The following is a 54319-nucleotide window of genomic DNA, read 5'->3' as shown; positions in this document are numbered from 1 at the left end:
TGCGCCCGTCCCAGCCGCGGGTCGCGCGGGCGTGGAGGTAGGCGGCGTAGACGACCCACACGACGAAGGTGCCGACCTCCTTGGGGTCCCAGTTCCACGGCCGGCCCCACGCGTGCTCGGCCCAGATCGCGCCGGCGATGAGCGTGAAGGTCCACAGCAGGAAGCCGACGGCGTTGAGCCGGTACGCCAGGCGCTCGAGCTCGGTGGCGCTGGGCAGCACGTCGGCCAGCCGGCCCCAGAAGCCGCGGTCGCGCTCCACCGGCGCGGCGCCGGCGGCCGTGGCACCGGAGCCGCCGCCGGCGAGGGCGACGGCGGGCTCCCGCTCGGCGGCGACCCGGGTGGCCTCCCCGCGCGCCTTGACGAGCTGCACCACCGAGATCGCCGCGGCCACGGAGAAGACCCCGATCGCCGCCGTCGCGACGGAGACGTGGATGACGAGCCAGTAGTGGTCCAGCGCCGGGCGCACGCCGTCGGCCTCGATGTAGAGGACGGAGACGGCCAGGCCGAGGGCGAGGAGCACCGGGGTGATGACGAGCGCGCCGAGGTAGCGCAGGTCGCGCCAGCGCTGGACGAGGAGGAAGGTCGTCACCGCGACGAGCGTGAAGACGATCGAGAACTCGTACATGTTCGCCCACGGCACGCGGCCGGCGGCGATCCCGCGGGTGACGACGCCGATCGCGTGCAGGGCCAGGCCCGCCCACGTCGTCGTCATGGCCACGCCCACCGCCCGGCGGGGGCGGTCGGCGGGACCACCGTCACGCAGGGCGGACAGGTCGATGCCGAAGGCGATCATCGCGATGCCGTAGGCGGCCATCGCGCCGTAGATCGCCAGCAGGCTCAGCTGGCCGAGGTCGTTCACGTGTCCTCCTGAGACGTGGGCGCGGCGGCCCGGACTGCGGTCATGACGCGCTCGAGCTCGGGCTCGAGACCGGGGTCGTCGCCGCGGGCGAGCGCGGCCGCCTCGACAACTGTACGTCCGTCCTCGTCCTGCCCGATCTTCACCCACAGCCGGCGCCGCGGCGCGAAGAGCGACGCGGACAGCCCGGCCATGGCGAGGAGGGCGGAGACGAGCAGGACGGTGAGCGAGGGGTCGTAGCGCAGGTCGAGGGCGGCGAAGCGCGGCAGGGAGTCGAAGGCGATGGTGCCCAGGCCGTCGGGCAGCTCGACCTCCTGCCCGGGCTCGATGAGGATCTTGGCCGCCTCCTCGCCCGCCATCACCGGGGTCATGCCCTCGGTGTCGAGCTCGTAGACGTTCTGCGGGACGCCGTCGTCCAGGCCGAGGTCGCCGGTGTAGACGTCGAGGACGACGAGCGGGGCGTTGGGCTGCGGGTGCACCGAGCGGGCGCCCTCCTCGTCGAGGACCGCGCTGGGCAGCAGGTAGCCGGTGAAGCCGAGCTGCTCGAGTCCCGGGGAGACGTCGGGGACCTTGACGACGCCGCGGGAGGTGTAGAAGTCGTCCTCCGGGAGGAAGGGCACCGGCTGGGAGAAGGCGACCTCCCCCGCGGCGTCGCGCACGGTCAGGTGCGGGGCGAAGCCGTTGCCCGCGAGGTAGACGTTCGCGCCGGCGGCGTTGATCGGGTAGTTGACCCGGATCGTGTCGGTCCGGGCCTCACCGTCCGGCCGGGTGACGGTGACATCCGCGGCGAAGTCGCGCGCCTGCGCGTCCCAGGTGAACTCCGAGGTGAGCTCGTCGAGGGTGACGGTGAAGGGCTCGAGGTCGTCGGTGTCGACGAGCGTGCCGGGGGTGAAGGAGTCGTAGTCCACGAGCGCGTTGGCGAAGGAGCGCCCCTCGACGACGACGGCCTGCCCGCGGTAGCTGAGCATCTGGCCGGCACCCAGGGCGAGGAGCACCCCCACGAGCGAGAGGTGGAAGACGATGTTGCCGGTCTCCCGGAGGTAGCCGCGCTCGGCGCTGATCCCCTCGGGCGTCTGGGCGACCCGGAAGCGCCGGCCCAGGGCCCGGCGCACCGCCCGGGTGACCTCCGCGGCGGACGCCGACGTCGTGTGGGTGGCGTGGACGGGGAACCGGCCCAGGCGCCGCGGCACGCGCGAGGGCGCCGCCCGCAGCGCCCGGACGTGGGCGCGGGTGCGGGGCAGGATGCAGCCGATGAGCGAGACGAACAGGAGCAGGTAGATGGCCGCGAACCACGGGGCGCCGTAGACGTCGAAGAGGCCGAGCCGCTCGAGCCACTCCGCTGCCCCGGGGTTGTCGGCGTAGTAGGCGGCCACGGCCGCCGGGTCCTGCGGCCGCTGCGGGAAGAAGGCACCCGGCAGCGCGGCGAGCGCGAGGAGCATGAGGAGGAGCAGCGCCACCCGCATCGAGGTGAGCTGGCGCCAGGCCCAGCGCAGCCAGCCGCGCAGGCCGATCCCGGCGGGGGCGGCGGGCGGCGGCGGGGCGTCGTCGGCCTCGTCCATCGTGCGCAGGCCCTCGGGGCGGTAGCTCATCACACCACCGTCACGAAGCCGGCGACCAGGCCCTGCACCCAGCCCGCGAAGTGCCCCCACAGCCCGGTGACGAGCGCGAGGCCGACGAGCACGAGCATCGCGCCGCCGACCCGCATGATCGTCAGGCGGTGCCGGCGCAGGAAGCCCATCGCCCGCGTCGTGCGCGAGTAGAGCAGCGCGATGACGACGAACGGCACGCCCAGGCCCAGGCAGTAGGCCGCGGCGAGCAGCGCCCCGCGGGCGGGGTCGCCGCCGTCGAGGGAGAGCAGCAGGACCGCGGACAGGGTGGGGCCGATGCACGGCGCCCAGCCGAGCCCGAAGACGACACCGAGCAGCGGCGCCCCCCACAGCCCCGCGCGGGGGCTGAGGTGGAGGCGGCGCTCACGCTGGAGGAAGGGCACGGCGCCCATGAAGGCCAGACCCATGAGGATGACGACGACCCCCATCACCCGGGTGATGACGTCGAGCCACGGCGCGAGCGCCACCCCGAGCGCCCCGAAGACGACGCCGAGGAGCACGAAGACCGCGCTGAAGCCGAGGACGAACAGGAGCACGCCGAGGAGCAGCCGGCCCTGGCCCGTCGACGTGCGCGCCGCCGTCGCCGCGCGGCCGGTGCCGCCCGGTGCGTGGCCCAGCGTCCCGGCCATCCCGCCGAGGTAGCCGACGTAGCCGGGGATGAGCGGCAGCACGCAGGGGGAGGCGAAGGAGACCGCCCCGGCCAGCAGCGCGACGGGCACCGCGGCGAGGAGGGAGCCGCTCAGGACGGTCGCCTGGAAGGTCTCGGCGATGCCGTCCCAGCTCATCGGGCGGCCTCGGCGAGGACGTCGTCGACCATGCCGCGCACGACGCCCGGGTCGATCTGGCCGAGCACCCGGCCCGCGACGCGCCCCTCGGCGTCGAGCACGACCGTCGTCGGCATCGCCTGCAGCGGCACGACGCCCTGGAGCGCCGCCACCCCGCGGGCCGCCTCGTCGTGGACGCTCGGGTAGGGCACCTCGAAGCTGCGCTCGAAGGCCTGGGCGGTGGCCGCGTCGTCGCGCGGGTTGACGCCGAGCAGCCGGACCCCGGCGTCGGCGTAGTCCGTCTGGATCGCGGCGAGGTCGGGGGCCTCGGCGCGGCAGGGCGGGCAGGCGGCGTACCAGAAGTTGAGGACGACGACGTCGCCGCGCCAGTCGGCGAGCGCCACCTCCTCGCCCTCGTAGGTGGTGCCGACGAGCTCGACCGGGCCCGTGCGCTCGCCCTCCTCCCACGTGGTCCAGGAGCCGTCACCGGCCTGGTAGCCCGCGCCGGTCGTGTCCTGCGCCGTGTCCGAGGCGGGGGCGCAGCCGGCGAGGGCCAGTGCGGTGAGCGCGAGGGCCGCCAGCGCGCGCGCCGCCCGCCTCACGCGCGCTCCTCGGCGTCCGCGCGCGGGACCGCCGCACCGGAGGCGCCGGGCAGCAGGTCGAGGGCGCCGGCGACGAGGTCCGCGGCCGGCTCCCAGTAGGCCAGGCCCACGAGCCGGGACCCGTCGAAGGTGAGGGAGGTGAGGGAGGCCAGGGAGCACTGTCGCCTGCGGGGGTCGTGCCACAGCGGGCGGCGCTCGAGGAAGAGGCGGGTGACCCAGATGGGCAGCTGGTGGCTGACGAGGAGCGCCTCGCCGCCGTCCTGCGCCTGGAGGCGGCGGCGGGCGTCGCCGACCGCGGCGGTCATGCGGGCGACCTGGTCGCGGTAGGGCTCGCCCCAGCTGGGCCGGGCCGGGTTGACGTAGCGGCGCCAGTAGCGGGGGCTGGCGAGCTTGGCCCGCTGGCTGCCGACGGTCGTGCCCTCGAAGTCGTTGGCGGCCTCGATGAGGCGCTCGTCGGTGCCGAGCCCGAGGCCGAAGGCCTGCGCCGTGGGCAGTGCCGTCTCCTGGGCGCGCTGGAGCGGGGAGGCGAGGACGAGGCGGAGGTCGTGCCCGTTGCCGTGGAGGACCTCGGCGACCCGCCGCGCCATCTGCTGCCCGCGGTCGGACAGGCGGAAACCCTCGAGCCGGCCGTACAGGACGCCGCCGGGGTTGTGGACCTCGCCGTGGCGCAGGAGGTGCACCGTCGTTCGGGACATGCCCCTAGTGTCGCAAACTCCCGGGGGACGGGGGCCCCTGCCCCCGGGGCCGGGTGGTGAGGTCCGTCCCACCCTCGCCCCGGGTCGGCGGCTCCTGTTGCACACCGCGCGTCTAGCGCTTAATGTTGAACAGTCAAGTTCGTTTGCATCAATCTGGGAGACCCCACCATGACGCTCGCCCCCGGCACGTACACCATCGACCCGTCGCACACCGAGATCGGCTTCACCGTCCGTCACGCCGGCATCTCCAAGGTGCGCGGCCAGTTCACCGACTTCGCCGGCGACATCACCGTGGCCGAGAGCTTCGCCGACTCCGCCGTCAACGTGACGATCCAGTCCGCCTCCGTCGACACCCGCGACGAGAACCGCGACAACCACCTGCGCTCCGCCGACTTCTGGGACTCCGAGAACAAGCCCACCTGGACCTTCGCGAGCACCGGCGTCGAGGGCAGCGGCGAGGAGTTCACCGTCAACGGCGACCTCACCATCAACGGCGTGACCAAGCCCGCCTCCCTCGCGGTCGAGTACAACGGCGCGGCGACCGACCCGTTCGGCAACAAGCGCGTCGGGTTCTCCGCCGCCACCGAGGTCTCCCGCAAGGACTTCGGCCTCACGTGGAACGCGGCCCTCGAGACCGGCGGCGTGCTCGTCGGCGACAAGATCCGCATCGCCATGGAGATCTCCGCGATCGCGGCCTGACACGCCCGCCCCCGCGACACGCACGGCGCCGAGAGCTGAGCCCTTCCCCGGAAGAGCTCAGCTCTCGGCGTTGCTGGGGTTGTCGAGTGCCTCCCGGACGCGCGCGGGGTCGAGGTGCCAGAAGCCCTGGACGGTGCCGTCGACCTCGACGACGGGCACGTACTCCCCGTAGCGCGCCTGCAGCTGCGGGTCGGCGTCGACGTCGACCTCCCGCCACCGGGCCCGGGCGCGGTCGCACTCGGCGAGGACGACGGCGCGCGCCTCGTCGCACAGGTGGCAGCCGGCGCGGGAGTAGAGGACCACTCGGGACTCGGGCACGCGCCGATCCTACGTGCGGCACCCTAGGCTGGGGACGTGCAGGTGACGACGGAAGGCCCCGGACGTGACGGCGCCGTGGTCGCGGCCTTCTTCGACGTCGACAACACGATCATCCGCGGGGCCAGCGCCTACCACCTCGCCCGCGAGCTGTACCGGCGCGACTTCTTCGGGCTGCGCGACATCGCCTTCTTCGCCGGCCACTCCGTGCGCTACTTCCTGTTCGGGGAGGACGTGCGGCGCATCGCCGCTGTCCGGGCCCGGGCCCTGCGCATCGTGCGGGGACGGACCGTCGCGGAGATCATCTCGATCGGCGAGGAGGTCTACGACCAGGTCCTGGCCAACAAGATCTTCCCCGGCGCGCGGGCGCTCATCGAGGAGCACCTCACCGCGGGGCACGAGGTGTGGCTCATCTCCGCGACCCCCGCCGAGATCGCCGACCTCATCGCCGGCCGGCTCGGCGCCACGGGGGCGCTCGGCACCGTCGCGGAGCACGAGGAGGGCGTCTACACCGGGGAGCTGCGCGGCAACATGCTCCACGGCGAGGGCAAGAGGGCCAACGTCGAGGCCCTCGCGCGGGAGCGCGGCATCGACCTCGCCCGCAGCCACGCCTACGGCGACTCCGTCAACGACATCCCGCTGCTCTCGATCGTCGGCTCGCCCTGCGCGATCAACCCCGAGCCGCGCATGCGGCTGCACGCGGTGGACGTCAGCTGGCCGGTGCGCGACTTCCGCCGCCGCCGCCGGGACGTCAAGCAGGACGTGCGCACGGGGGTGCGCGGCGCCGGCTGGGCCGGGGCGGCGTGGGCCGCGACCGCCGTGCTGCGCGCCCTGCGCCGACGGGTCGGCCCCTAGGACCGCCGGACATGCGCCAGGCCCGGCAGTCTGCCGGGCCTGGAGGCGATCACTTCTTGTTGCGACGCTGGTGGCGCGTCTTGCGAAGCAGCTTGCGGTGCTTCTTCTTCGACATACGCTTACGGCGCTTCTTGATGACAGAGCCCATGGGACCTCGCAGTGCTGTGGTGTGCCGGATGGTGGCGCGCGGGACTACACGCTGAACTCGGCGAGTCTACCGCCTCCTCGCCCCCGCCGCGGCTCTGGGACGCAGGTCACCCCGGGTAGCGCCCGCCGGCGGGGATCCGCTTGCGCGGGTGGACGACGCTGCCGGCCCCGACGAGGGTGACCCCGCCGTCCCCGCCGACCTCCGCGCGGCCGCGCACGCGGGCACCCTCGTCGACGACGCTGCGGCGCACCGTGGCCCCCGGCCCCACCCGCACGTCGTCGAGGAGGACGGAGTCGACGACCTCCGCGCCCGGGGCCACCTGGACGCCGGGGGCCAGGACGCTGCGCCGCACCGTGCCCTCGACGACGACGCCGGGCGAGAGCAGGGAGTCCTCGACCTGCCCCCGGGCGTGGACCCGGGCCCCGAGGTGGCGGTGCGCGGGGGTACGGATCGGCCACGCCGGGTCGTCGAGGTCGAAGGGCGGCTGCTCGAGCAGCTCCATGTGGGCCGCCCAGTAGGCGTCGACCGTGCCGACGTCCTGCCAGTAGCCGCTGTGCCGGTAGTCCGCGGCCGCACCGCGGCCCACCATCGCCGGCAGGACCTGCTCACCGAGGTCACCCAGCCCGTCCTCGTCGGCCTCGCCGGCGCAGGCCTCGAGGGTCGCGAGCAGGGCGGCGGGCGTGAAGGCGAAGACCTCGGTCGTCACGGTCCGGGTGGGCGGGTCGTCGGGCTTGAGGACGTACTCCGTCACCCGTCCCTCCTCGACGCGGACGACCCCGTAGCGCGAGCAGTCGCCGTCGTGGCGGGTGGTGACCATGGTGACCTCGGCGTCACCGGCGACGTGGTGGGCGACGACGTCGGCGTAGTCCATCCGGTAGACGGCGTCGGCGGAGGCGACGAGGACGACGTCGGGGTCGAGCTCCCGGATGCTGTCGACCTTGCGCCACAGCGCGTCGGCCGTGCCCGTGTGCCAGCCCTCGCGCTCGTCGCCGCGGTGGGGCCCCAGGAGCATGAGCCCGCCGCGGGAACGGTCCAGGTCCCAGGGCCGGCCGCCCGCCAGGTGCCGGGTGATCGACTCGGGCTCGAACTGCTCGAGCACCCACACGTCGTTCACGCCGCTGTTGGCGGCGTTGGACAGCGGGAAGTCGATGAGCCGGTGGCTGCCGCCGAAGCGCAGCGCCGGCTTGGCCCGGTTCTCGGTGAGGGTCTCCATCCGGGAGCCCGCGCCACCGGCCAGGACGACGAGCAGGGTTCGCGTGAGCGCCATCGCGTGATCGTCTCGCGACCACGCGGCGCGCGCGAGGGCAGGCTCAGCGGGCCTGGGACTCCGGGGACCAGTCGCCGATGCCGCTGCTGAGCATCTCCTCGACGGCCAGCTGCGGGACACGGAAGGAGCGGCCCACCCGGACGGCGGGGATCTCCCCGGCGTGCACCATGCGGTAGACGGTCATCTTCGAGACCCGGAGGAGCTCGGCAACCTCGGCCACGGTGAGGAACCGCGGTGCCTGGTGCTCGGCCATGTCCACCTACCTGTCGTTTTCGGCGCGATCGCGCGGAGATACGCGACGACTCTAGAGCCTCGGGCGACATTTGGGAAACGTTCGGCCGTCGCCCTACCGGAGATGCGGATCGAGCCCGTGGAGCGGGAACACCGCGCCCCGCGTGGCCATGACGGCGCGGTCGACGGCGTCGTCGGGGTTGTAGCCCGCGGACCACGGACGGTAGGCGGCGTCGACGTCGTCGGTCATCAGCAGGGGCGGTTCGACGTCGGCCAGCCCGGTGACGTCGGCGCGCCAGGACTCGGGCACCGCGGTGCCCGGGTCGAGGGGACGGCCGGCGACGACCGCGGCCAGGTGCCCCCACACCCGCGGGACGACGCTGACGACCTCGTAGCCACCACCACCGGTCGCCACCCAGCGACCCTCGGCGTGCGCGTCGGCGAGCTCGCCCATGAGGACGGCGGCGCGCCGCTGGGCGTCGACGGAGACCGCGAGCTCGGCGAGCGGGTCCAGGGCGTGGGAGTCGCAGCCGTGCTGGGTGACGAGCAGCTGGGGGCGGAACTCCTCGACGAGCGGGGCGACGACGGCGTCCAGGACCCGCAGCCAGCCGGCGTCCCCGGTGCCCGGGGGCAGCGGCACGTTGACCGCGCTCCCGCGCGCCGCGGGCCCACCGAGGTCCTGGGCGTAGCCCGTGCCGGGGAAGAGCGTGCCGGGGTGCTGGTGGACGGAGATCGTCAGCACGCGGTCGTCGTCCCAGAAGGCCCGCTCGACACCGTCGCCGTGGTGCGCGTCGAGGTCGACGTAGGCGACCCGCTCGGCGCCCGCGTCGAGGAGGGCGGCGACGGCCACGGCGACGTCGTTGTAGACGCAGAAGCCCGACGCCCGGTTCGGCATCGCGTGGTGCATGCCCCCGGCGAGGCTGAGCGCGCGGGTCGCGCGCCCCTCCCAGACGGCGCGCGCGGCGGCGAGGGTGGAGCCGGCGACCCGGGCACCGGCCTCGTGGATGTGCCCGAAGATCGGGTTGTCCGCCTCCCCCAGCCCGCGCGCCGGGTCGGGCCGCCCCTCACCGGCCGCGCGCACGGCCGCCAGGTACGCGGCCTCGTGGACGCGCAGGAGCGCGGCGTCGTCGGCGGGGGCGACGTCCGTGACGGTGAAGTCCTCGAGGAGGCCGAGGTCGTCGAGCAGCCGGTGCGTCAGGGCGAGGCGGAGGGGGGCCATCGGGTGGCCGGCGCCGAAGTTGTACTTCAGCAGGTCCTCGCTCCACGGGAGCAGCGGCTTGGGCATGCTTCACGGTAGCGCGGGCCGGAGTCTGGCAAGGTGGGCGAGTGACAGCTGTGAGGACGGCGCGCACCCCCTGGCCCGCACGGGCGCTCGGCGCGTTGCGCGACGCCGTCGACCACGTGGCGCACCGCTCCCCCGCGCGGCTGGCGCTCCTCGTCTTCGCCGCGATCATCGCCGTCGTCACCGCCCTGCTGTCGCTGCCCGCGGCGACCCGCGCGCCCGAGCCGGCCCGCTTCGTCGACGCGCTCTTCACGGCCGTGTCGGCCGTGTGCGTCACGGGGCTGACGACGGTGTCGACGGCGACCTACTGGTCCGCCTTCGGGCAGGCGGTCATCATCATCGGGATCAAGATCGGCGGGCTCGGCGTCATGACGCTCGCCTCGATCCTCGGACTGGCGATCTCCCGACGGATCGGCCTCACCCAGCGGCTGCTCGCCGCCTCGGAGACGAAGACCACCCGCCTGGGGGAGGTCGGCACCCTCGTGCGCGCCGTCGTCGTCGCGTCCCTCGCCGTCGAGGCGACCCTCACCCTCGTCCTCCTGCCCCGCTTCCTCACGCTGGGGGAGTCGCTGGACGCGGCGCTGTGGCACGCGCTGTTCATGTCGGTGTCCATCTTCAACAACGCCGGCTTCGTCGTCCTGGAGAGCGGGATGGAGCCGTACGTCGGGGACTGGTGGATGTGCCTGCCCATCATCGTCGGCGGTGGGATCGGGGCTCTCGGCTTCCCCGTCATCCTCAACGTCGCCGGGCTGCTGCGGGGCCGGCGGCGCCTGTCCCTCCACTCCAAGCTCACGCTCGTCACCTACAGCGTGCTCGCCGTCGGCGGCGCGCTCGGCTTCGCGGTCTTCGAGTGGCGCAACGCCGCGACCCTCGGGCAGCTGCCGGTCGCCGACCGGCTGCTCGCCTCGCTCCTCGCCGGGGTGAACTCGCGGTCCTCGGGCCTGAGCACGGTCGACCTCGCCGTCGCGAGCGACGCGACGTGGTTCCTCACCGACGCGCTCATGTTCGTCGGTGGCGGTTCCGCGTCCACCGCGGGCGGCATCAAGGTGACGACCTTCGCCGTCCTCGTCCTCGCCATCGTCGCCGAGGCCCGCGGCGACCGGGACGCCGAGGCCTTCGGGCGCAGGATCGGCACGACGACGATCCGGCTCGCCGTCGCCGTCGCCTTCCTCGGCGCCACGCTCGTGGGCGTCGCGACGCTCCTCCTCCTCGCCCTCACCGACTACCACCTCGAGCTCGTGCTCTTCGAGGTCATCTCCGCCTTCGCGACCGTCGGGCTGAGCACCGGGATCACCCCCGACCTGCCCGACGCCGGCAAGTACGTGCTCAGCGCGCTCATGTTCGCCGGCCGCCTCGGCACCGTCACGCTGGCGGGCGCGCTGGCGCTGCGTCAGCGCCGCCGGGTGATCCGCATGCCGTCCGAGCCGCCGATCGTCGGCTGAGCCGGGCACACTGGGGGCCGAGACGAAAGGAACGGTGACAGATGGCGCAGCGCAACCTGCCCCGCGCGGGCGCGGTGCTCGTGATCGGGCTCGGCCGCTTCGGGGCCGCGCTCGCGGCGACGCTGGAGGACATCGGGCGCGAGGTCCTCGCCGTGGAGAAGGACGAGCACCTCGTCTCCCAGTGGTCCGGACGCCTCCCGGTGGTCGAGGCGGACGCGACGAACCCCGACGCACTGGAGCAGCTGGGCGCGCAGGACTTCTCCGTCGTCGTCGTCGGGGTCGGCACGTCGCTGGAGGCGAGCGTCCTCGTCACGGCCAACCTCGTCGACATGGAGGTGCCGCAGATCTGGGCGAAGGCGACCTCCGGCGAGCACGGGCGCATCCTGCGGCGCATCGGCGCCCACCACGTCGTCTACCCCGAGCACGACGCCGGTCAGCGCGTCGCGCACATGGTCTCCGGCCGCATGCTCGACTACATCGAGATGGAGGACGGCTTCACGATCGTCAAGATGCGCCCGCCGCGGGAGACGCAGGGCTTCACGATCGGCCAGTCGCAGATCCGCGCCCGCTACGGCGTCACCGTCCTCGGGGTGAAGTCCCCCGGCGAGGCCTTCGAGTACGCGACCGAGGACACCCGGATCAGCCCCGGGGACACGATCATCGTCTCGGGCGACTCGAGCCTCCTCGAGACCTTCGCCGCGCGGCCCTGACCGCCGCCCGCAGCCCTCACTAGGATGGGATGTGAGCGTTCACGCCCGGTGGCGCAAGGAAGGACGACGACGTGACCACCCCCGGAGGCGATGTCCTCACCCTCACCGCCGGTGACTACCGCGCGACCGTCGTCACCGTGGGCGCGGGCCTCGCCGGGCTCACCTGGCGCGGCGGGCACGTCGTCGTCGGGCACGACCCGGGCGAGCTGCCCGTCGGCTACCTCGGCAAGACGCTCCTGCCGTGGCCCAACCGCATCACCGACGGCCGCTACGAGTTCGGCGGCCAGACGCACGAGGTCCCGGTCAACGAGCACGAGACGAACGCCGCCCTCCACGGGCTGGCGTGCTGGGTGCGCTGGGACGTCGCGTCGGCCACGGCGGAGGAGGTCACGCTGACGACGGACCTCGCGCCCCGCTACGGCTACCCCTTCTGGCTCCGCTCGACGGTCACCTACCGCCTCGACGCCGGGTCGGGCCTCACGGTGAGCATCACCTCGACCAACCTCGGTGAGGTCCCGGCCCCGTACGGCGCCTCCTCCCACCCCTACCTCAGCTGCGACCGCGCGCCGGTGGACGAGTGCACGCTCACCGCCCCCGGCGCACGGGTCCTCGAGGTCGACGAGCGGCTGCGGCCCGTGGGGCTGCGGGACGTGAGCGGCGACCTCGACCTGCGCGCACCGCGCCCGCTGGGCGAGCGCCGTGTCGACCACGCCTACACCGCCCTGCCCGACGGCGGCTGGACCGTGACGCTCGAGCACCCGGGCACCCCCTTCAGCGCGCGGATGCACGCCGACAGCCCCTGGGTGCAGGTCTACACCGGGGAGAAGGTCGACCGGCGCGGGGTGGCCGTGGAGCCGATGACCTGCCCGCCGGACGCCTTCAACTCCGGCACCGACCTCGTCGTCCTCGCCCCCGGCGGGACGCACACGCTGACGATGCGGATCGACGCGGTCCCCACGGCCTGAGGACGGTCCGGCCGCCGTGTCGGTGGCCCGGGCTACCGTCACCCCATGGCATCGACCAGGACCCAGCGCCCCGCCTACCGGTGCACGGAGTGCGGCTGGAGCACCACCAAGTGGGTCGGCCGCTGCGGGGAGTGCCAGGCCTGGGGCACCGTGAGCGAGGCCGGCGCGCCGGCCGGCAGCCGCGCCCCCGCCCCGGCCCGGCCGGCGCTCGCCGCCCAGCCCATCGGTGACGTCGACGTCGACACCGCCCGCGCCCGCCCCACGGGGGTCGGGGAGCTCGACCGCGTCCTCGGCGGCGGGATCGTCCCGGGCGCCGTCGTGCTCCTCGCCGGCGAGCCCGGGGCGGGCAAGTCCACGCTCCTGCTCGACGTCGCCGCCCGGGCGGCCGAGCACGGCACCGGCTCGGTGCTCTACGTGACGGGTGAGGAGTCGGCCAGCCAGGTGCGCCTGCGCGCGGACCGGATCGGGGCGATGGCCGAGCGGCTGCTCCTCACCGCCGAGAACGACCTCGCCACCGTGCTCGGCCACATCGAGGCCGCCGCCCCCTCCCTCGTCGTCGTCGACTCCGTCCAGACCATCTCCTCGGCCGAGGTGGACGGCGCCGCCGGCGGGGTGAGCCAGGTGCGGGAGGTCGCCGCCGCGCTCATCGGTGCGGCGAAGAAGCGGCACGTGCCCGTCATCCTCGTCGGGCACGTCACCAAGGACGGCTCGCTCGCGGGACCGCGCGTGCTCGAGCACCTCGTCGACGTCGTGTGCCAGTTCGACGGCGACCGCCACTCCCGCCTGCGGCTGCTGCGGGCGACGAAGAACCGCTACGGCCCCACCGACGAGGTCGGTTGCTTCGAGCTGACCGACTCCGGCATCAGCGGCCTGGCCGACCCGTCCGGGCTCTTCCTCTCCGAGTCCCGCACCACCGCGGTGCCGGGCACCTGCGCCTCGGTGAGCCTCGAGGGGCGCCGCCCGATGCCCACCGAGATCCAGGCGCTCGTCGCCAACAGCTCGCTGAGCAACCCGCGCCGCACCACCTCCGGCCTGGACGCCTCGCGCACCGCGATGACCCTCGCCGTCCTCCAGGCGCGGGTGGGCCTGGACCTCGGCGGTCGCGACGTCTACGTCTCCACCGTGGGCGGGGCACGGGCCGTCGAGCCGGCGGTCGACCTCGCCGTCGCGCTCGCCGTCGCCTCCGCAGCCGCCGACCGGCCGCTCGTCAGCGGGGTCGTCGCGATCGGGGAGGTCGGGCTCACCGGGGACGTCCGGGCCACGGTCGGGGTCCAGCGTCGGCTGAGCGAGGCGGCCCGGCTCGGGTTCACCATCGCGCTCGTCCCCCGGCACGGCGCCGACCAGCTCAAGGCCGTTGCCGGCGTGTCGGTGCTCCCGGTCGCCAACGTCCACGAGGCGCTGCTCGGTGCCCTGCCCCAGAAGCCACCGCCGCCCAAGGAGCCGGAACGGCACGTGCGCGCCGTAAGATGACGCCCGGGGCCGCGCGTGCGGCGCTCCGCCCCGCGACCCGAGGAGAACAGGTGCCCGACAAGGCCGACACCCTGCTGCGCGCCACCCTGCAGGCCGTCGCACCGGGCACCGAGCTGCGGGACGGCCTCGAGCGCATCCTGCGCGGGCGTACCGGCGCGCTCATCGTCCTCGGCTACGACGACCTCGTCGAGACGATCTGCTCCGGCGGCTTCGACCTCGACGTCGAGTTCTCCGCCACCCGGCTGCGCGAGCTCGCCAAGATGGACGGCGCCGTCGTCGTCGACTACGCCCGCCAGCGGATCCGGCGCGCCAACGTCCAGCTCATGCCCGACACGAGCGTCGAGACGAGCGAGTCCGGCATGCGGCACCGCACCGCCGAGCGGGTGGCCAAGCAGACGGGGTACCCCGTCATCACGGTGAGCCAGTCGATGCGCATCGTCGCGCTCTACGTCGACGGCGTGCGGCACGTCGTCGAGGACTCCAGCGCCATCCTCTCCCGCGCGCACCAGGCCCTGGCCACGCTCGAGCGCTACAAGGCCCGCCTCGACGAGGTGTCCGGCACGCTGGCAGCCCTGGAGATCGAGGACCTCGTCACCGTCCGCGACGTCACGACCGTCGTCCAGCGCCTCGAGATGGTCTCGCGCATCTCCGCGGAGATCGACGGCTACGTCGTCGAGCTCGGCGCGGACGGACGCCTGCTGTCCCTCCAGCTCGAGGAGCTCATCGGCGGGCTCGCGCCCGACCGGGAGTTCATCATCCGCGACTACAGCGCCAGGGCGGCGGACAACGTCGCCGGGGTCCAGGCGCGGCTCGCCGCGCTGTCCTCCGCCGAGCTCATCGAGATGTCGGCGATCGCGCGTGCCCTCGGCATCGGCGGACCCGACGGCCAGTCCCTCGACGACCCCCTCAGCCCCCGCGGCTACCGGATGCTCTCGCGCATCCCCCGCCTGCCCTCCCCGGTGGTGACGGCGCTGGTCGAGCACCTCGGCCCGCTCCAGAAGCTCCTCGCGGCGAGCACCGAGGACCTCCAGCAGGTCGACGGCGTCGGGCCGCAGCGCGCCCGCTCGGTGCGTGAGGGGCTCTCCCGGCTGGCCGAGTCCTCCATCCTCGAGCGCTACGTCTGAGCCGGCCCCGCCTCACCCGAGGGTGAAGACCTCGGGCCCGCCGAGCGGCTCGCCGTCGAGCGCGACGGTGACCCGGTAGGTGCCCCGCCCGGCCTGCGGCTGGTCACCGGGGCAGCCGGCGGCGGAGCGGTGGCCGTCCCAGCGCACCGTCACGGGCGTGGCGGACCCGGTGTCGAGGAGCAGCTCCTCCCTCGCCTCGCCCGCGCAGTGCGCCGAGGACCACACGGAGTCGGTGCCCGAGCCGACCTCGGCGACGAGCACGCCCGGCCCCGCGTCGACGAGGCACGGCACCGCACCGGCGTTGCGCATCCTCACCTCGACGCTCGCGCCGGCGCCGGCCGGCTCCACCGCGACCTCGGCCGTGATGTCCTCCGCGGCACACACCGCCACGTGACCGGGCGGCGCCGGCGGTGGCTGCGTCGCGGCCGCCTCCACGGCGGCGGCGTCGGGCGCGCCGGCCGCCGGGTCCCGACCGCCCAGCACCGTGCTGACGCCCCAGACCACACCGGCGCCGACGAGCAGCAGGAGCAGCAGCGCCACGGCGCGGCGGCGCCGGTAGACGGCGGCCGAGGGTCGGGCCGGTCGCTGCGTCGGGTCCGGGGTCGAGCTCGTCACACCCCGACGGTAGGCAGGTTCGGGCGCGGGGTCCGGGCGGCTCGCCGGGACGGGGCACACTGGGTGGCGATGCGCACCGACCTCCACGCGACGGTGGCCGACTGGTACGCCACCCACGCCCGCGACCTCCCGTGGCGACGCCCCGGCACGACGCCGTGGGGCGTGCTCGTCAGCGAGGTCATGTCCCAGCAGACGCCGGTGGCCCGTGTCGCGCCCGTCTGGGAGGCGTGGATGGTGCGGTGGCCCGAGCCGGCCGACCTCGCCGCGGCCGCACCGGCCGACGTCCTGCGTGCCTGGGACCGCCTCGGCTACCCGCGCCGGGCGCTGCGGCTGCGGGAGTGTGCCGCGCAGGTCACCGACCGCTTCGGCGGGGTGGTGCCGCGCACGGAGGAGGAGCTGCTCAGCCTGCCGGGGGTCGGCGGGTACACGGCCGCAGCGGTCGTCAGCTTCGCCCACGGCGGCCGCGCCCTCGTGCTCGACACGAACGTGCGCCGCGTCCTGGGCCGCGTCGTCGCCGGCCGGGCGCTGCCGCCGCCGGGGCTCACCGCCGGGGAGCGGGCGGGCGCGGCCGAGCTGCTGCCCGCCGAGGCCGCCGCCTCCGTCCGCTGGAACGAGGGCGTCATGGAGCTCGGCGCCCTCGTGTGCACCGCGCGCTCCCCCCGCTGCGCCGCCTGCCCGCTGGCGGAGCGGTGCCGCTGGCGGCGTGCCGGCGCGCCGGCGGCCGCCCAGGGTCCCCGCCGGCAGGCGTGGCACGGGACGGACCGTCAGGCGCGGGGCCGCGTCATGGCGCGCCTGCGTGAGCAGCCCGACGGCGCCACGCTCGCCACCGAGGAGCTCCTCGCCCCGCTGCGCGAGGGCGCGGCGGACGCCGCCCAGCCGGAGCGGGCCCTGGCCTCGCTCCTCGTGGACGGCCTCGTGGCGGAGCCCGCGCCGGGGCGGTGGGCGCTGCCCGGCTGAGCTACGGGGCCTCGTACCCGGCGTCGGAGCACATCTCGGCGAGCGTCTCCTGCGCGGTCGCGGCCTCGGTGACGTCGATCGTCGTGAGGTCCGGGAAGGCGGGCTCCTCCCCCTCGGGCACCTCCTGCTCACCGGCCTCGTTGACCGCGGTGACGGCAGCGGTGAGGGGGCCGGCCACCTCCGCCAGGACCGGCACCATCTCGGGGTGGGCGTCGCGGGTGAGCTCCCGCAGCCGCTGCTCGAGCGCGTTGACCTCCGTGTACGTCGTGGTGTCGGTCACCTGGCCGGACTCGAGGGCCACGCGGGCCGCCTCGGCACGCTCCGCCAGCGGTGTCCCGGTCCCCTCGTAGAAGGCCTCGCACGTGGCCACCTGCTCGCTGTCGCGCTCCCCGGCGTCGGTCGGCCGCTCGAGCGACGCCTCGTCGTTGGTGCTGCAGCCCGCGGCGAGGATGAGCAGGACGGCTGACAGGGCGGCTCGGCGTCTCATGCCACGAGGTTACGAGCGGGGCCGACCGCCCGCGCGCCGGGCGTCCGTGGTGCCGCGGGCTCGGCGGCACCGTCCCGGGCCGGCCGCCACGTAGGGTGCCGGTGTGGAGAGCCCCTCGGTCCCGCCGGACGTCCGGCTGGCGCGCACCATCCGTGCCCTGCGCGACGCCGTCGTCGGCTGCGGGGCCGCGTGCCTCGGGCTGGCGGTCGTGGCCGCCGCGATCCTCGCGCTGAGCAGCTCCGACCCGCTCCTCGCCGGCCCCACGCTCACCATCCTCGGCGGTGGGCAGCTCCTCGCGCTCGCCGGCGCGGCGTTCGCCGCTCTCGGGCTGCGCGGCGCGCTCGTCGGCCGCCCCCTCGCGGGTGTCGTCGAGGCGACCCGGGAGCGGCTGCGGTGGGTCGTGCGGGCCACGCTCGTGTGGAGCGTGGGCGCGGCGGTCGGCTGGTCACTCGCGGACCCGGCCCGCACCGTGCTGTTCCTCGCCCTGGGCGCCGTCACCGCGCAGCTCACCGTCGTCGTCCTCCTCGTGCGCCGGCGCCTGCCCCGCGAGGGCTGAGCCGTGGCCCCGCCGACCCTGCGCGCCACGCTGCCCGAGCTCGTCGACCGTGCCGGCTCCCTGCTCGAGGACGGTGCCCCGCGGCGTCTCCTCGGGCTCGCCGGGCCGCCCGGAGCGGGGAAGTCGACCCTCGCCGCAGCGCTCGTGGCCGCCCTCGCTCCTCGCGCCGCGCTCGTCCCGATTGACGGCTTCCACCTGAGCAACGCCGTCCTCCACACGCTGGGCCGGCGCGGCCGCAAGGGGGCGCCGGACACCTTCGACGACACCGGCTACGCCCACCTCCTGGGCCGCCTGCGCGACACCGAGGGGGGCACCGTCTACGCCCCCGACTTCGACCGCGAGCTCGACGAGCCGGTGGCCGCCGCCGTCGCCGTGCCGCCGCCGACCCGTCTCGTCCTCACCGAGGGGAACTACCTCCTCCTCGACGACGGCGCGTGGCCGGCCGCCCGCTCGTGCCTCGACGCGGTCTGGTACGTCGACCTGCCCGACGAGGAGCGCCGGCGCCGGCTGCGGGCCCGCCACGAGCGGCACGGGATGGACCCGGCCGCCGCGGCGGCATGGACGGAGGGCACCGACGAGCCCAACGCCGCGCTCGTCCGCGCGGTCCGGGACCGGGCCGACCTCGTCGTCGTCCTCGTCGGCTAGAGCTCGAGGAGCATGCGGGAGTTGCCGAGGGTGTTGGGCTTGACCCGGGCGAGGTCGAGGAACTCGGCGATGCCGTCGTCGTGGGAACGCAGCATCTGCGCGTAGACGTCGGTGCCCACCGGCGTGCCCTCGATGACCTCGAAGCCCATCCGCTGGAAGAACTCGACCTCGAAGGTGAGGCAGAAGACGCGCCTGAGCCCCAGCACCCGCGCCCGCTCGATGAGCGCGCTGAGCACGTGCCAGCCCACGCCGCGCCGCTGGCAGCCGGGGTCGACCGCGAGGGTGCGGACCTCGGCGATGTCGTCCCACATGACGTGCAGCGCACCGCAGCCGACCACCTGCCAGCTGCCGTCCTCGTCGGGCAGCTCCGCGACGAGGAACTCCTGGATCGCCTCGAAGTAGCTGATGAGCTCCTTGGCGATGAGGATGCGCTGCTCCGCGTACGGGGCGACGAGCTCGTAGATGCGCCGGGCGTCGGACGGGAGGGCGGGCCGCACGATGACCGAGGGCCGCTCGGTCCCCTCGGGGTAGGCGCCGCTCGTGCTCATCGCCCGATGATGGCACGCCCGGCCCGCGCGCCGGGCGGGACGCCACGCCACGGACCCTCGCCCGGAGACACCCCAAGACTTGAACAGTTCCAGTCTCCTGCCTAGTCTTGACCCATGCCCACCGACCACGCCGAGCTGCTGCGCGCCGCCGACCTCCGGGTCACCGCTCCGCGTCTCGCGGTCCTGGCGGAGGTCGAGGCGCACCCCCACGCGACGGCGGAGGAGATCCGGCGTCTCGTCAAGGAGCGTCTCGGGACGGTGTCCACCCAGGCGGTCTACGACGTCCTGCACGCCCTGACGGACGTGCACCTCCTGCGGAGGATCGAGCCGGACGGGTCCCCCGGCCGCTTCGAGCTCTTCCGCGAGGACAACCACCACCACGTGGTGTGCCGGACGTGCGGCGAGATCGGCGACGTGCCCTGCGCCGTCGGCCACGCGCCCTGCCTCACGGCGAGCGACGACCACGGCTTCTCGATCGACGCCGCCGAGGTCGTCTACTGGGGCACCTGCCCCGCCTGTCGCACCCAGACCTGAGACCCGAGTCGGCACGCCGTGCCGATGCACGCACACAAGGAGAATGAATGTCCGCGGACAACAACCTGCCGCTCACCACTGCCGCCGGCGCTCCCATCTGGGACAACGACAACGCCGTGACCGCCGGCCCGCGTGGCCCGATGCTGCTCCAGGACGTGTGGTTCCTCGAGAAGCTCGCCCACTTCGACCGTGAGGTCATCCCCGAGCGGCGCATGCACGCCAAGGGCTCCGGCGCGTGGGGCACCTTCACCGTGACGCAGGACATCACGAAGTACACCCGGGCAGCCCTGTTCTCCGAGGTCGGCAAGCAGACCGAGATGTTCGCCCGCTTCTCCACCGTCGCCGGTGAGCGCGGCGCGGCCGACGCCGAGCGCGACATCCGCGGCTTCTCCCTGCGCTTCTTCACCGAGGAGGGCAACTGGGACATGGTCGGGAACAACACCCCGGTGTTCTTCCTGCGCGACCCCCACCACTTCCCCGACCTCAACCGCGCCGTCAAGCGCAACCCGCGCACGAACATGCGCGACGCCGAGATCAACTGGGACTTCTGGACCAACCTGCCCGAGGCGCTGCACCAGGTCACCATCGTCATGTCCGACCGCGGCATCCCCGACGGCTACCGCCACATGCACGGCTTCGGCTCGCACACCTACTCCTTCGTCAACGCGCAGAACGAGCGCTTCTGGGTGAAGTTCCACTTCCGCACGCAGCAGGGCATCAAGAACCTCACCGACGCCGAGGCCGCCAAGGTCGTCGCCGAGGACCGCGAGTCCGCCCAGCGCGACCTCTACGAGGCCATCGAGCGTGGCGACTACCCGAAGTGGACCTTCTCCATCCAGGTCATGCCCGAGGCGGACGCGCAGCACTACCGCTTCCACCCCTTCGACCTCACCAAGGTCTGGTCGAAGAAGGACTACCCGCTCATCGAGGTCGGCGAGTTCGAGCTCAACCGCAACCCGGAGAACTACTTCCAGGACGTCGAGCAGGCCGCCTTCACCCCGGCGAACGTCGTTCCCGGCATCGGCTTCTCCCCCGACCGCATGCTCCAGGGCCGCCTGTTCTCCTACGGTGACGCCGCCCGCTACCGCCTCGGTGTCAACCACCACCAGATCCCGGTGAACTACCCCCGCGCGGCCAAGGCCGTCAACACCTACCACCGCGACGGCCAGGGCCGGGTGGACGGCAACGGCGGCAGCATGCCGAGCTACACCCCCAACAGCTACGGCCGCCTCCAGAACGACCCGGCCTACCGCGAGCCCACCCAGGCCGTGGGTGCCGTCGCCGACCGGTTCGACTACCGCGAGGAGGACCACAACTACTACGAGCAGCCCGGCAACCTCTTCCGGCTCATGAGCCCGGAGGAGCAGCAGCGCCTCTTCGCGAACACGGCCCGCGCCATCGACGGCGCGTCCGACGCGACCGTCGAGCGGCACATCCAGAACTGCACGCTGGCCGACCCGGCCTACGGCGAGGGCGTGCGGCGCGCCGTCGAGGCCCTCAAGGCGGGGACGCTCGACTCGCTCGACGCGAACCCGAACAACGAGCCGGCGATGAGCACCCTCTGACCTCGCCCCCTCGCGGGACCGAACGGCAGCGGGAGGACCCGGGTGACACACGGTCACCCGGGTCCTCCCGCGTCTCAGCCCAGGAGGTGGGACCGGCCGAACATCTCGGCCGTGACGCGGGCGCTGGGAGTGCCGGCGTCGAGGTCCGCACCGGCCTCGCGGAGCACCGTGACGACGCCGTCCTCGCCCTTGAACAGGGCACCGGCGATCGGGGACTGGTCACGCGCGTTGCGCAGGTCGACGTCGGCGCCGCGCTCGACGAGCGCCCGCACCGTGGCGGCGCGCCCGTGGTAGGCGGCGAGCATGAGCATGGTGTTGCCCTCGGCGTCCCGGGTGTCGACCGGCAGGCCGTGGTCGACGAGCTCGAGCACCTCCGCCGTCTGCCCACCGCGCGCCAGCTCCATGGCCATCGCGACGACCCTCGCGGTCTGCTCGTCGGAGAGTTCCATGCCCGCCACTGTAGGCGGTGGCCCGTCGGCCGCCCGGCGCGGTAGCGTGCGCGCGACGAGAGGAGAGGACCGTGAGCACTCCCGAGGAGCTCGAGCGCCTGGGCTGGCGCGCGCTGTCCAGCGGGCCCGACCGTGCCCTCGCCTTCTACGACGAGGTCCTCGACGACGACGTCCGGATGCTCTTCCCGGGCGGGCTGCTCCTCGCCGGACGCCGGCAGGTGCTCGCCTCGATGGCCGGTCCGCCGTGGGACACCCACGAGCTCACCGACCTCGACGTCCTCGAGCCGACACCGGACGTCGCCGTCGTCAGCTACCGCGTCGAGGCCGAGCGCGCGGGCTCGCCCTACACCGCGCTCGTCGCGAGCGTGTACGTGCGACGAGCGGGCGGCTGGCGGCTGGTCAGCCACCAGCACACCCCGCGCTGATCAGTCCCCGGCCGGCCCGAGCAGCACGGTGGCCCACGCGCGGTGGACGGACTCGTCGTCGCTCGGGTGGAAGAGCCCGGCGAGGACGTCGCGGTACAGCCGGGAGAGCTCGCTGCGGCTGAAGTAGCTCGAGCCGCCCGACACGCGCACGGCCTTCTCGACGACGTCCTTGGCGGTCTCGGTCGCGCGCGCCTTGACGGCGGACAGCTGCGGCAGCCACAGCGAGCCGCGGTCCACCTGCTCGTCGACGTCCCGGGCGACCTGGGCGATCTGCGGGTAGACGCCGTCGAGCTGGATGGCGGCGTCGGCCAGCCGCCGGCGGATGTCCGGGTCGTGGGCGTACGGGGCGCCGCCGGCGGCCATCGACCGCCGCTCGTGGACGGTGGCGACGGCGACGTCGATCGCCCGCGCCGCGATGCCGGTGTAGACGCTCGCGAGGAGGATCTCGAAGGCCGCGAAGATCCCGAAGATGAACGGGTCCGTCGTCGGGCCGGGCTCGAGGCGGCGCACGACGCGCTCGGCCGGGGCGTGCGCGCCGGACAGGACGGTGGTGCAGGACTGCGAGGCGCGCATCCCCATCGCGTCCCAGTCGTCGCGGACCTCCACTCCCCCGCCGTCGCGGGTGACGAAGCCCCACACGTTGTGGTCCTCCCCACCGGTCCGGTCGGTGCCGAAGGTGCCCAGTCGCGTCCACGCCGGGGAGAGGGAGGTGAAGATCTTCGTGCCGTGGAAGGAGTAGCCGCCCGCGCCGTCGGGCACGGCGTCGCTCGCGGAGCCGAACAGCACGAGGTCGTTGCCCGCCTCGGAGACCCCGAAGGCGAAGATCTCCCCGGCGGCCGCCTCCTCGAGGACGACGTCGCAGGAGTGGTCGCCGCGCGCCCGGACGATGCGGGCCACGGCCACCCACACGTGGTGCATGTTGACCGCGAGCGCCGTGGCCGGTGCGGCACCGGCCAGCCGCATCTGCTGGCGGGTCATCTCCTCGAGGCTGAGCCCGGCGCCGCCCATCTCGGTGGGCACCATGGCGGTGAGGTACCCGGCCGCGACGAGCTCGGCGAGGTCCTCGGCGAAGAAGTCGTTCTCCCGGTCGTAGCGGGCCGCGCGGTCCCGGATCCGGTCGAGGAGGGCGTCGGGCAGCAGCTCGGTGGTCATGCCCCGAGCGTAGGTCGGTCGGCCACCCCCTTCCGGCGGACGCGTCGAGCGGCTACGTTCTGGCAGCATGGCCGATGACGCGACGACGCGTGGCGGGGGCGGGCTCGCGCGGGTCCTCGCCGTGCTCGTGGTCGTCGTCGTGCTCGCCCTGCTCGCCTGGGGCCTCCTGCGCGACGACGGCGCCGCCCCGGACGCGACGGGGGCGCCCGGCCCCACGACCGCCGGCTGCGCGCAGGAGCTGACCGTCCCGGTCACCACCACCCCGGACTTCGCCCCCGTCGTCGTCGCCGCCGCCGACCGCGTCGAGGACGCGGACCCGTGCACCACCTACTCCGTCGCCACGAGCTCCGCGGCGGACACGGCGGAGCAGCTCCGCGGCGGCACGGTCCCGTCGCGGGTGTGGATCCCGGACTCCGACGTCTGGGTCGAGCGGGTCAACCAGGACCCCGGCGCCCCGGCACTCACCGCCGGTCCCACCCTCGCCTGGACCCCCGTCCTCGTCGCCGTCCCCGCCACGCTCGCCGAGTCCACGGGCGCGAGCGGGCCGCAGCCGTGGCCCGAGATCCTCTCCGGCCCGCTCGCCCCGCGCATCGCCGACCCCACGGAGTCCACCGCGAGCCTGCTCCTCCTCCACTCCGCCCACGCGGCCCTGGCGGGCACCCCCGGCGGTGACCAGCTGCTCGGTGCCGCGATGATCCAGATGTCCCGGCTCGTCGCCGACCCCGACGAGCTGGTGAGGTACGCGGGGAACGACGCCGAGGGTGTCAGCGCCGTCGTCGCCACCGAGCAGCAGGTCGTGCAGCAGCGCGCCGTCAACGCCGTGACACCCCTGGAGGTCGTCGTCCCGGCGGAGGGCACGGGTGCGCTCACCTACTCCTGGGTGCCGCTGCCCGGGACGGACAACGGGGTAGGCATGCGGGCCGCGCTGGCGGCACTCGAGGAGGCCCTCACCGGCGTGGCGGGCGTGGCGGACGTGCGGGCCGCGGGCTTCCGCGCTCCGGGCGACGACGCCGGACCCGGGCTCGTCGGCGACCCCGCGGGCGTCCTGCCGCAGCCGGCGGCCGCCGACGCGGACGCCGTGGTGACGCTCTGGCGCACCGTCGCGGTCGACATGCGCATGCTCGCCGTCATCGACGTCTCCGGGTCGATGCTCCAGCCGGCCGGGGACCGGACGAGGATCGCGCTGGCGGGCGCCTCCGCGCAGACCGCGCTGAGCGTCTTCCCGCTGACCTCCCAGGTGGGGCTGTGGGTGTTCTCCACCGACCACCCCGGTGGCACCGACTGGACCGAGCTGGCCCCGGTCCTGCCTCTCCACGCCGAGAGCGGTGCGGGCATCCACCGCGACGCCCTCCTGGAAGCCGCCGCGGCCCTGTCCGACCACGTCCGGCCCGGCGCGGACACCGGCCTGTACGACACCGTCCTCGACGCCTACCGGCAGGTCCAGGAGACCTACGAGCCGGGGTACGTCAACTCCGTCGTCCTGCTCACCGACGGCGTCAACGAGGACGACGACGGCATCTCCCTGGACGAGCTGCTCGCCGAGCTCCAGGCCCGCATCGACCCCAGCCGTCCGGTCCCCGTCATCACGGTCGGCATGGGCCCGGGTGCCGACGAGGAGGTCCTGCGGCTCATCTCGGCCCAGACCGGCGGCCGCAGCTACCTCGCGCGCGACCCGGCCGACATCCGCACCGTGTTCGTCGACGCCCTGACGCACCGGCCGCGCCCGGGGTGAGCCGCGAGCGCGGAGCGCCGTCCGCCGTGCCCGGGTGCCCTACGCTGTGCGCCATGTCGACGCCGACGGTGTGGGGCGAGGGCGACCGTGCCGTCCTGGTCCACGGGTCGCTGGCCACCGGCCCCGAGGAGTGGCTCGCGCAGCGGCCGCTCGCGGACGAGGGGTTCGAGCTCGTCGTGCCGACCCGCCGGGCCTACGCCCGCCCGGGGCCCGGTGAGGACTTCCTCAGCGACGGCGAGGACGTCGCGCGGCTCCTCGGTGACGGCGCCCACCTCGTAGGACACTCCTACGGCGGCCTCGTCGCGCTCGTCGCCTCCCACCTGCGGCCCGCCGCGGTCCGGTCCCTCGTCCTCGCCGAGCCACCCCTCTTCGCGGCGGCCGCCGACCACCCGGCCGTCGCGGCGCTCGTCGACTCCCTGCGGGCGCTCCTGCGCACCGACGTGGACGACCGCGAGTTCCTCGGGCGGTTCCTCGCCCTGGTCGGCACGCCGGAGGACGACCTCCCGGCCGAGCTGCTCGCGCGGCTCGAGGGGATGGTCCCCGCGCTCCGACGCGCCAGGCACCCGTGGCAGGGCGAGGTGCCGGTGGCGCACCTCGCCGGTGCCCCCTTCCCCACGGTCGTCGTCACCGGCCGGCACGACGAGGCCTTCCACGCCGTCTGCCTCGCCCTCGCCCGGGACCACGGTGCCCGGCTGCGGGTGGTCGAGGGCTCCGGCCACGAGGTGCAGCTCGCCGGGGAGCCCTTCAACGCCGTGCTGCGGGACCTGTGGCAGGGCCGCTGAGCCGTGCCGGCGCGCAGCCGGGGACCGACCGTGCTTGCGTAGGCCCGAGGGGGTGACGATGAGCTCACAGCAGGCTGGTACCCCGCGGCCCGGGCGCCGCCCGTCGCGGCGGTTCATGCTGGGCAAGGCCCTGCGCGACTTCATGGCCGACGAGTGCCTGGACCGGTCCGCGGCGCTCACCCTCTTCTCCGTCCTCGCGATCCCTCCGCTCGTCATCATGCTCACCTCCGTGCTGGCCCTCGCTGGTCAGGGCGCGGCGAGCACCGACACGATGCTCGAGATCGTCGGTCAGCTCGCCCCCGACGAGGACGCCCTCGACCTCATCAGCCAGCCGGTCCGTTCCGTCCTGGAGCACCCGGCCGCGGGGTGGACGCTCGCGCTCGGCGTCGGGTCCTCGCTGTGGATCGCGGCCGGGTACGTCGGTTCGTTCGGCCGGGCGATGAACCGCATCTACGGCGTCGAGGAGGGGCGCCCGGCCCTGCAGCTGCTCGGCTGGCACCTGCTCACCACCCTCGTCCTCGTCGTCTTCGCCACGCTCGTCACCCTCTTCGCCGTCGTCTCCGGCCCGGTCGCGCGCGCCGTCGGGAAGACGCTGGAGGTGGAGGCGTCGGTCACCGTGTGGGAGCTGGCCCGCTGGCCGGTCGTCCTGCTGGCCGGGCTCGTCGTCATCTGCCTGCTCTACTTCACGACGCCGAACGTCCGGTACCAGCGCTTCCGGCTCGTCTCCCCCGGCTCGCTCCTGGCACTGGGCATCGCGCTCGTCGCCTCCTTCGGCTTCCAGCTCTACCTCCGGCTCGCCGGATACTTCGAGACGACCTACGGCGCGACGCTGGCGGGCATCGTCGTCCTCGTCCTGTGGCTGTGGCTCATCAACATCTCCCTCCTCCTCGGCGCCGAGCTCGACCGTGAGCTCGCGCGGGCCCGGCAGCTGGTGAGCGGGGTGGAGGCGGACCGCGCGATCCAGGTGGACGTCCGCGACCAGCGCGCCAGCCACCGCGCCGCGGCCCGCCGCCGTGCGGACGAGGCGCGCGCCCGCAGCCTGCGCGAGTCGTGGACGGACGGACGGGAGTGAGGTGCCACGTCACGTCCGCGGCCCCGGCAGGGCTCGTCGTCCTGGGGTGCCGCTCGCCCGGGGTGCTGCTGCGCCGTCTCCCGGCTCAGCGGCCGGCGCGCACCACCGTCACGTAGGAGCGTGCCACTCCAGGGTCGAGCCGCACGACCTCGCCGTCCCGCTCGGCCTGGGCACGGCCGCCGTCCCGCGAGGTCGAGGGCTCCACGCCGAGCACGTTGACGCCCGGCGTCGGGTCGCGCCAGAGCACCAGGAGCGGGAACGTGGGCACGGACTGCTCGACCTCGAGCCACTCACCACCGGGCGCCCGCACCGTCGTCGTCGCGGTGCTCCCCGCCCGCGGCCGGCAGTACAGGACGGTCTCCGGGGCCACCACGGGGGCGTCCAGCGTCCACGGCAGGGGCTGCCAGCCGTCGGCACGGTCCCGCTCCCCGACGGCGTCGGCGGTCGCCGTGACGACCGTCCCCGGCTGGACGAGCGGGTACCCGAGGTTGAGGTGGTGGCGGAACATGTGCGCGGCGGGGGTGAACCCCTCGTTGCGCACCGTGTCCTCGACCCGGAGGCGGGCCGTCGTCGTGCTCGCGACGATGCGTCGCCTCAGCCGGAGCGTCGGCGCGCCGAGCCCCGCCTCGACGACGTCGCCCGTCACCTCGACGGCGCGGTCGTCGCCGTCGTCGACGAGCCGCCAGCCGACGTTCTCCGCGGGGACGTGACCCACCCGCCCGTGCAGGCCGTGCCGGACGCCGTCCACCTCCGAGGGCGCACCCGTCGAGCTGAGACCGCACGTGGTCAGCAGGCCGCCCCCGAAGGTCCTCGTCCAGCCGGTGCCCTCGGGCTCGTGCCGGGCGGAGCTCACCGGCCCGCGGGACGAGCGCCACGCGAGGGGCAGGCCTGCCGCGTCCGCCCACCCCAGGTCCATCGCCCGGTCGAGCAGGACCTCGAAGGAGATCCCCCGGGGGTTGCGCACGGCGAGCACGGGCGCGCCGCGGCCGGGTCCGTCGTCACGCACGAGACGCTCCACGGACACGAGCTGGTCGGTCGCACCGACAAGATGGCGCAGGCCGTCGGGCAGCGGGACGGAGTCACCCCCGAACCCCATCAGCCCGCCCCCCGGACCTCGGCGGCCGACGCCCGCCGGGCGCCGATGGCGATGGCGGCGACGAGCACGGTGCCGGTGAGGACGTACTGCCAGTAGGACGCCACACCGAGGAGGTTGAGGGCGTTGGCCAGGACGGCGAAGAGCAGCGCGCCCACCACGGTCCCGAGCAGCGTGCCGCGGCCACCGCGCAGCGCGGTGCCGCCCACGACGACCGCCGCGATGACGTCCATCTCGAAGCCCATGGCCATGTTGCCCTCCGCCGAGGCCAGGCGTCCGGCCATGAAGACCGCCGCGAGGGCGAAGCACACGCCGGCGACGACGAACACGGTGACCTTCGCCCGGTTGACCGGGAGGCCGGCAAGCACCGCGGCACGCTCGTTGGAGCCGAACGCGCGCACCGTCCGGCCGAAGTACGTGCGCTTGAGGAGGAGGTAGCCGGCCACGGCGGTCGCGGCGAAGACGAGGAACGGCACGGGGACCCAGCCGACGGTGCCCGTCGTCAGCGCCCGGTAGTTGCTCGAGGTGATCGGGACGACCGAGCCGGAGGTCCAGATGAACGCCAGGCCGAGGAAGAGGTAGAGCGTGCCGAGGGTGGCGATGAAGGGGGCGATCCTCACGTAGGTGACGAGCAGCCCGTTGACGAGCCCGAGCCCGGCCCCGATGAGGAGCGCCAGGCCGATCGCCGCCCCGATCGTCGTGTGCGGCAGCACGGTCGCGACCGCGATCGAGCTCACCGCGATGACGCCGCCGACGGACAGGTCGAGCAGTCCACCGGCGATGAGCAGCGTCATCCCGACCGCCGCGAGACCCACGAAGGACGCCTGGAACAGCAGGTTGGAGAGGTTCCCCGTCCCCCAGAAGGCCGGCCGGGCGAGCCCGACCGCGAGGCAGAGGGCGACGAGCGCGACGACGAGGTACTGCTGCGAGAGGACCCGCCACACCGCTCCGGCGAGGCCGGGGCGGTCGCCGGGACGGGTCGGGCCACCCGGGGGTGTCTGTGCGGTGGTGAGCTGGTCCGTGGTGGTCACGAGATCCTCCCGACGAGCATGCGGCGGACGGCGGCCCGCTGGGCGCCGTCGATGCTGAGTGCGAACACGAGCAGGGCGCCGAGGGCGACGTACTGGTAGAACGAGGGGACGTTGAGCAGGTTGAGGCCGGAGTTGATCATCGAGAGCAGCAGGGCGGCGACGAACGTGCCGGCGATGCGCGGCCGCCCGCCCGCCATGCTCGTGCCACCGAGGACGACGATGGCGATGGCCTGCAGCTCGAGGCCCGACGCGACGGAGCCGTTGACGGCACCGAGCTGGCTCGCCAGGAGCACCCCGCCCACGCCCGCGGAGGCACCGGCGACGAGGTAGGCCCACAGGAGCACCCGGTTGACACTGATGCCGGTGTCGACCGCCGCCTCGGGGTTGTCACCGACCGCGACGACGTGCTTGCCGAAGCGCATCCGGCCGAGGACGAACACGGCTGCGGCGCCGAGCACGACCGCGAGGAGGAAGGGCACCGGGACCCCGAGCACCGAGCTGGTCGAGACCGACTTGAAGCCCACGGACGCGACCATGATCGGTGCGCCGCCGGTGAAGAGGAGGACTAGGCCGCGGAAGACGCTCATCGTGCTCAACGTGGCGATGAAGCCCGGCACCCGCAGCTGGGTGACGATGAGCCCGTTGACGAGCCCGAGCCCGGCGCCGACGCCGATCCCGACGAGCGCGCCGACGAGCGGACCGGCCGCGTTGACGGCGGCCGCGGCGACGCAGGCCGCCAGTGCCTGGGCCGACCCGACCGACAGGTCGATGCCGCGGACCGCGATGACGAGGGTCATGCCGTAACCGACGATCGCCAGGATCGCGGCGTTGACGAGCACGTTCGTCACGTTCGACGACGAGGAGAAGTTGGGCACGACGAGGAGCCCGGCGACGAGCACGAGCAGGAACGGGATGAGGACGCCGGCGTTCTGCATGAGGCGACGGCGGTGGTCCGCTCGTCGCGCCCGCTCGGCGGACCGCGCGCGCTCGTCGGCGACCAGGGCGGCCGCAGCGGTCGTGGGTGCCTCAGGCATGGGTGATCTCCTCCGCGGTCTGACCGACAGATGCTCCGACGATGTTCTCCTCGGTCACGTCGCGACCGTGCAGCTCGGCGACCTGGCGGCCGGCGAAGTAGACCGCGCAGCGCTCGGTGATGGCGGCGAGCTCCGGAGCGTCCGAGCTCGAGACGATGACAGCCACCCCTGACTCGGCGAGCTGCCGGATGAGCTGGTAGATGTCGACCTTGGCGCCGACGTCGACCCCTCGGGTGGGCTCGTTGAGCAGCAGGACGGAGCACCCGGACAGGAGCGCCCGGCCGAGGAGGACCTTCTGCTGGTTGCCGCCCGAGAGGTTCCCGATGAGCTGCCGGCCGTGCGGCACCCGGATGCGCATGAGGTCGCGCAGCCGCGTGAACTGGGCCCGCTCGTCGCTGCCGACCGGCAGGAGCCGCTGACGCAGCGGGAGGGCGGACCTGTCCCGCGAGACCATCGCGTTCTCGGTGACGTCGAGGTGGGGCAGGATCCCCTCCCCCTTGCGGTCCTCGCTCAGCATGAACAGCCCGTTGCGCATGGCCTCACGGCTCGAGCGCAGACGGACGGGGCGGCCGTCGATGCGGACCTCCCCGCCCATCGCGACGAGGTCGCCGAACAGGGCGCGGGTGAGCTCGGTGCGGCCGGAGCCGACGAGGCCCGCGAGCCCGAGGATCTCCCCGGCGCGCACGCTGAGGCTGACAGGGCTCGCGACACCGGGCACCCGCAGCTCGCGGACCTCGAGGCGGACGGCGGCGTCACTAGCGGTGCCGGTCGCCCGGTCGAGGGTCTGGGGCTTGCGGCCGAGCATGTGCTCGACGAGGCGCGCCTCGTCGAGCTCGGCGGTGGGTGCGTGCGCGACGAGCTCGCCGTCGCGGAGCACGGCGACGTCGTGGCAGATCTCGAAGATCTCGTCGAGGTGGTGGGAGACGTAGATGATCGCCTTGCCCTGGTCCGCGAGGCGGCGCACGATGCCGTGGAGTCGGCCGATCTCCGCTCCGTTGAGAGCGGCGGTGGGCTCGTCCATGATGAGGACGTCGAACTCGCGGGACAGGGCCCGGGCGATCTCGACCATCTGCCGGTCGCCCACCGTGAGGGACGAGACCGGCCGGTCCGGGTCGAGGTCGAGGCCGAGCTGGTCGAGGAGCTCGGCCGTCCGCCGGCGCGTCCCGGCGCCGTCCACGACCCCCGCGGTCGTCGACTCGTGCCCGAGGAAGACGTTGTCGGCGATGGACAGCTGGGAGACCAGGCGGAACTCCTGGCTCACCACGCTGATCCCCGCGGCCTGGGAGTCCGCGGAGCTGCGGAAGGTCCGGGGCCGGCCCTGGACGGCGACCTCACCCCGGACCGGCGTCTCGATACCGCCGAGGATCCTGATCAGTGTGCTCTTCCCGGCGCCGTTCTCGCCGACCAGTCCGAGGACCTGGCCCGCGCGCAGCTCCAGGGACACTCCCTTGAGCGCCCGGACGCCGGGGTACTCCTGCACGACGTCCTTCACCTGAAGCACTGTCGTCATCGCTTTGTCTCCATCCTTCACGACCGGGTCCTTCACGGCCGGGTGGGGGCGGCGTCCCCGCGCGCCCCCACCCGTCGTCGTCTCAGTCCTGGGCGGCGCGGGACGCGCGGAAGTCGTCCAGGTTCTCCGCCGTGACGATCTCGACCGGGAAGAAGATCGTCCTGCTGGCGGCGTCGTCGTACTCGACCGTGCCGTCGAGCAGGGCGAGGACGGTCTCCACGGCCTTCACGCCCTGGCCGTACGGGTCCTGCGCGACCGACGCGCTCATCAGGCCCTGCTCGATGAGGTCGAGAGCGCCGTCGGCGCCGTCGAAGCCGATGAGGATGAACCCGTCGGCGACGGACTTGCCCGCCGTCTCCATCGCCCGCTGCGCGCCCATCGCCGAGTCGTCGTTCGCGGCGTAGATGACCTCGAGGTCGGGGTTCGCGGACAGCATGTCCTGCGCGGCCGCGAAGCCGCCGTCGACGGTGTCGTTGCCGTCGAGGCTCGAGACGATCTCGAAGTTCTCGTGCGCCTCGATGGTCGAGACGAACTCGGCGACCCGCTCCTCGCCGACGACGGAGCCGGCGTGCAGCTCGATGACACCGACCTTGTGCGGGCCCGGGACGTCCCCGAGCTGCTCGATGACGTAGTCGGCGGCGAGCGCGCCACCGTCGACGTTGTTGGACTGGATGTAGGCGTCGTAGTCGCCCGCCGTGCCGATGTCCGCGATGACGACCGGGATCTTGGCGTCGTGCGCCGCGTCGATCGTCGCCGGGAGCGCGGAGGGCTGGACGGGGGTGACGATGAGTCCGGAGATCCCCTGGTTGACGAGGTCCAGGCTGCCGGAGACCTGCTGCTGCTGGTCGGACTTCTGGTCGACGACCGTCACGTCGACGCCGGCGGCCTCGGCGCCGGCCTCGACGCCCGCGGCGTAGGACTGCCAGTAGGGGTTCTGCAGGTCGTAGACCGAGTACCCGAGGGTGAGCGGGTCCTTGGCCTCGAACTCGGTCGCCGGGGCGTCCCCGCTGGCGGCGTCGGCAGCGGGCTCGTCGGCGCCGCTGGCGCAGGCGGTGAGCATGAGGCCCGCGACGGCGAGGGCCGCGACGGAGGTGAGGGTGCGCATGGTGGTCTCCTTTGACGGGATGGACGGGTGGGTGGAGGGGGCTAGCGGATCGCCGTCGCGAGACGCCCGGAGTTGGCGGCGGGCGCGACGAAAGCGTTGTCGTGGAGCCCTGCCCAGGAGGGCAGGGGGGCGGGGTTGCCCTGGGCGTGCTCGGTCGGCTCGTGGCTGTAGGTCGAGACCTCCCGCACGACGAGGGGCACCGGCGAGTCCGCCGGGCAGCGGAAGGCGTGCAGGTGCTTGCGGTGCATGACGAACTTCGGGTCCCCGGCGCGCAGGCGGACGTAGCTGGTGAGCTCGGCGTAGGAGTCCTCCCTGCCCGCGGGAAGGGCGACGCCCTCGGGCCAGGCAGCGCCCTCGGCCATCGGCGAGAACTCGACGACGTCCTCGTCCCCCACGGCCACGGGGCGGTGGGAGTAGAACACCTCCATCTCGCCGAGCACGACCTCGTAGCTCTCGGTCTTGCGCTGGTGGAAGTGCGGCGGGCAGAACTTCCCCGGGTGCACGATCATCAGCTTGTCGCACAGGCCGCCGTACTCGGCGTGGCCGGCCCCTGCGGTCGGCAGACCGTCGACGGCGGGTTCGTTGAGCGCCTCGAAGATCACCATGACCTCGTAGGGCTCACGGGACCACAGCCCGTTGGTGAAGGCCTCGTACTGGTCGTCGCCGAAGACGATACCGGCGCTGTCGTTGACCATCTCGGCCGTCACGGGGTAGCGCAGGGCACGAGCCAGGCTCGCCGCCTCGTTGAGCCACTCGTCGTACTCCCGGCGGGTGACGTGGTCCCGATTCACAGGATCCTCCTCGTGGTGCTGCGGGCGGCTGGGCTGCCGTGCCCGTCGTTTCGTCGTCTTTGAACCGGTTCACTTATGAACCGGTTCAACAATGTCCCGTTGTGGCGCTCGTGTCAACTGAGGGAGGTCACGGTTGGGCAACGACGCTGGAGCCGCGGACGACGAGCCGGGGTTCGAAGGAGATGTGCTCGCCCGGTGCCCGCCCGTCGGCCCGGACGAGCAGGCCCGCCGCGGCGGTCCCCATGTCGAAGGCGGGCTGGTGCACCGTCGTCAGCGGCGGGTTGAGCGCCGGGGCGAAGTCCGCGTCGTCGTACCCGACGAGGGCGATGTCCTGCGGGACCCGGGTCCCCCGTCGCTGCATGGCCAGGAGCGCGCCCAGGGCGAGCATGTCGTTCACGCACATCACCGCCGAGACCGCGCCGGTGGCGAGCAGCGGCTCGACCGCACGGGCGCCCTCCTCGACCGTGAGGTCGCCGACGACGACGTCGACCACGACGTCCGCGGCCCGCAGCCCACGCTCGGTGACGGCCTGGACGGCGCCTTCACGCCGCTCGGCGCACCACGACACCGATGTCGGACCGTTGACGAGCGCGATACGACGGTGCCCCTGGTCGACCAGGTGGCCCATCGCCTGACGAGCACCCTCGACGTTGTCGAGACTCACCCAGGCGCCCGAGGAGCCCGCCGCCTGCCGCTCGAGCGTCACGACACCGAAGCGGCGGTCCTCGAAGGCGGCCCAGTCCTCGGCACGCTCGACGATCGGCGCGATCACCAGGCCGTCCACGCCCTGGCTCTCCAGCACCCGCAGCACGTGCCGCTGGCGCGCGGGGTCCTGTCGGGTCGAGCCGACGACCATCGTGAGACCCGCGCCGTCGGCGACCGTCTCGATCCCCCGGAGCACCGACGCCCAGAAGGGGTTCCCCACGTCGGGGACGACGACGCCGATGAGCTCGGACCTGCGGCTGCGGAGCTGTCCCGCCGCCCGCGACGGCACGAAACCGAGCTCCCGCATCGCGCGCTCGACCCGCTCGCGCGTCTTGGGCACCACACGGTCGGGGTTGTTGAGGACGTTGGAGACGGTGCCCAGGGACACGCCGGCCATCGCCGCCACCTCGCGGACCCCGACCGACCGACCGGGCCGTTCCGGCGTGTCAGATTCTGCAGTCATTGCTCTCGTCATACCCGTTCGTCGCGGTGTCGTGGGTCTCCCCCGGCAGAGGCTCACAGTACGCGTGCGGGTTCGGGCGACGACGCCGTGAGGCGGCCAGGGTCGGTGGAGCCGTCGCCCCGGGCAGCCGTGCACCGCCCCCGGCGCACGGACGCGGGAGGACGAGCAGCCCGTCAGAGGCGCTTGACCAGCGGGAAGGTGATCGTCTCGCGGATGCCGTGGCCGGTGAGCGCCATGAGGAGGCGGTCGATGCCCATCCCCATGCCACCGGCCGGCGGCATGCCCTGCTCCATCGCCTGGAGGAAGTCCTCGTCCAGGACCATGGCCTCGGGGTCGCCCGCCGCGGCCACGAGCGCCTGCGCGGCGAAGCGCTCGCGCTGGACGACGGGGTCGACGAGCTCGGAGTAGGCGGTGGCGAGCTCGAAGCCGCGCACGTACAGGTCCCACTTCTCCACGACACCCGGCACCGAGCGGTGCTCGCGGGTGAGCGGGGAGGTGTCCACGGGGTAGTCGCGCACGAAGGTCGGGGCGTGGAGGTGGTCGCCGACGAGGTGCTCCCACAGCTCCTCGACGACCTTGCCGGGCGTGTAGTGCGGGGCGACGGGGACCTCGAGCCGGTCGGCGTGCCGGGTGAGGTCCGCGAGCGAGGTCTGCGGGGAGACCTCCTCACCGAGCGCGGCACTGAGCGAGGGGAACAGGGACAGCTCGTCCCACTCGCCCCCGAGCTCGTACTCGCTGCCGTCCGCGAGGGTGACCGTCGTGCTCCCGAAGGCGTCCAGCGCCGCCTGCTGGACGAGGTGGCGGGTGAGCGCGGCCATCGTGTCGTAGGAGCCGTAGGCCTCGTAGGCCTCGAGCATGGCGAACTCCGGGGAGTGGCTGGAGTCGGCGCCCTCGTTGCGGAAGTTGCGGTTGATCTCGAAGACCCGGTCGATCCCGCCGACGACGGCGCGCTTGAGGAAGAGCTCGGGCGCGATGCGGAGGAAGAGGTCGACGTCGTAGGCGTTCATGTGGGTGACGAAGGGCCGCGCGGCCGCACCACCCGGCTGGACCTGGAGCATCGGCGTCTCGATCTCGAGGAAGTCGCGCTCGTCGAGGTTGCGGCGCAACGACCTCACGACGGCGGCGCGCGTGCGGACCATGTCGCGGGCGGCCGGGCGCATGATGAGGTCGAGGTGGCGGCGGCGCACCCGGCCCTCCTCGGAGAGCGCGACCTGCTCGCCGTCCTCGGTCTCGTAGGTCTTGGGCAGCGGACGCAGGGACTTGGCGGCCAGCCGGTAGGAGTCGGCGAAGATGCTCAGCTCGCCACGGCGGGAGGCGATGACCCGGCCGTGCACGAAGAGGTGGTCGCCGAGGTCGACGTCGGCCTTGAAGGCGGCCAGCGCCTCCTCCCCGACCTCGGCGCGCGAGAGCATCGCCTGCAGGCGGGTGCCGTCCCCGCTCTGGAGCGTGACGAAGCACAGCTTGCCCGTGTTGCGCAGGTACATGACCCGCCCGGCGACGCCGACGACGTCGTCCGTCTCCTCCCCCGCCTCCAGACCGGCGTGCCTCTCGCGGACGGCGGCGATGGTCGTCGTGACCGGGAGGGTGACGGGGTAGGGGTCGACGCCCGCGGCCAGCATCCGGGCGCGCTTCTCGGCACGGACCCTGACCTGCTCGGGAACGTCCTGCTCGAGATCCTCGGGTACCGGCACGGTGGGGGTCGTCTCACTCACCCCCCGATCCTATCCAGCGGCGCGTCGGGGCCGGGCCCGGCGCTATCCTCGTGCGGGACGCGCCGGGCCGAGGCGGCGCACGAGGGGATGGGCGATGAGCGCGACGAGCACCGGCGCCACGGGCGACGCCGAGGCCGGTCCCGCCGCCGACGAGGTCAGCCAGCCCGGGCTGTTCGACATCCCGCCGGGTGCGCGGCGCACGCCCGTTCGCGTGGTGCTTCTCACCGGGCCCTCCGGGTCGGGAAAGACCTCGCTCACGGGCCGACTCGGCCTCCCGGTGGTCTCGCTGGACGACTTCTACCGCGACGGTGACCACCCCGAGCTGCCCCGCCGGTACGGCATCGTCGACTGGGACGACCCGCGCAGCTGGGACCGTGAGGGCGCGCTCGCCGCGCTCCTCGAGATCGCCCGCACCGGCCGCGCCGAGGTGCCGCTGTACGACATCCCGACCAACCGGCGCACGACGACCACCCAGTTCGACGCCGGCGGCAGCCCCATCGTGCTCGCCGAGGGAATCTTCGCCGCCGAGCTCATCGCGGAGTGCCGCGACGAGGACATCCTCGCCGACGCCCTGTGCCTGTGGCGCCCGCGCCTGCAGACCTTCTGGTTCCGGCTCCTGCGCGACCTCGGTGAGGCCCGCAAGCCCCCGCTCACACTCCTGCGCCGCGGCCTCAACCTCGCGCGCATCGAGCCGGGGATGATCGCCGAGCTCGAGCGCCGCGGCGCGCGCACGATGCGGGTGACCGAGGCCGAGCAGTACATCCGCGGCCTCGTCACCCGCCCCGCCTGAGGAGACCCGCCCCCGCCCCCACCCCCACCGCCGACAGCCGACCTGTCGCCGACAGCCGACTTGTCGACAGGAACAGCCCAGCTCTCGGGGATGGGACGCGTCAGGTGAGCAGGGCGGTGATGGCGAGGATCACGGGCACGGAACCGATCGTCGAGAGGAAGATCGCGTCGCGGGCGACGACGACGCCACGGTCGTAGCGGCTGGCGAGCACGAAGACGTTCTGCGCCGTGGGCAGCGCCGCGAGCACCGCAACGGCGTAGAGGGCGGTGTCCTGCAGCCCGACGGCCATGCCGAGGAGGCAGGCGAGGGCGGGCTGGACGAGGAGCTTGAGCCCGACGACGAGCACGAGGTCCCGCGGCGGCGAGCCGGCGCCGGGCTTGGGACCCAGCCGCAGCGAGACGCCGTAGGCGAGGAGCATCGCCGGGACGGCCATCCCACCGAGGAGGTCGACGGGCGCACGCACGACGCTGGGCAGCCGGAGGCCGGTGAGCGCGAGGACGAGGCCGAGCACCGCGCCGAGCATGAGCGGGTTGCGGACCGTGCGCAGCGCGAGCTGCCGCACCCCCATCCCGCCTCCCGCCGTCGTGCGGTCGAGGACCGCGAGCGCGACCGGCTGGAGCACCACGAGCTGCAGGAGGATGACGGGAGCGACGAGCGCGGCGTCCCCCAGCACGTAGGCGGCCACCGGCAGGCCGAGGTTCCCGGCGTTGACGTACATCGAGCACAGCGCGGCAACGACCGTCTCCGGCGGCGGCCGCCGCGCGACCACCCGCGAGAGGAGCAGGTACAGGACCAGGGCACCCGCGACCGCTCCCGCCGTGGCGACGAGGGTCGAGGAGAAGACGGTGTGGACGTCGGCGTCGGCGACGACGGTGAGCAGGAGCGCCGGGCTGGCCACCCAGAACGCCAGCCGGACGAGCATCGTCTGGCTGGCGTAGGTGAGGAAGCCGACGTGGGCGAGGACGGCGCCGAGGGCGATGAGCGCCGCGAGCGCGGCGAAGCCCTCGAGGACGCCCGTCACCTCAGCGCGGCCCGGTGACTGCCTCGGCGCGGTAGTCGGCGAAGGGGACCCCGCTGGGCTCGACGGGGTAGGGCACGTCGTCGGCGGCGGCGGGCAGCTGCGCCGGCTCCGGGCCGACGTCGAGGATGTGGTTGTGCTCGTCGACGAAGACGACCGCCGGCTCGTAGGTGCGAGCGTCGGCGTCGCTGAGCATCCCGTAGGCGATGAGGATGACGAGGTCGCCGGGGTGCACGTGGTGCGCGGCCGCCCCGTTGATCTGGATGTCGCCCCTCCCGCGCTCCCCGGGGATGACGTAGGTGGTGAGGCGCGAGCCGTTGGTGATGTCCACGACGTCGACCTGCTGGCCGGGCAGGAGGTTGGCGGCGTCCAGGAGGTCGGCGTCCACCGTGATGGAACCGACGTAGTGGAGGTCGGCAGCGGTCACCGTGGCGCGGTGGATCTTGCCGATGAGCATGGGTCGCTGCAGCGAGCTGGGCGCTGGCATCGTCACTCGTCCTTCCAGAGGTCGAGAATCGTGTTGTCGATGAGCCGGGTGGTCCCGACCCAGGCGGCGACGACGAGCAGGGTGGGCCCGCTCGCGCCCGCGGGCACGGGCTCCATCGTCTCAGGGTGGACGAGCTCGAGGTAGTCGAGCCGGACGCCGGGCTCGGCGGCGAGACGCTCCCGGGCGGCGGCCAGCACCTGCTCGGCCCCGCCACCGGCGGCCCCGCGTGCCGCCTCGAGGGCGGCGGAGAGCGCGAGCGCGGCAGCCCGGTCGGTGTCTCCGAGGTAGGCGTTGCGGCTGCTCATCGCCAGGCCGTCGGGCTCCCGGCGGATCGGCACGCCGACGACCTCGACGTCGACGTCGAGGTCGCGCACCATCGCCCGGACGAGCGCGAGCTGCTGGGCGTCCTTCTGCCCGAAGAGCGCGACGTGCGGCCGGGTGAGGTGGAGGAGCTTGAGGACCACGGTGAGGACGCCGGCGAAGTGGGTGGGTCGGGTCCCGCCCTCGAGGACGGACGCGAGCGGGCCAGGGTCGACCCGCACGCGTGGGTCACCGGTCGGGTACATCGTCTCGGGGCCGGGGGCGAAGACGACGTCCGCACCCACGCTCGCGAGCTTGGCGAGGTCGGCCTCGAGGTCGCGCGGGTAGGCGTCGAGGTCCTCCCCCGGCGCGAACTGGAGGGGGTTGACGAAGATCGTCACGACCACGTGGTCGGCGCGGCGGCGAGCCTCGCGGACGAGGTCGAGGTGTCCCTCGTGCAGCGCCCCCATCGTCATGACGACGGCGCGGGTGCCGCGCTGCCGGTCCAGGACCTCGCGCAGGTCCTCGCGGGTGCGCACGAGGACGGGCGACGGCACGGGCGCGGCGGCGTCGTCGTGGTCGGCTGCCGGGTGGACGGGAGCGTCGACGGCGGGCGCCTCGGCGACGGCGTCGAGCAGGAGCTGGGCGGCGGAGTCGGTGAGCCGGCCCGCGGACCAGGCCCGCTGCGTCGTCACCCGAGCGAGGGTGCGGTAGGCCGGCGGCAGGTCGCTGAGGGTCGCGTCCTCGGCGGCGAGGGCCGCGAGGGTGGCGACGTGCTCGGCCACGGTGCCGGCGTCCCCACGCAGGACGGGGCCGGTGAGCGCGAGCTCGCCGTCGCGCAGGGTGCCGTCGAGGGCCGCGGTGAGGAGCGGGCCGAGGTAGAGCCCGGGCTCGTCGACGCCGGCACGCCCGAGGACGCGCATCGCCTGGGTCACCAGGGTGACGAGGTGGTTGGCGCCGTGCGCGAGGGCAGCGTGGTAGAGCGGGCGCGCCGACTCCGGCAGCGCCACCGGCTCCCCGCCGATCTCGACGACGAGCGCCTGCCCGATCGGCAGCACCGGCCCGGGAGCCGTGACGGCGAAGGGACAGCCGACCAGGCGGGACAGGTCGATGCTCGTGCCGGTGAAGGTCATCGCCGGGTGCAGGGCGACGGGGATCGCCCCGGCCCGCTGCGCGGGCACGAGGACGTCGGTGCCGTACCGGCCGGCGGTGTGGACGACGATCTGGCCCGCCTGCCAGCCGCCTGTGTCGGCGATCCCCTGGACGAGGCCGGCGAGGGCGTCGTCCGGGACGGTGAGGAGGACGAGCTCGGCGCGCTCGACGACGTCGGGGATCTCGAGCACCGGGACCCCGGGCAGGAGCGCGTCGACGCGGTCTCGGCTGTCCTGCGACACCGCGCTCGCCCCGACGACGCTGTGGCCGGCTGCCCGCAGCGCGCTGGCGATCACCGCGCCGACGCGGCCCGCACCGACGACGCCCACGCCGAGCCGTCCGGGTCGGGACGACGGCGGGACGTCTCCAGGCACGCTCGCGGTCACCGCGCCATTATCGCCCCGCCCACCGCCAGCGCGGCGGTGACGTCGGACACCGGCCCCGGGTCACCGGGGTGGCGGCGGGTCCTGGACGGGAGGCCCGGCGGGCGGCGGCGGGACGTCGGGACGAGGTGTGAGCGGCGCGCCCGTGGGCGGCGGGGGCGCGGCGGCGGGCACGTGCACGGGCGGACCCGCCAGTGGCGGCGCCTGGACCGGAGCCCCTCCGGGCGGGGGCAGCTGGACCGGGACACCCGGCGGCGGGGGCGCCTGGACCGGGGCCCCCGCGGGCGGGGGCGCCTGGACCGGCGCACCGCCGTCGGGCTGCCCGTGCTGTGCCGGCTCGAGCAGGCCGACGCGGCGCATCCACTCCTCGGGGGACTCGCGGTGCCGGGCGGCGCGGGAGCGCTGGGAGGCCTCACCGAGGAGCGCAAGCGCGGTCATCTGCTCGAGGTGGTGGGCGGTCGTCGAGACGGACCCGCCGACCGTGGCCGCGACGACGTTGGCGATCCCGGCGCGGCGCTCGAGCGGCCCCTGGCTGATGGCCAGCGACTGGGTGCGCTCGTGCGGGACGATCGCCAGGGCACGGCTGAGCCGGCCGCTGCGCATGAGCACGGCGCTGTCGGTGAGCTGGATGCCGTTGCGGCGCCAGGAGATCGGGTCGAGCCAGCGGGCGCTGCGGGGACTCGTGGTGAAGCCGGCGGCGTCACCGGCGCCCTCGAGCGCGGCGTCGATGACCGCCTGCGGGTCCGCCACGCCGAGGTCCGGCAGGACCAGCCACAGCGCGGTGAGTGCGTCACCACGGGAGCCCACGGGCAGCAGGACGTTGCCGGTCGTCGCCTCCATCTGGTTCTCCAGGCCCCCGTACCCGGCGACGTTGACCTCCACGCGCCACCAGCCGCGCCGACGCCACAGGAGCGGCTGCTTGAGCCCGACCGTGTGCACGCGGCCCGGCGGCACCGTCTGCGTGCGCTGCTCGAGCAGGCCGTAGCGCAGGCGGATGCCGTCGGGGGAGATCGCGGCGCGGAAGTTGAAGCCGCCGGTGAAGCGGCCCCACAGGTAGGTGCCCCAGCCGATGAAGCCGGGCAGCGCGCCCGCGAGCGGTGCGAGGCTCTCGGCGGCGATCGCCGCGACGAGGAGGACGACGAGGACGACGACGAGCGCGATCATCGACCCCGAGAGCATGAGCGAGCCGACGAGCCGCCCGGTGGGCACGGTGAGCAGCTCGCGCTCGACGTCGGGCCGTGCCGGTGGCGCGGCAGGGGCGTCCGGAGCGGCGGGTTCACCGTCGGACGCAGGTGCCGGTGCCGCCGTCGTCCCGCGGTCGGCGACGCGGTCGAGCACCTCGCGGCGCAGCCGCTGGGCCTCGTCCTCCTTGAGGAAGGCGAGGACGACCGACGAGCCGCCCCCGCCCGCCGTCTCGATCTTGAGCTGGGCGAGACCGAAGAGGCGCGCGAGGAGCGGCTGGACGACGTCGACCGCCTGGATGCGGTTGAGCCGCGCGTGGCGCTGCTGGCGGAAGAGGATGCCGCTGTGGAGGAAGACCGCGTCGCGCCCGACGGCGTAGCGCATCATCCGCCACGACAGCACCGAGTAGGCGGTGAGGACGAGGAGGAGCAGGAGGACTGCCCCGCCCCCGATGAGGAGGACGAGCGTCCAGTCGACGGTGTCGCGGTCCTCCCACACCTCGGCGATGAGCTGGGTGTTCTGCCAGATCAGCACCGCGAAGAGCGCGACGATGACCTTCCACGCGTTGAGGACGGGGGTGACCTTGTGGACCCGCCGCCAGTCGACGTGCTCCTCGGGGGCCGGCTGCTGCTGGTCGACGCTCACAGCCCGGCCAGCCTCGACTCGCCACGCTCGCTGAGGCGGTCGCGCAGGCGCGAGGCCTCCTCCGGCGGCAGGCCGGGGATCGACGCGTCGGTCTGCGCCGAGGCCGTGTGGAGCTGGACCTTGGCGACCTTCGCCCACCGGTCGAGCGGGCCCGCCTGGACGTCGACGTACTGCATGCGGCCGTAGGGCACGACGGTGAGCTGGCGGAAGAGGATGCCCTTGCGGATGAGGAGGTCCTCGTCGCGCTCGGCGTAGCCGATCGAGCGGACCTGCCGCGGGACGAGCCAGCCGAGCCACGCCACGAACAGCACGAGCACGCCGATCGGGATCGCCCACCACCAGCCGGGGAAGAGCACGGCGAGGACGACGAGCACGACGAGCGGCAGGCCCAGCCACACCGCCACCGAGATGAGCCGCACCTTCGTCAGGCCGCGGGAGACGGGCGTGAACTGCAGGCCCTCGGGCGCGAACGGGTTGCGCGCCTCCCCCTGCCAGCGGGGCGTGTCACTCATGAACGGTCCTCCTCGTACGGTCAGCACCGGAAGCCTCCCACACCCCACGCACCGCCCTCCCCCGCCAACGTCGCAATTGGCGGGTTGACTGACGGCTATGCGCGCGACGGCGTCGGTCAACCGACCACGTGGTCAGATGTTCGGCCGTCCATCGGTGCTCCACAGGCGCCCTTCGGCCACCGCTCTCGCCGCGGCTGTGGATGACGGCTCCCCGTCTCCCGCCTGCGTCCCCACCATCGGTCCATGTCAGCCGAACCTGGGGCCGCGTTCCGCCGGCCCGCACCCGATCATCACCTCTTCCGCTCCCGGGACGCCGACGCCGTCGGCGTGACGGAGCGGGACCTGCGCCACCACCGCTACACCGCCGTCCTCCGCGGCGTCCGCGTCCCGGAGGGCGCTGAGGTCGACACGTGGCTGCGAGCCCGGGCCGCGCTCCTCGTCGCCGGCCCGCTCGCCGTCGTCAGCCACCACACCGCCGCCCGCCTGTGGGGCGCCGTCGTCCCCGACACGCCGACGACGCACGTCATGGTCGCGACGGCGAACGAGAGGCACCGTCTCGAGGGCACGACCTTCCACGTGTGCACCACCCTGGAGCGCGGTCACCACGTCCGCGGCGTCGCGGTCACCTCACCCGAGCAGACCTTCATCGACCTGGCTCGCGTGCTGCCACTGGTCGACGCCGTCGTCGTCGGCGACTGCCTCGTGCGCCTCGGGCACGTCACAGTTGAGGGACTGCGCGAGGCGTGCCGGCGGACGCGGCTCAAGGGCGCGACCGCTGCCCGCCGTGCCGCCGAGTACGTCCGTGCGGGCGCGGAGTCCCCGATGGAGACCCGCGTCCGGATGCTGCTCGTCCTCGCCGGCCTGCCCGAGCCGCTGCTCCAGGTCGAGCTGCGCGACGACGACGGCGTGACCACCTACCGCCTCGACCTCGCCTACCCCGGGCTCCTCCTGGCGCTGGAGTACGACGGTCGCCAGCACGCGGAGGACGACGCGCAGTGGAGTCACGACGTCGTCCGGCGCGAGTTCCTCGACAGGCACGGCTGGCGCCTCATCGTCATCCGCGCCGCCGACGTCTACACCCACCCGGCCCAGACCCTGCGGCGCGTCGTCGAGGCCCTCGAGTCCCGGGGTGTGCGGGTCAGGCGCCTCGACCCCCGGTGGCAGCGCCACTTCCAGGGTCGGACGAGCTGACGGACCCGAGGCCCCCACAACCCACCACGTGCGACGTCGAGCGACGCCTTGCCGCCCATAACCGTCAGTCAACTCACCAATTGGGAAGTTGGGAGGCGGGGCGGGGGCGGGGCGCGGGTCAGGCGGGTTCGGGGTCGTCCTCCGGGGGGAGACGGCACCAGTGCTCGACCACGAGCGCCACTGCCAGGAGCACCAGCGCGGCCACGCCCGCGGCGCCGGACCAGACGGCGTGGTCGCGCAGGGCGGGGGCGGAGATGTTGGTCCACGCGACGGCCACCTGGGCGGCGAAGTAGCCGGTGAAGGCGGCGCCGCACAGCGAGCACGCCTTGGCGAACATCGCGACGCGCGCCGCGCGCAGGTGGTCCATGCGGGTGGTGCGCCCCTCGGTGAGGCGGCGCACCGAGCGGCCGAGGAGGAGGAGCACGACGGCGACGACCGCGAGCACCAGCCACGTCTGCGCCGCCACCGGCACGACCGTCCCGCTGCGCGTCTCCAGCACGGTGAGCCCGAGGTAGGAGACCGCGCCCACGACGACGGCCGTCCCCAGCAGCGTCTGCCAGCTCGTCCCCCGCATCAGGTCCACCACTCCTCGGCCACCCACTCGACCGGCCCCAGGCGGGCGGCGAGCCCGGCCACCGGCCCGTGGCCCGGGAGCACGGCGTCCGGCCGCACCCGCGCCCACGGGGCGAGCACGAAGGCGCGCTCGTGGGCGCGCGGGTGCGGCAGGGTGAGGTCGGCGTCCTGCCAGGTCACGGTCCCGGCCGCGACGAGGTCGAGGTCGAGCGGCCGCGCGCCCCACCGCTCCCCGCGCACCCGTCCGTGCCCCAGCTCCAGCCCCTGGCACAGCGCGAGCAGCTCACGCGGCGGCAGGTCGGTGCGCAGGACGGCGACGGCGTTGAGGTAGTCCGGCTGCGGCCCGGCGCCGGGCAGGGTGAGTGCCGTCGAGCGCAGCAGCGGGGAGACCGCGGCGACCGTCACGCGCGGGTGCCGAGCGAGCTGGGTGAGGGCCGCCGAGAGCGTGGCGCGCACGTCCCCGAGGTTTCCCCCGAGCGCGAGGACGACCTCACGCCCACCGCCGGCGTCGCCGGCCGTGCGGTGGACGTGGACGGTGACGTCGGCGAAGGGCACGGGGACCGGCGCCTGGGGCTTGTGGACGGTGACGTCGACGGCGAGCACCCGCGGGTGGGCGAGCACCCGCTCGGCGATGGTCGCCGCGACCGTCTCGACGAGGTCGACGGGCGGCCCGGCGAGGACCGCGACGACCTCGCGCGCCACGTCCGCGTAGTTGACGGTGGCGGACAGGTCGTCGCCCGCGGCGGCCGCCCGCGTGTCGAGGTGGAGCACGACGTCGGCGCTGAACTCCTGCCCCAGCTCGCGCTCGGCCGCGAGCACGCCGTGCCGGCCGCGGGCACGCAGCCCGCTCAGGGTGATGCGGTCACTCATGGGGCCAGCCTGGCAGCGGTGAGCGCGGCGGCCACCCGGACCGCGTCGCGGCTGCCGGGCACCTCGTGGACCCGCACGCCCCACACGCCGGCCGCCGCTGCGAGCGCGGAGACGGCCGCGGTCGCCGCATCGCGGGCGGTGGGCGGCGCCGGCGTGCCGTCGTCGGCGGCCAGCAGGGTGCCGAGGAAGCGCTTGCGCGAGGCACCGACGAGCACCGGGTAGCCCAGCGCCTGCAGCCGGTCGAGGTGGGCGAGGAGCTGCCAGTTGTGCGGGGCGTCCTTGGCGAAGCCCAGCCCGGGGTCGAGGACGAGCGTCGCCGGGTCCACCCCCGCCGCGAGCGCGACGTCCACCCGCGCCGCGAGCTCGGTGCACACGTCGGTGACGACGTCGTCGTAGACGGCGCGCTCGTTCATCGTCGCGGGGTCCCCGCGCCAGTGGCCGAGCACGTACACGGCGCCGTGGCGCGCGGCCACCGCGAGGATCTCGGGGTCGGCGAGCCCGCCGGCGACGTCGTTGACGACGGCGGCACCCGCCCGCAGGCAGGCGTCGGCCGTCTCGGCGTGGACCGTGTCGACGCTGACGACGGCGCCCTCGGCGGCCAGCCCGGTGACGACGGGCAGCACCCGGTCGATCTCGACGGCGGGTGGCACGCGCTCCGAGCCGGGCCGGGTGGACTCCCCACCGACGTCGAGGACGTCCGCGCCCTGGGCGCGGAGCTCACGCGCGTGACGGAGGGCGGCGTCGGGGCGGTCCCAGCGGCCGCCGTCGGAGAAGGAGTCGGGCGTGACATTGACGACGCCCATGACGAGCGTCCGGCCGACCCTCGTCAGGTCGGCGGCACGTGCTCGCGGGCTGCCCACCGGCCCAGGATAGGGGGCGGCCACGGTCAGCGGCGGGGCGCGATGAGGCTCATCGCCTCCGCCCGCGTGGCGGCCTGACGCATCTGGCCACGGACCGCGGAGGTGATCGTGCGGGCACCGGGCTTGCGCACCCCGCGCATCGACATGCACAGGTGCTCGCACTCGATGACGACGATGACGCCCTGCGGGTCGAGGTGGGTGACGAGCGCGTCGGCGACCTGCGAGGTGAGCCGCTCCTGCACCTGCGGGCGGCGGGCGAAGGTCTCCACGAGCCGCGCGATCTTGCTCAGCCCGGTGACCCGGCCCTGGTGCCCGGGGATGTAGCCCACGTGCGCGACGCCGTGGAAGGGCAGCAGGTGGTGCTCGCAGGTGGAGTACACCTCGATGTCCCGCACGAGGATCATCTCCTCGTGGCCGAGGTCGAAGGTCGTCGCGAGGATCTCGGCCGGGTCGGTGCGCATCCCCGCGAAGATCTCCTGCAGGGCACGTGACACCCGGGCGGGGGTGTCGCGCAGGCCCTCGCGGTCCGGGTCCTCCCCGACGGCGACGAGCAGGTCGCGCACCGCCGCGCGGACCCCCTCCGCGTCGTAGGGGCGCAGCTCGGGCGGGAGCGCCGGCTCCTCGGACATCACAGGCCCTCGGCCGGGCCGCCGACCTGCCCCGACGGCGGGACCTCGCCCAGCCCGGGTTCCTCGCCGCCCGCGGCGGCCGCCTCGTCCTGCGGGAGCATGCCGTCGTCGCCGGTGCGCTGCTCGAGGGGCGTCCGGACCGGGGGGCGGTCGGAGACGGTCCGGCTGGCCGAGGAGAGCCACACCGGCCGGGGGTCGCGCTTGGTGATGGGCGCGAAGACGGCGGCGAGCTCCTTCTCGTTGAGCGTCTCGTGCTCGAGGAGCTCCAGGACGAGGTGGTCCAGGACGTCGCGGTACTCGTGGAGGATCTCCCACGCCTCGTCGTGCGCCGAGTCGATGAGGCGGCGGACCTCCTCGTCGACGACGCGGGCGATGTCCTCGGAGTAGTCGCGCTGGTGACCCATGTCGCGGCCGAGGAACGGCTCGCCGTTGTCGCCGCCGAGCTTGACCGCGCCGATCCGGTCGCTCATCCCGTACTGGGTGACCATCTTGCGGGCCAGACCGGTGGCCTTCTCGATGTCGTTGGAGGCACCGGTCGTGGGGTCGTGGAAGACGATCTCCTCGGCCACTCGTCCGCCCATCGCGTAGACGAGCTGGTCGAGGAGCTCGTTGCGGGTAGTCGAGTACTTGTCCTCGCTCGGCATGACCATCGTGTAGCCGAGGGCGCGGCCGCGGGGCAGGATCGTCACCTTCGTCACCGGGTCGGTGTACCGGAGGACCGCCGCCGTGAGGGCGTGGCCGCCCTCGTGGTAGGCGGTGATCTTCTTCTCCTTCTCGTTCATCACCCGGGTGCGCTTCTGCGGCCCGGCGATCACGCGGTCGATCGCCTCGTCCAGCGCGCGGTCGTCGATGAGGTCCGCGCCGGAGCGCGCGGTGAGGAGGGCGGCCTCGTTGAGGACGTTGGCCAGGTCCGCGCCGGTGAAGCCGGGGGTGCGCTTGGCGACCATCCCGAGGTCGATCTCGGGCACCATCGGCTTGCCGCGGGCGTGGACGCGCAGGATCGCGGTGCGGCCCTGGAGGTCGGGGGCCTCGACGGTGATCTGACGGTCGAAGCGGCCCGGCCGGAGCAGGGCGGGGTCGAGGATGTCGGGGCGGTTCGTGGCGGCGATGAGGATGACGTTGGTGTTGACGTCGAAGCCGTCCATCTCGACGAGCATCTGGTTGAGCGTCTGCTCGCGCTCGTCGTGTCCGCCGCCCATGCCGGCGCCGCGGTGGCGCCCGACGGCGTCGATCTCGTCGACGAAGATGATCGCCGGGGCGTTGGACTTGGCCTGCTCGAAGAGGTCGCGGACGCGGGAGGCGCCGACTCCGACGAACATCTCGACGAAGTCCGACCCGGAGATCGAGTAGAAGGGCACCCCGGCCTCGCCGGCGACGGCGCGGGCGAGGAGGGTCTTGCCGGTGCCGGGCGGGCCGTACAGGAGGACGCCCTTGGGGATCTTCGCGCCCACGGCCTGGAACTTCGTCGGGTCGGCGAGGAACTCGCGGATCTCCTGGAGCTCCTCGACGGCCTCCTCCGCGCCGGCGACGTCGGCGAAGGTGACCTGCGGGTTCTCCTTGCTGACCATCTTGGCCTTGGACTTGCCGAACTTCATCATCCCGCCGCCGCCCTGCATGCGGGACAGGAGGAACCAGAAGACGCCGAGGAGGATGAGCATCGGCAGCAGGAGGCTGAGCGCGGAGGACCAGAACGAGGGGCGGGGCACCTCGGAGTTGAAGCCCTCGGCGGGGTCGGCCGCGGCGATCGCCTCCATGACGGTCTCGCCCTGCGGGGTCGCGTAGTAGAAGGCGACGAGGTCGCCCTTGTCCTCGAAGTCCTCGCTGAGGACGAGCTCGACGCGCTGCGTCGTGTCGGTGACCTCCGCCTGCTCGACGGTCTCACCGGCGAGCAGCTCCAGGCCGTCGGACGTGTCGATCTCCTCGGGGCTCTCCCCGGTGAGCATCGAGGCCCCGAGGTAGGCGAGGACGAGGACGAGGACGACCCACACGATGGGGCCGCGCAGCAGCTTCTTGGCGTTCATCGGTGGCGGCGCGACGGCCGGGTCCCTCCTGCTTGATCGATCACCATGTGACGTTACACGGACACTCCGCGCAGGCGGGTGCGTGTTCGCCCAGGGCGGGACCGCCGCCCGGTCCCTGCCCGGCGGCGGCGCGCGGGCCGCTCAGCCGTTGTAGACGTGCGGCGCCAGCGTGCCGACGAAGGGCAGGTGGCGGTACTTCTCGGCGAAGTCGAGCCCGTAGCCGATGACGAACTCCGGCGGGATGTCGAAACCGACGTACCGGACGTCGACGTCCACCTTGGCGGCCTCCGGCTTGCGCAGCAGGGTCGCGATCTCCACGGACGCCGGCCCGCGGCTGCGGAGGTTCGACACGAGCCAGGAGAGCGTGAGCCCGGAGTCGATGATGTCCTCGACGATGAGCACGTGGCGCCCGTGCAGGTCGGTGTCGAGGTCCTTGAGGATGCGCACCACGCCGGAGGACTTGGTGCCCGACCCGTAGGAGGAGACCGCCATCCAGTCCATCTCGATGCTGGTGTGCAGACGCCGGGAGAGGTCGGCCATGACCATGACGGCGCCGCGCAGCACCCCGACGAGCAGGAGGTCCTTGCCGGCGTAGTCGGCGTCGATCTCGGCCGCCATCTCGTCGAGCCGGGCCTCGATCTGCTCCTTCGACAGCAGGACCTTCTCGAGGTCGTCTCCCATGTCGCTGGCGTCCACGCGCACTCCCTCACTCACCTGCGCCGCGCGGGCCGCGGCGACCGAAGGTCAGCCTCCCACACCGACGCCCGGCGGTGACAGCGCCGGGCAGCGACACCGGGCCCTGTCCCCGGTACCCCGTGACGAGTGTCTCGAGCGCCGCGACGTGCGCGGCCGTGAGCGACCCGGGCGGGCAGCCGGCCGCCGTGGCGGCCCGGTGGAGCACCCGCCCGAGCAGCGCGGGGTGCGCCCCCGCGAGCACGACGACGTCGAGGCTCACCTCGCCGGCCCGGCTCACCCCGTCCTCGCCCGCCGACAGCCGACTTGCCGCCGACAGCCGACTTGCCCCCGACAGCCGACTTGCCCCCGACAGCCGACCTGTCGCCGACAGCCGACTTGCCGCCGACAGCCGACTTGCCGCCGACAGCCGACTTGTCGCCGACAGCCGACTTGTCGACGGCCCCTCCGGCAGTCCCGCACGCGCCGCGAGCTCGGCGGCGGCCGCCGCGAGATAGTCCTCGTCCTCGCGCAGCCGCCGGGCGGTGCGGGCCAGCGCCTCGGGCACCCCCGGGCCGAGAGCGTCCTCCAGGGCGGGCAGCACGTGGTGGCGCACGGCCGAGCGGCGCAGCGGCCCGCCGTCGGCGCGGCGCCACGGGCCGTCGGGCGTGTTCGTCGGGTCGTCGGCCCAGCGCAGCCCGTGGGCGGTGCACACCGCCTCGGTGTCACGGCGTCGCAGGCCGAGGAGGGGACGGCGCCACAGCCCGGCGGCGGGGGCCATGCCCGCCAGCGAGCGTCCACCGGACCCGCGGCCGAGTCCGAGGAGCACCGTCTCGGCCTGGTCGTCGAGGGTGTGCCCGAGCAGCACCGCGGCCGCCCCGGAGGTCGCCGCGGCGTCCTCGAGCGCGGCGTAGCGAGCCGACCGGGCGGCGGCCTCGGGGCCGCCTGCTCCCCCGACGTCGACGCCGCGCACCTGGACCGGGTCGAGCCCGAGCCCGCGGCACGCCTCCGCGGCCGCGCGGGCGGCGTCGCCGCTGCCCACCTGGAGCCGGTGGTCCACGACGACGGCCCCCGCCCGCAGGCCCGCCCGCGGGGCGACGAAGGCGGTCGCGGCGGCCAGGGCGAGGGAGTCTGCGCCGCCCGAGCAGGCGACGAGCACGAGGGACCCCGCGGGCAGGTCCGCCAGCACCGCGCGGACGGCGGTGCGGGCGGCGGCCACCGCCGGGGCGGGACCGGCCACGGCTCAGCCGTGGACCCGGCGCACCCAGGCGGTCGGGTCGGCGATCTCGGCGGGGGTCGGGAGGTTCTCCGCGGCGGCCCACACGGCGTTGAGCCCGTTGTGACCCACCCGGTGGACGACCCCACGGACGAAGTCGGCGCCGTTGCGGTACTGCGCGATCTTCGCGTCCACTCCCATGAGCCGGCGCACGACGACGTCCAGTGTCCCGGTTCCCTCACGGCGGCGGTCGAACTGGGTGCGGATGCGGGCGACCGAGGGCAGCACGCGCGGACCCACGGCGTCCATGACGACGTCGGCGTGCCCCTCGAGCAGCGACATGACGGCGACGACCTCGGCGAGGCGCTCGCGCTCCTCCTCGGTGAGCACGGCGTCGACGAGCGGGCCGGCGAGGGCCTGCGCCGCCGGGGTCTCCCCGCGCGGCGTGGTGACGGCCTCGACGACGGCGCGCACGGTGCGCGCGAGTCGCTGCGCCCCGCCCTCGGGGGAGGCGATCGACGAGACGGTCGCGGTCATCCGCTCGGCGAGGTGGCCGGCGAGCCAGGGCGCGGCGGAGAACTGGACGGCGTGCGTCTGCTCGTGGAGGCAGACCCAGCGGCGGAAGTCGAGGGCGTCGAGGTCGAGCTCGCGCTCGACGTGGAGGATGTTCGGCGCGACGAGGAGGAGGTAGCCGGGCTCCCCGCGGCCGTCGACGCTGGTGAAGGGGTCGAACTGGCCGAGCACCTTCGTCGACAGGTAGGAGAGCATGACGCCGAGCTCCTCGCCGCCGAGCCGCGCGGCTCCGGGCAGCGTGGTGGGCGGGAGCAGGTCCCCGACGAGGTGGCGGAACATCCCGACGTTGGCCTCGGCCCAGCGGGCCCGGTCCACGACGTAGACGGGGCGCCGGGCGGCCCGCGCGGCGGCGTCGTCCAGGCCGGTGATGTCGGCGACGTGGCCAGGTGCCTCCTTCGCGGAGGTGTGGAGCACGGTGACGAGGCCGCGGGCCTCCGCGCGGCCGGCACGGGGCCCGGGCCGGGACAGCACGGCGGCGCGGTGGCGGGCCACCCGCCAGTCGATGGGAGAGCTCATGCGGCCACGCTATCCCGCGCGTCCCGGCACGGCGCAGCGCCGCCCCCGAACGTCGCACTTGCCCAGAACGTCGCAATTGGTGGGTTGAGCGACGCTCCGAGACGCTGAAGCGTCAGCGGAGCCACCAATTGCGACGTTTGTTGTCAGCACGCGCACGTGGTGACGGCAGCGGCCCACTCGTCGACGGCGGCCCGGGCCGGGCCCACCCCACCGAGCTCGAGCTCGTCGGCGACGACGGCGAAGACGAGCAGCCGGCCCGCGACGTCCTGCACGAGGCCGGTGAGACTGACGGCCGTGGTGAGCGTGCCCGTCTTGGCCCGCAGCACCCCCGCGGCGGGGCCCATCGGCCGCGCGCTCAGCGTGCCCTCGAGACCGGCCGCTGGCAGGCCCGTGACCGCGCCGTGCAGCTCGGGGCGCCCCATCGCGGTGGTGACGACCTCGGCGAGCACCACCGCCGGGACCTGGTTCTCCACGAGGAGGCCGGAGGTGTCGGCCAGGGTGACGCCGTCGGTGTCGATCCCCAGGCCCGCGAGGCGGTCGACGACGGCGCGGGTCGCGCCGGCGAAGGTCGCCTCCTCGCCGACGGCGACGGCGACGAGCCGGGCGAGCACCTCGGCGACGGAGTTCTCCGACACCGCCAGCGTGTAGGCGACGACGTCGCGCAGCGGGGCCGACTCGACGGCCCCCAGCTCCTGCCCACCGGCGGGCGCGGCGGCCCGGACGACCTCCCCGCGGACGGCGACGCCCTCGGCGCGCAGCGCGTCCGCGAAGGCCGCGCCGGCCGCGAGGGCGGGGTCCGCCTGGTACCCGCCGCTCGGGTCGACCCCCGCCCGCACCGCGAGCGGCTGGACCGGCATGACGAAGTCCAGGTCGATGCCGCCCCAGCCGGGGGCGTAGAGCGGGCCGGTGAAGAGCGAGTCGTCGACGGCGACGCGCACCTCCTGCCCGGCGAGCACCTCGGCGGCCTGGGCGGCGAGGTCGCGCAGCGAGGCCCGGCCCACGACGTCGCGCGGGTTCGCCTCACCGTCGGTGAGGAGGATGTCGCCGCCCCCGACGAGCACGACCTGCCCGCCCTCCCCGGCGACCGCCGTCGTGCGCAGGACGTGGCCGGGACCGAGCGCGTCGAGCGCCGCGACGGCGCCGAGGAGCTTGAGGGAGGACGCGGGGGTACGCGGCCGGGCGCCGCCGACGTCGACGAGCACCTCGCCGGTGAGGGCGTCCGCGACGACGACACCGACGTCCCCGCCGGTCCGCTCGTCCGCGGCGAGCGCCTCGCTGAGCTCGGTGAGGCGCTGCGCCGAGGGCAGCGGCGCCTCCGGGTCGAGCGCCGGGACGAGCGGCTCGGCGGGCGCGGCGCTGGCCCGCGGGAAGGGCGCCGGCTCGGGGACCGGCGGCTGCGTCGTGAGGACCCCGGGGACGACGTCGGCGGCGTCGGCTGCGCCGTAGCCCCCCACGAGGAGGAGGAGCAGGGCCGAGACGGTGGCCGTCACCCGCCGCCTGCTGGTCGACGCCACGCCGGCCGCCACCCTCCTGCGCCACGTCGTGGCCGCGATCTGCGAACTCGTAGGCCAGACTAGTGCCCGGTAACGACATGAGCGCATTCCCGGTCCCGCACCCCAGCGAGGCACCGGCACTCAGGAGAAGAGGTCAGGCAGTGGAGTTCGACGTCACGATCGAGATCCCCAAGGGGAACCGCAACAAGTACGAGGTGGATCACGAGACCGGACGCATCCGCCTGGACCGGATGCTCTTCACCTCCACCCGTTACCCGGACGACTACGGCTTCATCGAGATGACCCTCGGCGAGGACGGTGACCCGCTCGACGCTCTCGTCCTCCTCGAGGAGCCCACCTTCCCCGGCTGCCTCATCCGCTGCCGCGCGCTCGGCATGTTCCGCATGCGCGACGAGGCCGGCGGTGACGACAAGGTGCTCTGCGTGCCGACCGGTGACCAGCGCGCGTCGTGGCGCACGGACATCGAGGACGTCAGCGAGTTCCACCGCCTGGAGATCCAGCACTTCTTCGAGGTCTACAAGGACCTCGAGCCCGGCAAGTCGGTCGAGGGCGCGCACTGGGTGGGCCGGGAGGAGGCGGAGGACGAGATCCGCCGCTCCTTCCAGCGGGCCAAGGACGCCGGCTACTACGAGCACGCCGACCCGCACGGGCCGGGTCAGGCCGAGTAGCTCAGACCCGCCCGCCGTAGGGCAGGACGCCCGGCCAGTACATCGGGACGAGCTCGACGGTCTTGCCCGGCGACGGCGCGTGCAGGCGCATCCCGTCGCCGGCGTAGATCGCCACGTGGTAGATCCCCGAGGCGGCGCCGTTGCTGGAGTAGAAGACGAGGTCGCCGGGCTGCAGCTGGTCCACGGGCACCCGGCTCGTCGCCGCGTACTGCGCCTTCGTCGTGCGCGGCAGGGAGATCCCGGCGCGGGCGAACGCCGTCTGGGTGAGGCCCGAGCAGTCGTAGCCGTTCGGCCCGGCCGCGCCCCACACGTAGGGCTTGCCCAGCTGCGTGCGGGCCCAGTCCAGGGCCGCCCGCGCCCCGCTCGACGACGACGGCGGCGGCTGGGGTACCGGCTCGGGCTTCGGTTCCGGCTGGGCCGGGGCGGGGGTGGTCGGCTGGGGAGCCGGACGCGTGGGCTCCGGCGCCGGCCGCGTCGGCTCGGGCCGCGTCGGCTCGGGCCGCGCCGGCTCGGGCGCCGGGCGGGTCGGCTCGCTGTCCGGCCGCGACGGCG

At 74.2% G+C, this 54319-nt stretch carries 56 protein-coding genes and 2 pseudogenes (1 of these 58 cut by a window edge); 19 read left to right on the top strand and 39 right to left on the bottom strand.

Going from position 1 to position 54319, the window contains the following annotated elements:
* The 5 genes in view from ccsB to GD632_RS00265 are tightly spaced (each overlapping or abutting the next) and all read right to left on the bottom strand, a layout consistent with a single transcriptional unit that may run on beyond the window.
* On the bottom strand, positions 1 to 859 hold the 5' portion of the coding sequence (gene ccsB / locus GD632_RS00285) for a c-type cytochrome biogenesis protein CcsB (RefSeq protein WP_226924369.1). The gene continues 98 nt to the left of window position 1, outside the view; only the first 859 of its 957 coding nucleotides appear in the window; it begins with the start codon at positions 857 to 859; the stop codon falls past the left edge of the window.
* Positions 856 to 2445 carry a cytochrome c biogenesis protein ResB gene (gene resB, locus GD632_RS00280; protein WP_152187481.1) on the bottom strand — a complete coding sequence of 530 codons (1590 nt, stop codon included), beginning with the start codon at positions 2443 to 2445 and terminating at the stop codon, positions 856 to 858. The genes ccsB and resB overlap by 4 nt, the downstream gene beginning before the upstream one ends.
* Positions 2445 to 3248, bottom strand: a complete 804-nt coding sequence (locus tag GD632_RS00275) for a cytochrome c biogenesis CcdA family protein (protein WP_152187479.1) — start codon at positions 3246 to 3248, stop codon at positions 2445 to 2447. The genes resB and GD632_RS00275 overlap by 1 nt, the downstream gene beginning before the upstream one ends.
* On the bottom strand, positions 3245 to 3829 hold the full coding sequence (locus tag GD632_RS00270) for a TlpA family protein disulfide reductase (RefSeq protein WP_152187477.1): 585 nt from the start codon (positions 3827 to 3829) through the stop codon (positions 3245 to 3247). Before GD632_RS00270 ends, GD632_RS00275 begins: the two co-directional genes overlap by 4 nt.
* Entirely contained in the window at positions 3826 to 4524 is a 699-nt protein-coding gene (locus GD632_RS00265) for a histidine phosphatase family protein (protein ID WP_152187475.1), read from the bottom strand. Before GD632_RS00265 ends, GD632_RS00270 begins: the two co-directional genes overlap by 4 nt.
* A 168-nt stretch (positions 4525 to 4692) precedes the next feature.
* On the opposite strand from GD632_RS00265, the gene GD632_RS00260 reads away from it, so the two are divergent.
* Positions 4693 to 5223: a YceI family protein gene (locus GD632_RS00260; protein ID WP_152187473.1), complete on the top strand. Its 531-nt coding sequence runs from the start codon at positions 4693 to 4695 to the stop codon at positions 5221 to 5223.
* 57 nt (positions 5224 to 5280) lie between these two features.
* On the opposite strand, the gene GD632_RS00255 is transcribed toward GD632_RS00260, so the two are convergent.
* Positions 5281 to 5541: a glutaredoxin family protein gene (locus GD632_RS00255; protein ID WP_226924368.1), complete on the bottom strand. Its 261-nt coding sequence runs from the start codon at positions 5539 to 5541 to the stop codon at positions 5281 to 5283.
* A 36-nt stretch (positions 5542 to 5577) separates the two neighbouring features.
* Here GD632_RS00255 and GD632_RS00250 point away from each other — a divergent pair, with 36 nt between their 5' ends.
* Positions 5578 to 6393: an HAD family hydrolase gene (locus tag GD632_RS00250; RefSeq protein WP_226924367.1), complete on the top strand. Its 816-nt coding sequence runs from the start codon at positions 5578 to 5580 to the stop codon at positions 6391 to 6393.
* 49 nt (positions 6394 to 6442) lie between these two features.
* Here GD632_RS00250 and GD632_RS00245 read toward each other — a convergent pair whose 3' ends face one another.
* From GD632_RS00245 to GD632_RS00230, 4 genes are all read right to left on the bottom strand, one after another.
* Positions 6443 to 6541: a 30S ribosomal protein bS22 gene (locus GD632_RS00245; RefSeq protein ID WP_005504750.1), complete on the bottom strand. Its 99-nt coding sequence runs from the start codon at positions 6539 to 6541 to the stop codon at positions 6443 to 6445.
* Positions 6542 to 6647: 106 nt separating this feature from the next.
* Entirely contained in the window at positions 6648 to 7808 is a 1161-nt protein-coding gene (locus GD632_RS00240) for a glucose-1-phosphate adenylyltransferase family protein (RefSeq protein WP_152187471.1), read from the bottom strand.
* Positions 7809 to 7851: 43 nt separating this feature from the next.
* The gene (locus GD632_RS00235; RefSeq protein ID WP_152187469.1) at positions 7852 to 8061 is read right to left on the bottom strand and encodes a helix-turn-helix domain-containing protein; all 210 of its coding nucleotides are present in this window, start codon (positions 8059 to 8061) and stop codon (positions 7852 to 7854) included.
* Positions 8062 to 8154: 93 nt separating this feature from the next.
* Complete coding sequence (locus GD632_RS00230; protein WP_152187466.1) at positions 8155 to 9324, bottom strand: acetoin utilization protein AcuC; 1170 nt, start codon at positions 9322 to 9324, stop codon at positions 8155 to 8157.
* A gap of 41 nt (positions 9325 to 9365) precedes the next feature.
* On the opposite strand from GD632_RS00230, the gene GD632_RS00225 reads away from it, so the two are divergent.
* The 5 genes from GD632_RS00225 (at position 9366) to disA (ending at position 15032) form a co-directional block, all read left to right on the top strand.
* On the top strand, positions 9366 to 10763 hold the full coding sequence (locus GD632_RS00225; RefSeq protein ID WP_152187464.1) for a TrkH family potassium uptake protein: 1398 nt from the start codon (positions 9366 to 9368) through the stop codon (positions 10761 to 10763).
* A gap of 41 nt (positions 10764 to 10804) precedes the next feature.
* Positions 10805 to 11473, top strand: a complete 669-nt coding sequence (locus tag GD632_RS00220; protein ID WP_152187462.1) for a potassium channel family protein — start codon at positions 10805 to 10807, stop codon at positions 11471 to 11473.
* 71 nt (positions 11474 to 11544) lie between these two features.
* A complete protein-coding gene (locus GD632_RS00215; protein WP_152187460.1) occupies positions 11545 to 12438 on the top strand; it encodes an aldose-1-epimerase in 894 nt (297 codons plus the stop codon).
* A gap of 45 nt (positions 12439 to 12483) precedes the next feature.
* The gene (radA, locus tag GD632_RS00210; RefSeq protein WP_152187458.1) at positions 12484 to 13908 is read left to right on the top strand and encodes a DNA repair protein RadA; all 1425 of its coding nucleotides are present in this window, start codon (positions 12484 to 12486) and stop codon (positions 13906 to 13908) included.
* On the top strand, positions 13905 to 15032 hold the full coding sequence (gene disA / locus GD632_RS00205; protein ID WP_152187456.1) for a DNA integrity scanning diadenylate cyclase DisA: 1128 nt from the start codon (positions 13905 to 13907) through the stop codon (positions 15030 to 15032). Before radA ends, disA begins: the two co-directional genes overlap by 4 nt.
* A 12-nt stretch (positions 15033 to 15044) precedes the next feature.
* On the opposite strand, the gene GD632_RS00200 is transcribed toward disA, so the two are convergent.
* On the bottom strand, positions 15045 to 15647 hold the full coding sequence (locus tag GD632_RS00200) for a hypothetical protein (RefSeq protein WP_152187454.1): 603 nt from the start codon (positions 15645 to 15647) through the stop codon (positions 15045 to 15047).
* A 69-nt stretch (positions 15648 to 15716) separates the two neighbouring features.
* On the opposite strand from GD632_RS00200, the gene GD632_RS00195 reads away from it, so the two are divergent.
* A complete protein-coding gene (locus tag GD632_RS00195; protein ID WP_152187452.1) occupies positions 15717 to 16604 on the top strand; it encodes an HhH-GPD family protein in 888 nt (295 codons plus the stop codon).
* A gap of 1 nt (position 16605) precedes the next feature.
* On the opposite strand, the gene GD632_RS00190 is transcribed toward GD632_RS00195, so the two are convergent.
* Positions 16606 to 17091 carry a hypothetical protein gene (locus GD632_RS00190; RefSeq protein ID WP_152187450.1) on the bottom strand — a complete coding sequence of 162 codons (486 nt, stop codon included), beginning with the start codon at positions 17089 to 17091 and terminating at the stop codon, positions 16606 to 16608.
* Between the two features lie 103 nt (positions 17092 to 17194).
* Here GD632_RS00190 and GD632_RS00185 point away from each other — a divergent pair, with 103 nt between their 5' ends.
* Both GD632_RS00185 and GD632_RS00180 read left to right on the top strand, forming a co-directional pair.
* Entirely contained in the window at positions 17195 to 17647 is a 453-nt protein-coding gene (locus GD632_RS00185) for a hypothetical protein (protein ID WP_152187448.1), read from the top strand.
* A gap of 3 nt (positions 17648 to 17650) precedes the next feature.
* Entirely contained in the window at positions 17651 to 18292 is a 642-nt protein-coding gene (locus GD632_RS00180) for a nucleoside/nucleotide kinase family protein (RefSeq protein ID WP_226924365.1), read from the top strand.
* On the opposite strand, the gene GD632_RS00175 is transcribed toward GD632_RS00180, so the two are convergent.
* On the bottom strand, positions 18289 to 18840 hold the full coding sequence (locus GD632_RS00175; RefSeq protein ID WP_152187446.1) for an amino-acid N-acetyltransferase: 552 nt from the start codon (positions 18838 to 18840) through the stop codon (positions 18289 to 18291). The genes GD632_RS00180 and GD632_RS00175 overlap by 4 nt on opposite strands.
* A gap of 114 nt (positions 18841 to 18954) precedes the next feature.
* Here GD632_RS00175 and GD632_RS00170 point away from each other — a divergent pair, with 114 nt between their 5' ends.
* Both GD632_RS00170 and GD632_RS00165 read left to right on the top strand, forming a co-directional pair.
* Positions 18955 to 19374, top strand: a complete 420-nt coding sequence (locus GD632_RS00170; protein ID WP_152187444.1) for a Fur family transcriptional regulator — start codon at positions 18955 to 18957, stop codon at positions 19372 to 19374.
* Positions 19375 to 19421: 47 nt separating this feature from the next.
* A complete protein-coding gene (locus tag GD632_RS00165) occupies positions 19422 to 20939 on the top strand; it encodes a catalase (protein ID WP_152187442.1) in 1518 nt (505 codons plus the stop codon).
* A 74-nt stretch (positions 20940 to 21013) separates the two neighbouring features.
* Here GD632_RS00165 and GD632_RS00160 read toward each other — a convergent pair whose 3' ends face one another.
* Positions 21014 to 21388: an ankyrin repeat domain-containing protein gene (locus GD632_RS00160; protein WP_152187440.1), complete on the bottom strand. Its 375-nt coding sequence runs from the start codon at positions 21386 to 21388 to the stop codon at positions 21014 to 21016.
* Between the two features lie 71 nt (positions 21389 to 21459).
* Between GD632_RS00160 and GD632_RS00155 the strand changes: the two genes are divergently transcribed.
* Positions 21460 to 21813: a nuclear transport factor 2 family protein gene (locus GD632_RS00155; protein WP_152187438.1), complete on the top strand. Its 354-nt coding sequence runs from the start codon at positions 21460 to 21462 to the stop codon at positions 21811 to 21813.
* Here GD632_RS00155 and GD632_RS00150 read toward each other — a convergent pair whose 3' ends face one another.
* Entirely contained in the window at positions 21814 to 22965 is a 1152-nt protein-coding gene (locus GD632_RS00150) for an acyl-CoA dehydrogenase family protein (RefSeq protein ID WP_152187436.1), read from the bottom strand.
* A gap of 67 nt (positions 22966 to 23032) precedes the next feature.
* Here GD632_RS00150 and GD632_RS00145 point away from each other — a divergent pair, with 67 nt between their 5' ends.
* Genes GD632_RS00145 through GD632_RS00135 form a run of 3 tightly spaced genes read left to right on the top strand, consistent with a single transcriptional unit; the run spans position 23033 to position 26551 of the window.
* The gene (locus tag GD632_RS00145; protein WP_152187434.1) at positions 23033 to 24697 is read left to right on the top strand and encodes a VWA domain-containing protein; all 1665 of its coding nucleotides are present in this window, start codon (positions 23033 to 23035) and stop codon (positions 24695 to 24697) included.
* A 53-nt stretch (positions 24698 to 24750) separates the two neighbouring features.
* Positions 24751 to 25479 carry an alpha/beta fold hydrolase gene (locus GD632_RS00140; protein ID WP_152187431.1) on the top strand — a complete coding sequence of 243 codons (729 nt, stop codon included), beginning with the start codon at positions 24751 to 24753 and terminating at the stop codon, positions 25477 to 25479.
* A gap of 58 nt (positions 25480 to 25537) precedes the next feature.
* Positions 25538 to 26551 carry a YihY/virulence factor BrkB family protein gene (locus tag GD632_RS00135; RefSeq protein WP_152187429.1) on the top strand — a complete coding sequence of 338 codons (1014 nt, stop codon included), beginning with the start codon at positions 25538 to 25540 and terminating at the stop codon, positions 26549 to 26551.
* 85 nt (positions 26552 to 26636) lie between these two features.
* On the opposite strand, the gene GD632_RS00130 is transcribed toward GD632_RS00135, so the two are convergent.
* The 8 genes from GD632_RS00130 to lysS form a co-directional block, all read right to left on the bottom strand.
* Positions 26637 to 27647, bottom strand: a complete 1011-nt coding sequence (locus tag GD632_RS00130; RefSeq protein WP_152187426.1) for a DUF4432 family protein — start codon at positions 27645 to 27647, stop codon at positions 26637 to 26639.
* Positions 27647 to 28675 (bottom strand): ABC transporter permease, encoded by a 1029-nt coding sequence (locus tag GD632_RS00125; RefSeq protein WP_152187424.1) that lies wholly within the window; start codon positions 28673 to 28675, stop codon positions 27647 to 27649. Before GD632_RS00125 ends, GD632_RS00130 begins: the two co-directional genes overlap by 1 nt.
* Positions 28672 to 29709 (bottom strand): ABC transporter permease, encoded by a 1038-nt coding sequence (locus GD632_RS00120; RefSeq protein ID WP_152187422.1) that lies wholly within the window; start codon positions 29707 to 29709, stop codon positions 28672 to 28674. The genes GD632_RS00125 and GD632_RS00120 overlap by 4 nt, the downstream gene beginning before the upstream one ends.
* Positions 29702 to 31219 (bottom strand): sugar ABC transporter ATP-binding protein, encoded by a 1518-nt coding sequence (locus tag GD632_RS00115; RefSeq protein WP_152187420.1) that lies wholly within the window; start codon positions 31217 to 31219, stop codon positions 29702 to 29704. The genes GD632_RS00120 and GD632_RS00115 overlap by 8 nt, the downstream gene beginning before the upstream one ends.
* An 82-nt stretch (positions 31220 to 31301) precedes the next feature.
* Positions 31302 to 32324, bottom strand: a complete 1023-nt coding sequence (locus GD632_RS00110; protein ID WP_152187418.1) for a substrate-binding domain-containing protein — start codon at positions 32322 to 32324, stop codon at positions 31302 to 31304.
* Between the two features lie 41 nt (positions 32325 to 32365).
* Positions 32366 to 33115 (bottom strand): cupin domain-containing protein, encoded by a 750-nt coding sequence (locus tag GD632_RS00105; protein ID WP_152187415.1) that lies wholly within the window; start codon positions 33113 to 33115, stop codon positions 32366 to 32368.
* A 127-nt stretch (positions 33116 to 33242) separates the two neighbouring features.
* Entirely contained in the window at positions 33243 to 34283 is a 1041-nt protein-coding gene (locus GD632_RS00100) for a LacI family DNA-binding transcriptional regulator (protein ID WP_193311269.1), read from the bottom strand.
* Between the two features lie 173 nt (positions 34284 to 34456).
* Positions 34457 to 35995: a lysine--tRNA ligase gene (gene lysS / locus GD632_RS00095; RefSeq protein ID WP_226924364.1), complete on the bottom strand. Its 1539-nt coding sequence runs from the start codon at positions 35993 to 35995 to the stop codon at positions 34457 to 34459.
* A 94-nt stretch (positions 35996 to 36089) separates the two neighbouring features.
* On the opposite strand from lysS, the gene GD632_RS00090 reads away from it, so the two are divergent.
* Positions 36090 to 36785: a uridine kinase family protein gene (locus GD632_RS00090; RefSeq protein ID WP_152187410.1), complete on the top strand. Its 696-nt coding sequence runs from the start codon at positions 36090 to 36092 to the stop codon at positions 36783 to 36785.
* A gap of 100 nt (positions 36786 to 36885) precedes the next feature.
* Here GD632_RS00090 and GD632_RS00085 read toward each other — a convergent pair whose 3' ends face one another.
* The 6 genes and pseudogenes from GD632_RS00085 to GD632_RS00065 all read right to left on the bottom strand — a co-directional run bounded on the left by GD632_RS00085 (position 36886) and on the right by GD632_RS00065 (position 42464).
* The gene (locus GD632_RS00085) at positions 36886 to 37806 is read right to left on the bottom strand and encodes an AEC family transporter (RefSeq protein WP_152187407.1); all 921 of its coding nucleotides are present in this window, start codon (positions 37804 to 37806) and stop codon (positions 36886 to 36888) included.
* Position 37807: 1 nt separating this feature from the next.
* Positions 37808 to 38290 (bottom strand): aspartate 1-decarboxylase, encoded by a 483-nt coding sequence (panD, locus tag GD632_RS00080; protein ID WP_152187405.1) that lies wholly within the window; start codon positions 38288 to 38290, stop codon positions 37808 to 37810.
* A 2-nt stretch (positions 38291 to 38292) separates the two neighbouring features.
* Positions 38293 to 39069 (bottom strand): annotated as a pseudogene (gene panC, locus GD632_RS15810) (pantoate--beta-alanine ligase); the annotation flags it as partial.
* Between the two features lie 135 nt (positions 39070 to 39204).
* Positions 39205 to 40128, bottom strand: a pseudogene (locus GD632_RS15805) (Rossmann-like and DUF2520 domain-containing protein); the annotation flags it as partial.
* A gap of 60 nt (positions 40129 to 40188) precedes the next feature.
* Positions 40189 to 41952, bottom strand: coding sequence for a PH domain-containing protein (locus GD632_RS00070; RefSeq protein ID WP_152187401.1), 1764 nt, complete (start codon positions 41950 to 41952; stop codon positions 40189 to 40191).
* Positions 41949 to 42464, bottom strand: coding sequence for a PH domain-containing protein (locus tag GD632_RS00065; RefSeq protein ID WP_152187399.1), 516 nt, complete (start codon positions 42462 to 42464; stop codon positions 41949 to 41951). The genes GD632_RS00070 and GD632_RS00065 overlap by 4 nt, the downstream gene beginning before the upstream one ends.
* Positions 42465 to 42707: 243 nt before the next feature.
* On the opposite strand from GD632_RS00065, the gene GD632_RS00060 reads away from it, so the two are divergent.
* Entirely contained in the window at positions 42708 to 43655 is a 948-nt protein-coding gene (locus GD632_RS00060) for a DUF559 domain-containing protein (protein WP_152187396.1), read from the top strand.
* Positions 43656 to 43773: 118 nt separating this feature from the next.
* On the opposite strand, the gene GD632_RS00055 is transcribed toward GD632_RS00060, so the two are convergent.
* The 9 genes from GD632_RS00055 to dacB form a co-directional block, all read right to left on the bottom strand.
* Positions 43774 to 44229 (bottom strand): DUF3180 domain-containing protein, encoded by a 456-nt coding sequence (locus GD632_RS00055; protein ID WP_226924429.1) that lies wholly within the window; start codon positions 44227 to 44229, stop codon positions 43774 to 43776.
* On the bottom strand, positions 44229 to 45098 hold the full coding sequence (gene folK / locus GD632_RS00050) for a 2-amino-4-hydroxy-6-hydroxymethyldihydropteridine diphosphokinase (protein ID WP_152187392.1): 870 nt from the start codon (positions 45096 to 45098) through the stop codon (positions 44229 to 44231). The genes GD632_RS00055 and folK overlap by 1 nt, the downstream gene beginning before the upstream one ends.
* Entirely contained in the window at positions 45095 to 45901 is an 807-nt protein-coding gene (folP, locus tag GD632_RS00045; protein WP_152188310.1) for a dihydropteroate synthase, read from the bottom strand. Before folP ends, folK begins: the two co-directional genes overlap by 4 nt.
* An 83-nt stretch (positions 45902 to 45984) precedes the next feature.
* Entirely contained in the window at positions 45985 to 46587 is a 603-nt protein-coding gene (gene folE, locus GD632_RS00040; protein ID WP_152187390.1) for a GTP cyclohydrolase I FolE, read from the bottom strand.
* The gene (gene ftsH / locus GD632_RS00035; RefSeq protein WP_152187388.1) at positions 46587 to 48608 is read right to left on the bottom strand and encodes an ATP-dependent zinc metalloprotease FtsH; all 2022 of its coding nucleotides are present in this window, start codon (positions 48606 to 48608) and stop codon (positions 46587 to 46589) included. Before ftsH ends, folE begins: the two co-directional genes overlap by 1 nt.
* 141 nt (positions 48609 to 48749) lie before the next feature.
* A complete protein-coding gene (gene hpt / locus GD632_RS00030; RefSeq protein WP_193311268.1) occupies positions 48750 to 49304 on the bottom strand; it encodes a hypoxanthine phosphoribosyltransferase in 555 nt (184 codons plus the stop codon).
* A 10-nt stretch (positions 49305 to 49314) separates the two neighbouring features.
* The gene (tilS, locus tag GD632_RS00025; protein WP_152187385.1) at positions 49315 to 50520 is read right to left on the bottom strand and encodes a tRNA lysidine(34) synthetase TilS; all 1206 of its coding nucleotides are present in this window, start codon (positions 50518 to 50520) and stop codon (positions 49315 to 49317) included.
* A gap of 3 nt (positions 50521 to 50523) precedes the next feature.
* Positions 50524 to 51585 carry a zinc-dependent metalloprotease gene (locus GD632_RS00020; RefSeq protein WP_152187374.1) on the bottom strand — a complete coding sequence of 354 codons (1062 nt, stop codon included), beginning with the start codon at positions 51583 to 51585 and terminating at the stop codon, positions 50524 to 50526.
* 143 nt (positions 51586 to 51728) lie between these two features.
* A complete protein-coding gene (gene dacB, locus GD632_RS00015) occupies positions 51729 to 53075 on the bottom strand; it encodes a D-alanyl-D-alanine carboxypeptidase/D-alanyl-D-alanine endopeptidase (protein WP_193311267.1) in 1347 nt (448 codons plus the stop codon).
* Between the two features lie 164 nt (positions 53076 to 53239).
* Here dacB and GD632_RS00010 point away from each other — a divergent pair, with 164 nt between their 5' ends.
* Complete coding sequence (locus tag GD632_RS00010; RefSeq protein WP_152187369.1) at positions 53240 to 53767, top strand: inorganic diphosphatase; 528 nt, start codon at positions 53240 to 53242, stop codon at positions 53765 to 53767.
* A 1-nt stretch (position 53768) separates the two neighbouring features.
* Here GD632_RS00010 and GD632_RS00005 read toward each other — a convergent pair.
* Positions 53769 to 54319, bottom strand: a 551-nt coding sequence (locus GD632_RS00005) for a C40 family peptidase (protein WP_193311266.1), incomplete at its 5' end; no start/stop codon positions are given.

Source organism: Georgenia satyanarayanai (assembly GCF_009193135.1).
In the GTDB taxonomy this organism is placed as follows: Bacteria; Actinomycetota; Actinomycetes; order Actinomycetales; family Actinomycetaceae; genus Oceanitalea; species Oceanitalea satyanarayanai.
This window is presented reverse-complemented; position numbering and strand designations above follow the sequence as displayed.

Bases quoted from the DNA above. Each gene is read 5' to 3' on its own strand.
- resB (WP_152187481.1), bottom strand. From the start codon at position 2,445: ATGAGCTACCGCCCCGAGGGCCTGCGCACGATGGACGAGGCCGACGAC.
- GD632_RS00275 (WP_152187479.1), bottom strand. From the start codon at position 3,248: ATGAGCTGGGACGGCATCGCCGAGACCTTCCAGGCGACCGTCCTGAGC.
- GD632_RS00265 (WP_152187475.1), bottom strand. From the start codon at position 4,524: ATGTCCCGAACGACGGTGCACCTCCTGCGCCACGGCGAGGTCCACAAC.
- GD632_RS00260 (WP_152187473.1), top strand. From the start codon at position 4,693: ATGACGCTCGCCCCCGGCACGTACACCATCGACCCGTCGCACACCGAG.
- GD632_RS00245 (WP_005504750.1), bottom strand. From the start codon at position 6,541: ATGGGCTCTGTCATCAAGAAGCGCCGTAAGCGTATGTCGAAGAAGAAG.
- GD632_RS00240 (WP_152187471.1), bottom strand. From the start codon at position 7,808: ATGGCGCTCACGCGAACCCTGCTCGTCGTCCTGGCCGGTGGCGCGGGC.
- GD632_RS00235 (WP_152187469.1), bottom strand. From the start codon at position 8,061: ATGGCCGAGCACCAGGCACCGCGGTTCCTCACCGTGGCCGAGGTTGCC.
- GD632_RS00230 (WP_152187466.1), bottom strand. From the start codon at position 9,324: ATGCCCAAGCCGCTGCTCCCGTGGAGCGAGGACCTGCTGAAGTACAAC.
- GD632_RS00220 (WP_152187462.1), top strand. From the start codon at position 10,805: ATGGCGCAGCGCAACCTGCCCCGCGCGGGCGCGGTGCTCGTGATCGGG.
- radA (WP_152187458.1), top strand. From the start codon at position 12,484: ATGGCATCGACCAGGACCCAGCGCCCCGCCTACCGGTGCACGGAGTGC.
- disA (WP_152187456.1), top strand. From the start codon at position 13,905: ATGACGCCCGGGGCCGCGCGTGCGGCGCTCCGCCCCGCGACCCGAGGA.
- GD632_RS00195 (WP_152187452.1), top strand. From the start codon at position 15,717: ATGCGCACCGACCTCCACGCGACGGTGGCCGACTGGTACGCCACCCAC.
- GD632_RS00190 (WP_152187450.1), bottom strand. From the start codon at position 17,091: ATGAGACGCCGAGCCGCCCTGTCAGCCGTCCTGCTCATCCTCGCCGCG.
- GD632_RS00175 (WP_152187446.1), bottom strand. From the start codon at position 18,840: ATGAGCACGAGCGGCGCCTACCCCGAGGGGACCGAGCGGCCCTCGGTC.
- GD632_RS00170 (WP_152187444.1), top strand. From the start codon at position 18,955: ATGCCCACCGACCACGCCGAGCTGCTGCGCGCCGCCGACCTCCGGGTC.
- GD632_RS00165 (WP_152187442.1), top strand. From the start codon at position 19,422: ATGTCCGCGGACAACAACCTGCCGCTCACCACTGCCGCCGGCGCTCCC.
- GD632_RS00160 (WP_152187440.1), bottom strand. From the start codon at position 21,388: ATGGAACTCTCCGACGAGCAGACCGCGAGGGTCGTCGCGATGGCCATG.
- GD632_RS00150 (WP_152187436.1), bottom strand. From the start codon at position 22,965: ATGACCACCGAGCTGCTGCCCGACGCCCTCCTCGACCGGATCCGGGAC.
- GD632_RS00145 (WP_152187434.1), top strand. From the start codon at position 23,033: ATGGCCGATGACGCGACGACGCGTGGCGGGGGCGGGCTCGCGCGGGTC.
- GD632_RS00140 (WP_152187431.1), top strand. From the start codon at position 24,751: ATGTCGACGCCGACGGTGTGGGGCGAGGGCGACCGTGCCGTCCTGGTC.
- GD632_RS00135 (WP_152187429.1), top strand. From the start codon at position 25,538: ATGAGCTCACAGCAGGCTGGTACCCCGCGGCCCGGGCGCCGCCCGTCG.
- GD632_RS00130 (WP_152187426.1), bottom strand. From the start codon at position 27,647: ATGGGGTTCGGGGGTGACTCCGTCCCGCTGCCCGACGGCCTGCGCCAT.
- GD632_RS00120 (WP_152187422.1), bottom strand. From the start codon at position 29,709: ATGCCTGAGGCACCCACGACCGCTGCGGCCGCCCTGGTCGCCGACGAG.
- GD632_RS00115 (WP_152187420.1), bottom strand. From the start codon at position 31,219: ATGACGACAGTGCTTCAGGTGAAGGACGTCGTGCAGGAGTACCCCGGC.
- GD632_RS00110 (WP_152187418.1), bottom strand. From the start codon at position 32,324: ATGCGCACCCTCACCTCCGTCGCGGCCCTCGCCGTCGCGGGCCTCATG.
- GD632_RS00100 (WP_193311269.1), bottom strand. From the start codon at position 34,283: ATGACTGCAGAATCTGACACGCCGGAACGGCCCGGTCGGTCGGTCGGG.
- GD632_RS00090 (WP_152187410.1), top strand. From the start codon at position 36,090: ATGAGCGCGACGAGCACCGGCGCCACGGGCGACGCCGAGGCCGGTCCC.
- panD (WP_152187405.1), bottom strand. From the start codon at position 38,290: ATGCCAGCGCCCAGCTCGCTGCAGCGACCCATGCTCATCGGCAAGATC.
- GD632_RS00065 (WP_152187399.1), bottom strand. From the start codon at position 42,464: ATGAGTGACACGCCCCGCTGGCAGGGGGAGGCGCGCAACCCGTTCGCG.
- GD632_RS00060 (WP_152187396.1), top strand. From the start codon at position 42,708: ATGTCAGCCGAACCTGGGGCCGCGTTCCGCCGGCCCGCACCCGATCAT.
- GD632_RS00055 (WP_226924429.1), bottom strand. From the start codon at position 44,229: ATGCGGGGGACGAGCTGGCAGACGCTGCTGGGGACGGCCGTCGTCGTG.
- folK (WP_152187392.1), bottom strand. From the start codon at position 45,098: ATGAGTGACCGCATCACCCTGAGCGGGCTGCGTGCCCGCGGCCGGCAC.
- folP (WP_152188310.1), bottom strand. From the start codon at position 45,901: ATGGGCGTCGTCAATGTCACGCCCGACTCCTTCTCCGACGGCGGCCGC.
- folE (WP_152187390.1), bottom strand. From the start codon at position 46,587: ATGTCCGAGGAGCCGGCGCTCCCGCCCGAGCTGCGCCCCTACGACGCG.
- ftsH (WP_152187388.1), bottom strand. From the start codon at position 48,608: ATGAACGCCAAGAAGCTGCTGCGCGGCCCCATCGTGTGGGTCGTCCTC.
- GD632_RS00020 (WP_152187374.1), bottom strand. From the start codon at position 51,585: ATGAGCTCTCCCATCGACTGGCGGGTGGCCCGCCACCGCGCCGCCGTG.